Raw genomic sequence first — 57448 nt, 5'->3', positions numbered from 1 at the left:
CAAGGCCATGGCGTGCGGCGCGGATGCCGTGACGATCGGGCGGCCCCACATCTACGGGCTGGCCATCGCCGGGCAACAGGGGGTCGGCGAGGTGCTCGACAACCTGCTCGCCGAGATCGACCTCACCCTGTCGCTGTGCGGTGCGAGCTCGTGGGACCAGGTCGACGCCTCGCTGCTGGCCTGAGGCGGTTGCCGCTGCTCCCGGCCACCCGCCGCTGCTCCCGGCCACCCGCCGCTGCTCCGGACACCCGCCGCGTCGCGGTACGCCTGATGGAAGAGGCCCTCGGTCTCCGCGATACTGCTCGCAGGCGTCGGCACCCTGCCCGCCCCCAGACCGACCGCGAGGACCTCGATGCGTGACCCCGACCTGTCCGTCCTGCTCACCGTCTACCACGCGATCGCGCCCTCGCAGCTGCGCGATGCCCTGGACAGTGTGCACGCCCAGACGGTTCAGCCGGCTGAGGTGATCGTGGTGGAGGACGGTCCCCTGTCGCCCGCGCTGCGTGAGGTCCTGGACTCCACCCCGGACCTGCGGCGGTTCGCGCTGCCGCAGAACCTCGGCGCCGCCGCGGCGTCACAACGCGGGTTCGACGAGGTCCGCACCGGCTGGGTCGCCCGCCAGGACGCCGACGACATCTCCCTGCCCGAGCGGTTCGCGCGGCAGCTCGACGCCGCCCGCACGCTCGGGGTGGACGTCCTGGGCTCGGCGATGCTGGAGTTCGACGCCGACCCGGAGCACCCGAAGGCCATGCGTGCCCTGCCCACCGAGCACGAGGACATCGCCCGCTACGCGCGCATCAACAACCCGGTCAACAACCCGTCCCTGCTAGCCAGCACGGACGCCATCCGCGCCGTCGGCGGGTACCGCCACGTCCCCTACCAGGAGGACTACGATCTGATGATCCGCCTGATCGGCGCGGGCTACCGCCTGCACAACCTGCCCGAACCGCTGGTGAAGTTCCGCGTCACGGATGCGCAGTTCTCCCGTCGCAAGAGCCGCCAGCTCACGGCCTCCGAGCGCACCATCCAGCGCACCCTCCTCGACGCGGGCATGATCTCCCGCCCTCGAGCCGTGGCCAACTATCTCGCCCGCAACGCCTACCGGCGCCTGCCCGCCCCCGCCATGAACGCGGCCTACCGCCGGATCTTCCACCGCTGAGCGACCCTGCTTCTGACACAGGTCTGCCCCCTCACCGGAATCGGCGAGGGGGCAGACCCGTAGTGCTGTCGAACAGGCTCTAGATGATCGGCACGCCGTCCCGCTTGGCCTCGGCGGCCTCCCTGATGAAGGCTCGCACCAGGACGGCGAGGACGCCGGCCACGATCACGGGCCAGATCAGGACGTAAATCGTCAGAAGTATCGGTGTCATCTGCAGTTCCTTCCCTAGACGCGGACGACGTCGTCGTCGTCATCGTTCTTGTTCTCGGCCGTGTTCCGGGCGTCGGCGTCGGCGAGCTCCTCCGCCACCGCGTCGGTGTCGTAATCGGCGGTGGCCAGCGCGATCTCGTCGAAGTCGTAGTCCATCGAACTGCGGTACGACATCGCCACGCAGACGATCGTGCTGACCGCGTACGCGACAAGTGAGGCCGTGAGCGTGTCGTAGTCACGCAGGAAGCCGAGGATGAACGGCGCGCTGCCGAGTGCCGCGATCACGGCCACGACGAGCGCCGGCCTGAGGCCCAGGAAGCCGAACACCATCAGGCCCAGGACCACGCCCACACCCACCACGGCGAGCGCCTCGATCCCGTACGCCAGCACGCCGGAATCCGGGATCAACCCGAAGCGGGTGGGCAGAAAGACCGCCAGGGCGACCAACACAGAGACGGTGAAGGCCGAGTTGGTGACCTTCTTCCAGTAGAAGCTCGCGATCACCGGGAACACCAACGCGCCCCACAGAGCGCCCACGAACACCAACAGGTCAAGGATGTTGAACCTGATGTTGGCGAAGAACAGGGCGGCCACCGTGGACAGGACCATGGTGACCCGGCCGACGATGAGCATCACCCGGGGGTTGGGCACCTTGCCACGGCCGCGCATGCCCTGGCCGTACAGGTCACTCATCGCGATCGACGACATCGCGGACAGGTCCGAGTCCGCGGTGGAGGAAAGCGAACCGATGATCATGATGAAGAACACCGCCACCAGGACACCGGGCAGGTACTCGGCCGCCACCTGTGGGAGCACGTTGTTCGGATCGCCGTCGACGGGATCGATCCCCGCGTAGAGGGCGAGCACGCCGACCATGCCGATGCCGATGATCGTCGCGCCGTAACCGATGGTCGCGGTGATGAAGGTCGGCTTGATCAGGTCCTCGCGCACCGCGAACAGTCGCTGCGCGATGGTCTGGTTGCCGATCGCGTAGGCGAGGACCGCCGCGATGTACGGCGCACCCTGGTTGAGGAACGCATCCGAGGAGAAGAACGACTGCTGCTGCGGGGTCAGGTTCTGGGCTCCCGTGGTGAACAGGTCGACTCCACCGAGGAAGAAGAACATCGACGGCACGATGATGATCACCGCGCCGAGCATCGCCAGTACCTGCGCGAAGTCGGTGAGCACCGAGGCGCGGAAACCGGACCACAGCGTGTAGAGCAGGACGCCCGCAGCGATCACGATCACGCCCTGGATGAAGCTGAACGGGCTGAGCATGGAGATCAGCGCGCCGCCGGCGATGAAGTTCGACGTCAACGAGATGACGGAACCCAGGATGTTGGACCCGGCCAGCATGAACTGGGAGGACCTTCCGTGGCGGGCGAACATGACCTCGGCCAGGGTGTGCGCCTGCGGGGCGACCTTGCGGATGCGTTTACCGAAGGGGTAGATGAACAGGATCATCAGGGCTCCCCAGAACCCGTAGTGGATCGGCCCTGAAATGCCGTAGAGGTATCCGGAGTTGACCGAGGCGTACATGGATGACGCCCAGATCCAGGTGGCCGTCATCGACGCCGCCGAGATCCCGAACCCGATCTTGTGGCCGGCGGTCATGAAGCTGTCGGCGTTCTCTTTCCTCTTGGCGATCCGCGAGGACATGACCATGGTGCCGCCGTAGAACAACACCAGAAGTAGAACCACGGCCGTTGCGCTCAACGCTGTAGAGCTCAGCAAATCTGCCCCTCTCCCTCTTCATTTGTCATGTGAACACGCTGAGCCTAGTGAATGCACCGCCTTAACGAAGAATCGACGTGGGGCCGGCGTTGTGCGGATCGCCAATCGAACGGAGCACTATCCGCGTGTTTTCGTTGGCCGACCAGGCACTCACTGGAGGAAAGCCCCAAACGGCACCCACACGGCATCGCAGGCCCGGCGCGCGGGTCGCTCGCGTATCCACGCTCCACATCCGCTCGCCGCGATGCACGCACGCGCGAGCCGCAGGTCAGGCCGGGGTGTATCCCCGGAGGCGACGGAGGGGTCAGGCGGGCCGGGCAGGCCAGGCAGCGTGCCAGTCGGCAGCGGAGGCGTCCGCGGCCGGGCCTTCGAGTCGCGATTCGGCCTCGTGGAGGTCGCGCGCGAAGCTCCTGACCACCTGCCGGTACGCGACCTCGGCGGAGCCGGACTCGGAACCGTCGGCGGAGCTCGCCCCGGACGGCGTACCCGAACCATCGCCGCGGTCGCCAGCAGCGTGCTCGTGGAAGAGGCCCGACGGGTCCACGTGGACCACCCTCATCTGGGAGGGCACCAGCTCATCGGGCACACCCGCCGAGCGGGCGCGGGCCAGCACCTTCTGCCCGAGCGCCAGGGCCGGCATGTCCCACGGGATGCCGTCGACCACCCCGCGCGGCGGGCGACCGGTGCGTTCGGCGGCCTTGGCCTCCTGCCACAGGCGGTCCTGCTCGGCGGCATCGAGCCCGGCCGCGCCGTCGGCGGTGAACCAGTAGGGCGCGCGACGGCGGAGCTTGTCCAGCAGGGCGCCGGCCACGTCGTGGATGTCGAACGACCCCTCGGCCCGCTCCTCGCCGATCGCGGCGTGGAACAGCACCTGCAGGAGCAGATCGCCCAGCTCGGAGACCAACTCGTCGCGGTCGCCGTCGGCCACGGCGTCGACCAACTCCCACGACTCCTCCAGCAGGTACGGCAGCAGCGAGGCGTGGGTCTGGGCGGACTCCCACTCGCCGTCGCGCCGGATGCGGGCCATCACCTTGACCGCCTCGGCGAGCCGGTCCCCCGCGCCCGTCGAGAAGAGCGTTTCCGACACATCGGCCGAGTGGATTTGTGCGGAACGCTCTTTTCGATGGGGAGCGGGCCGATGGGAGGCGGGCTCGGGCCGATGGGAGGCGGGCTCGGGACTCACACCGACACCAGCTCCGGCTGGATCACCGGGTGCGAGCCCTCCGGATCCCCGGCCATGGCGGTGAGGAAGTCGGCGGCGTACTGGAGCATCTCGTCGTCGCGTGCCTTCTCGGCGCCCGCCCCCGCGCGCGCGCCCGCCGCCTTGGGAAGCGGAAGCAGCACGGTCTTCTGCGTGGCCCGGTACTGCGCAGCCGGGTACATGCGCTTGAGCCGGATCTGCTGGGAGTCGAGCAGGTCGAGCGGGCCCACCCGCAGCCGCTGGCCGGCCAGCACGATCTCGCGCACCTTGTACCTCTGGCACACGAGCCGCAGCCGCGACACCGACACCACGCGCCGGGCCTCGGCAGGCATGGGCCCGTAGCGGTCCACCAGCTCCTCGACCACCGCGTCGATGTCCTCGGGCGCACGCGCCTGGGACAGCTTGCGGTACGCCTCGAGCCGCAGCCGGTCGCCGTCGACGTACTCGACCGGGATGTAGGCGTCGACGGGCAGCTCGATGCGGATCTCGCCCACCTCCTCCTCGACCTCCACGGTCTCGCCGTCGGCGATCGCGCGGTAGGCCTCGACCGCCTCGCCCACCAGACGGATGTAGAGGTCGAATCCGACGCCCGCGATGTGACCGGACTGCTCGGCGCCCAGCACGTTGCCGGCGCCGCGCAGCTCGAGGTCCTTCATGGCCACGGCCATGCCCGCACCGAGGTCGTTGTTCTGGGCGATGGTGGCCAGCCGGTCGTACGCGGTCTCGGTGAGCGGCTTCTCCGGGTCGTAGAGGAAGTAGGCGTACCCGCGCTCGCGGGACCGGCCCACGCGCCCGCGCAGCTGGTGCATCTGCGACAGGCCCAGCTGGTCGGATCGGTCCACGATCAGGGTGTTGGCGTTGGAGATGTCCAGACCGGTCTCGACGATGGTCGTACACACCAGCACGTCGTAGTCGCGGTTCCAGAATCCGCCGACGGTCTGCTCGAGCTGCTCCTCCCCCATCTGCCCGTGCGCCACCACCACGCGGGCCTCGGGCACGAGGTCACGGATCCTCGCGGCGGTGGCGTCGATGGTCCGCACCCGGTTGTGCACGTAGAACACCTGCCCCTCGCGCAGCAGTTCGCGGCGGATGGCGGCGGCGACGTGCTTGTCCGAGTGCGCGCCCACGTAGGTGAGCACGGGCAACCGCTCCTCGGGCGGGGTGAGGATCTGGCTCATCTCGCGGATCCCGGCCAGCGACATCTCCAGCGTCCGCGGGATGGGTGTGGCGGACATGGTCAGCACGTCCACGTGGGTGCGCAGCGAGGTGATGTGCTCTTTGTGCTCCACACCGAAGCGCTGCTCCTCGTCCACCACCACCAGGCCGAGGTTCTTCCAGTGCACGGCGGTGGCCAGCAGCCGGTGGGTGCCGATCACCACGTCCACCGTGCCGTCGGCCAGGCCCTTGAGCACCTCCTTGGCCTCGGCGTCGGAGGTGAACCGGCTGAGGCCCTTGACGGTCACCGGGAAGCCGGTCATGCGCTCGACAAAGGTCGCCTGGTGCTGCTGCGCGAGCAGCGTGGTGGGCACCAGCACCGCCACCTGGGTGCCGTCCTGCACGGCCTTGAACGCCGCCCGCACGGCCACCTCGGTCTTGCCGTAGCCCACGTCGCCCACCACCACGCGGTCCATGGGGGCGGTCTTCTCCATGTCCCCCTTGACCTCCTCGATCGCCGTGAGCTGATCGACGGTCTCGGTGAACGGGAAGGCGTCCTCCATCTCCCGCTGCCAGGGGGTGTCGGGGCCGAAGGCGCGGCCGGGGGCGGACTGCCGCTTGGCGTAGAGCTGCACCAGTTCGGTGGCGATCTCGCGGACCGCCTTGCGGGCCTTGCGCTTGGTGTTCTGCCAGTCGGCACCGCCCATCTTGCTCAGCGTCGGCGCCTCGCCGCCCACGTAGCGGCTGAGCTGGCCCAGCGACTCCATGGGCACGAACAGGCGGTCTCCGGCGCCCCCGCGTTTGCCGGGGGCGTACTCGATCACCACGTACTCGCGGCGGCTCGAACCGTCCCCGCCGCGCACCTGCCGCTCGACCATCTCCACGAACCGGCCGATGCCGTGCTGGTCGTGCACCACCCAGTCGCCGGCCTTGAGGGCCAGCGGGTCCACCTGGTTGCGACGCTTGGCGTGGCGGGCCTTGGGGCGCGCGGTGGCGCCGAGTCGGTTGCCGGTGAGGTCGGTCTCGGAGACGACGACCAGGTGGTCCCCCTGCTCCCCGGAATCGGGTGCCAGCGCGAACCCACCGTGCAGGATCGCCTCGTACACCGACACCACGCCGGGGGCGGGCTCGGATCCCGCCGGGGCGGCGGTGGCCGGGACCTCCGCCTCGGACAGGCGCTCCAGGACTCGGTCGACGGTGCCGTGGCCCGGGACCACCACCGCGGCCCGGCCGCCGGAGGACATGAGCGCCCGCAGCCGGGCGAACATGGCCTGCATCTCCGAGTCCTTGCCGCGCGGGGCGGGCGGGTCGCCGGCGGGGGCGTCCACCACCAGGCCGTCCTCGGGGTCCGTGAGGAATCCCGGGGGGACCAGCTGCCACCAGGGAACGCCGGCGGCGGTCGCCTCCTCATGGACGGCGGAGAAGGTGCGGTAGCCCGAGCCCGACAGGTCCAGGGTCTCGCTGTCCACCGGGGCGTCGCCGCCCATGGTCGCGGCGGTCCACGAGGCCTCGAGGAACTCCCGACCGGCGGAGGCCAGGTCGGCGGCGCGGCGGCGGACCTTGTCCGGGTCGCACACCACCACGCGGGTGCCCTCGGGCATCAGCATGGGCAGGGTGGCCATCTCCTCCGGCACGAGCACCGAGGTCAGCGCCTCCATGCCGTCCCGGGGGATGCCCTCGGCCAACGAGTCCAGCAGCTCGGCGAGCGTCGGGTTCTCGCGGTGCGCGGCGGCCAGCCGCTGCGCGCGCTCGCGGACATCGTCGTCGAGCAGCAGCTCCCGGCAGGGGAACAACACGGCCGAGGAGACCTCGCCCTCGGGAAGGGAGCGCTGGTCGGCCACCGAGAACTCGCGGATCTCGGCGATCGTGTCGCCGTCGAACTCCACGCGCAGCGGATGGTCGGCGGTGGTGGGGAACACGTCCACGATGCCGCCGCGCACCGCCACGTCGCCGCGGCGGGCCACCATGTCCTCGCGGCTGTAGGCGAACTCGGTCAGGGTGGCCAGTAGCTCCGCGGGGTCGAGTTCGGCGCCGCGGGTCAACCGGATCGGCTCCCGGCGGGCCGCACCCGGGGAGATGGGCTGCACCACCGACCGCGCCGCCGCCACCACGATCCTCGGGGCCTGTCCCCGCATCACCGAGTTCAGGACCTGCAGCCGGCGACCGATCGTGTCGGAGGCGGGCGACAGACGCTCGTGCGGGAGCGTCTCCCAGCTCGGGAACTGCGCCACGGCCTCGTGTGACGGGCCCGGGTCGTCGAACAGCCCCGCCAGCTCGTCGGCGAGCTCCTCACACTCGCGCTCGGTGGCCGTCACCACCAGCAGCGGCGAACGCTCGGCCAGGGCCGCCACCAGGAACGGCCGCAGGGACTCCGCCGACCGGACCACGGCGGAGTCCCGGTCCAGCCCCGCCCGCAGATCGGCCAGCGCCGGGTTCGCTGCGACCGCCCCGGCCAGGCCGGACAGAGCTGCGGTGGTGGGGCTGCTGACAGTGGTGGTCACGCGTGTGAGTCCTCCAGGTGGGGTGGGCGCGGCGGACGTGGCCGCACGGAAAGCACCAGTGTAATCAGCATCCGGCGGCGGAGCGCGGGGCCGCCTCAGGACCTCCGCGGCGGCGCCACGGTCTCGGCGCGACGCCGGCACGGAGCCGCCACGGGGGTGGCGGTGTCGGCCGCAGTGTTACGTCGGCGCCGGATGCGTTGTTCCAATCGCAACCACCCGGTAACGGACCGACACGCAGCGGTAACGGTCCGGGCGTGTACTCGCTGCCATGTCATCGGAACCCCTCCGGTGACCCCGTCCCCGAGGAGCCCACAGTGCCCGAGTTCGACGCCACCATCACCGAGAACATCGCCGCCTCCCTCAAGGAGATCCCGCACCCGTCCCTGCCCAAGGGTTCGACCATCTACGGCGGCACCAAGATCTTCCCGGACTACAAGGCCGAGGAGGGGGAGTCGTATTTCACGCTCGTGCACGGCATCGCGCACGAGTCCTCCGTCTCCTTTGTCGCCGTCCTCCAGGCCACCCGCGCCCTGCGCAAGGGTTTCGAGTCGGCCATCTACTTCTACGGCCCCGGCGCGATCAACTGCCTGGCCACCCGCGGATTCCCGACCACCGGCGCCTCCGGCTTCCCCGGCGAGCAGAACATCAACGAGTCCCTCGAGTCGTTCATCTCCGAGGGCGGGACCGTGTTCTGCTGCCGCTTCGGTCTCGGACTCCACGGCGGCCGCGAGGAGGACCTGATCGAGGGCGTGATCCCCGCGCACCCGCTCGACGTGCAGGACGCCCTGATCCACTACGCCCGTAAGGGCGCGATCATCAACTCCACCTACATGGTCTGATGCCATGACGACCATCGGCTCGGTCGCCGCCAACTTCGGCCGCGACCTGGAGGAGAACTACCGGACCATCGCCCACTACACGGAGATCGCCCGCGAGCGCGGCGTCGACTTCCTGGTCTTTCCCGAGGCCGCCATCGGCGGATACCTCTCCAGCCTCGGCAACCACGGCGACACCGCGCCCACGTCCCGATCGCTGCCCCCCGCCATCCGGCTCGACGGGCCCGAGATCGCGCGGGTCCAGGAGATCATCGGGGACCTGGTGGTGGCCATCGGGTTCTGCGAGCTCGACGACGACGGGGTGAGCCGCTACAACGCGGCCGCCGTCCTCGACGGCAGCCGCGTCTACGGCACCTACCGCAAGGTGCACCAGCCCCTCGGGGAGAACATGTCCTACGCCTCCGGCGGCGACTACCGGGTGTTCGACACCCCGGTCGGGCGGGTGGGCCTGCAGATCTGTTACGACAAGGCGTTCCCCGAGGCCGCGCGCGTCATGGCACTGCAGGGCGCTGAGATCATCGCCTCCCTGTCCGCGTGGCCGGCCGCGCGCACGGCGACGGCAGCCAACCTCCAGGAGGACCGCTGGACCTACCGGTTCAACCTCTTCGACTCCGCCCGCGCCCTGGACAACCAGGTGTTCTGGGTGGCCTCCAACCAGGCGGGGACGTTCGGGTCCCTGCGGTACGTCGGCAACGCCAAGATCGTCGACCCCGGCGGGAACGTCCTGGCCACCACCACCCTCGACGAGGGCCTGGCGGTCGCCGAGGTCGACGTGGCGGGGACCTTTGCGGCCATGCGCGCCGGGATGTTCCACCTGCGCGATCGCCGCCCCGACGTGTACGGGTCGCTGGTCGAGGTCAGTGATCCGGCCGAGGAGAGGACGCTCGCCAGTGCCTGAGATGAGCTTCGCCGTCCGGTGGCCCGACGGGACGGTCCGGGACTACTACTCCCCCAGCCTGGTGATCCACGACCACCTCACGGTGGGCGACCGCCTGAGCGTGGCCGAGTTCCGCCGCCGGGCCACCGACGGGCTCACCGAGGCGGGCGAGCGGGTCCGCGCGCGCTACGGCTTTCTCTGCAGCTCCGCGGCGGACACCGCCGCCCAGGTGGCCTCCGCATCCCGCGCCCACCCCGGGGACGCCCTCGTCGAGGTCGTCTCCATGCACCCCCCACTGCCCCCCGCACCTCAGGAGCACTCATGAGCACCACGCAGTTCTCCCCCGGCACCCATGTCCCGGTGCTCGTCATCGGCGGCGGCCAGGCCGGACTGTCGGTGAGCCATCACCTCGGCACGGCGGGCGTCGACCACCTGGTGGTCGAGAAACAGACCGCCGTCCACGCCTGGGCCGACACCCGGTGGGACTCCTTCACGCTCGTCACGCCCAACTGGCACTGCCGACTGCCGGGCTACCACTACGAGGGCCCCGATCCCGACGGGTTCATGACCCGCGACCAGGTGGTCGAGTGGCTGCACGGGTGGCTCGACACCTTCGACCCGCCGCTCGCCGAGCACACCGCGGCCACCCGGTTGCGCCGGTCCGACACCGGTTTCGAGGTGACCCTCGCCGGCCCGGTCGGCGAACGGACGGTCACCGCGGACGAGGTGGTGGTGGCCACCGGCGGCTACCCGGTCCCGGTGATCCCGCCCTACGCCTCGTTCCTCGACCCCACCGTGACGCAACTGCACTCCGAGCAGTACCGCAACCCCGACCAGCTGGCCGAGGGCGCGGTCCTGGTGGTGGGGTCCGGCCAGTCCGGCGCGCAGATCGCCGAGGACCTGCACCTCGCCGGTCGCCGGGTCCACCTGGCCGTGGGCAACGCCCCACGCGTCGCCCGGTTCTACCGGGGCCGGGACTGCATGACCTGGCTCGCGGACATGGGGTTGTACGACACCCCGGCACAGCAGTACCCCGGCGGAAAGGCCGCGCAGGAGAAGACCAACCACTACGTCACCGGCCGCGACGGCGGACGGGACGTGGACCTGCGGCGATTCGCCACCGAGGGCATGCGGCTCTACGGCACGCTCACCTCGGGCCGGGACTCCGGGCTGCGCTTCGCCCCCACGCTGACCGACGCCCTCGACTCCGCCGACCGCGTGTACAACTCCATCTGCGCCGACATCGACCGGCACATCGACGCCCACGGGATCGACGCCCCGCCGCCGGCGAGGTACGAGCCGGTGTGGGCGCCCGAGTCCGACCCGACGTCACTCGACCTCGCCGCGGAGGGCATCACCACGATCATCTGGGCGATCGGCTACCGGCCCGACTACCGCTGGATCGGGGCGAGCGCGTTCGACGGGGCCGGCCACCCCATGCAGACCCGCGGCGCGACGGAGGTGCCCGGCCTGTCCTTCATCGGCCTGCCCTGGATGCACACCTGGGGTTCCGGCCGCTTCCTCGGGATCGACCGCGACGCGGCGCACCTGGCCGAGGGCATCATCGCGCGCCGCCTGGCCACACGAGAGGAACGGGCATCATGACCACCTCCACCACCGGAGTGTCCACCTCGACCAGGGTCGACCTGGCCCTCCTCGGCATCCGGGGCACCCCTCCGCTGCACCGCAGCGGGGGCGCCGGCCCCAGCGACGACGGGCACCTCGTCGTCTCCGGGCGCGACGCGGCGATCCCCCGCAACCCCGACAGCCCCTTCGTCTTCGACGGCGACCGGGTCCTGCGCGACGGCGTCGACACCGGACTGGAGGTCTCCGCGATCGGCCGTCCCCGCTTCTACGACCGCACGACCTCCGACGGGGTGCCGTACGAGAAGATCGCGCGCCTCCACGGACGCGACGTCCTGGCCACGACCGTGGTGCAGACCTGCATCCGCTACCGCCGGGAGGAGCGCTGCCGGTTCTGCTCGATCGAGGAGTCGCTGCGCGCGGGCACGACGGTGCCGGTCAAGCAGCCCGAGCAGCTGGCCGAGGTCGCCCGCGCGGCCGTCGACCTCGACGGGATCACCCAGATGGTCATGACCACCGGGACGTCGGCGGGCCGCGACCGCGGGGCCTCGCACCTGGCCCGCTGCGTCCGCGCCGTCAGAGCGGCCGTCCCGGAGCTGCCGATCCAGGTCCAGTGCGAGCCGCCCGCCGACCTGGCGGTCCTCTCCGACCTGCGTGACGCCGGTGCCGACGCGATCGGCATCCACGTCGAGTCGCTCGACGACGACGCCCGGCGGCGGTGGATGCCCGGCAAGTCGACGGTGCCCCTGGCGGAGTACCGGGCCGCGTGGGACGAGGCGGTCCGCGTGTTCGGGCGCAACCAGGTCTCGACCTACCTGCTCGTCGGGCTCGGCGAGGACCCCGACGAGATGATCGCCGGGGCCAAGGAGCTGGCCGAGTCGGGGGTCTACCCGTTCATCGTCCCGTACCGCCCCCAGTCGGGGACGCTGGCCGTCGACGTCGACGGGGCCCCCGCCCCCGATCAGCGGCGCGTGGAGTACATCAGCCGCGAGGTGGGCGCGCACCTGGAGCGGATCGGGATGGCCGGGGCCGACCAGAGCGCCGGCTGCGCGGCGTGCGGGGCGTGCAGCGTGCTGCAGTCGGTCGGGGGCTGAGACGATGCTCGACATCCGAGACCTCACCGGCCCCGCCCTTCCGGGCCGGACCCGCACGGCGGAGTCCGTCCTGGGGGCGGAGTCCGTGGTGGGGTCGGCCGCCGCGTCCATCCTCGCGGGAGGCCACCGCGCGGAGCCGGGCCCGGTGGTGCGGATCGCCGAGGATGCTCGCACCGTCGCCGCCTACCACCGTCTCCGGCACGAGGAGTTCGTCCTCCGCCAGGGGCTGTTCCCCGGAAGCGACCTCGACGAGGTCGACTCCGACCCCCGCACGGTGGTGCTCGTCTCCGTCGCCCCCGACGGAACCGTCCTCGGCGGGGTCCGGATCGCGCCGTGCGCGGAGCCGGACATCGGATGGTGGGCCGGCAGCCGACTCGTCGTGGCCGACACGGCCCACTCCGGTGGCATCGGCCCCGCCCTGATCCGCTCCGCCTGCGCGCACGTGGAGGCCCGCGGGGTTCTGCGCTTCGACGCATGCGTCCAGGACCGCTACTCGCCGCTGTTCACCTCCCTGGGGTGGGTCGACACCGGGGCGGGACCGGTCGTCTCCGGTCGCGCCCACCGGCGGATGAGGTGGCCCGTTGACCGGATCCAGCGACTCGCCGACTCCACCAAGTCCCTCCTGTCCGGGCTCCTGTCCCCGTTCGCCGAGCAGGCCGGGGGCCTCGGGCAGGCCGGCTACCGCGGCGACGACGGGGTGCCGGTGCCGGGCACCGATCTCATCGCGGCGTGCGACGCGATCCTCCCCTCGATGGTCGAGCGTGACCCCGAGTGGGCGGGATGGTGTTCGGTCCTGGTCAACCTCGGCGATCTCTCGGCCATGGGCGCCCAGCCCGTGGGACTGCTCGACGCCGTCGCCGCACCGACCAGCTCCCATCTCGAGCGGATCGTCAGGGGCGTGGCCGCGGCCGCGGCGGCCTGGCGGGTCCCGGTGCTCGGCGGCCACACTCAGGTCGGTGTCCCGTCGGCGCTGTCGGTGACCGCGCTCGGGCGCACCTCGCGGCCCATCCCCGCCGGAGGCGGTCGCGTCGGCCACACGCTGTCCCTCACCGCGGACCTCGGTGGGTCCTGGCGGCCGGGGTACCACGAGCGGCAGTGGGACTCCTCCAGCAGCCGGACCTCCGATGAGCTCCGACTGCTCTCGGGGCACGTGGCGCAGCTCGCCCCCGCCGCCGCCAAGGACGTGAGCATGGCGGGCATCGTCGGAACGGCGGGGATGTTGGCGGAGGCCTCCGGGACCGGTGCCCAACTCGACGTCGCGGCGATCCCGCGCCCGCGGGGCGCGAGTGTCGGCGCCTGGCTCACCTGCTTCCCGGGCTACGCCATGCTCACCGCGGACCGCGACGCCGCCCCGGCACCCGCGGGGCCGGCGGTCACCGCGGCCTGTGGTCGCCTCACCGACGAGCCCGGGGTGAGGCTGCGGTGGCCCGACGGCGAGGTGACCGTCGCCGTCGCCGGCACCGTCACGGGGCTGGGCACCGCCTGATGCGCACGGTGACCCTGGGGGCGCTGGCCGGGAACTTCGGCCGGGACCTCCCGCGGTGCGTCGGCAAGGCGGTCGGGATCATCGACGCGGCCGCCCGCGACGGCGTGGACCTGCTCGTCTTCCCGCACGCGACCCTCGGCGGCTATCTCGGCGACCTGCGCGCCCCCTCCGCCGAGTCCCTCCCACCGGCGCTCGACCCCGAGGGCCCGGAACTGGCCGCCATCGCCGCCGCCGCGGGGGACATGACCGTCTGCATCGGCTACACCGAGGCCGGAGACGGAACCCGGTTCAACACCGCCGTCTGCCTGACCGGCGACGGGGTGCTCGGAGTCCACCGGAAGGTCCACCAGCCCGTAGACGAGGGCACCCACTACGGCGCCGGGGAGTCGTTTCGTGCGTTCGACACGCCGGTCGGGCGCCTGGGGATGCTCATCGACTACGACAAGACCTTCCCCGAGTCGGCGCGGTCGCTCGCCCTCGACGGCGCCCAGGTGGTGGCCACCCTGTCGGCGTGGCCCGCCAGTGTGACCGACCGCGCCGCGCGGCTCCCCGCTGATCGTCAGTCCAGGCTGTTCGACCTCTACGACTGCGCGCGGGCAGCCGAGAACCAGGTGTTCGTGGTGGCCTCCAACCAGACCGGGGTCATGGGCTCCCTCCGCTTCCTCGGCCAGGCCAAGGTCGTGGGGCCCGGTGGCGAGGTCCTCGCGGCCACCCGGTCCAAGGGCGGGATCGCGAGGGTCGAGGTCGACATCGAGACGGAACTCGCCCGATCGAGGAGGGTGCTCGACCACCTCGCGGAGCGACGCCCCGAGACCTACGCGTCGGAACCGGAAGGGGACCCGCCGTGCGCATAGCCCTGCTCACCTACTCGACCCGCCCGCGCGGGGGCGTGGTCCACACCCTGCACCTGGCCGAGGCGCTGGCCCGGACAGGCGCCGCCGTGACGGTGTACTCGCTGGCCCGCGGCGCGGATGCCGGCTTCTTCCGCGAGGTCGACCCCGCCGTCACCGTTCGTCTCGCGCCGTTCCCGGATCGTCCGGGCGAGTCCGTCACCGACCGCATCGTGCGCTCGATCGCCACCCTGCGCGGGTGCGTCGATCCGGACGGGTTCGACATCGTCCACGCCCAGGACTGCATCAGCGCCAACGCCGTCGGCCGGTGCATCCGCACCATCCATCACCTCGACGAATTCACCACCCCCGTCCTGGTGGAGTGCCACGAGAAGGCCATCACCACCCCCTACGCGCACGTGTGCGTCTCCGACGCCGTCGCCGCCGAGGTCCGGCGGGGATGGGACCTGGCCCCCACGGTGATCCCCAACGGCGTGGACCACGCCCGCTTCGCTCAGGCTTCTGGCAAGGGGGCAGGAGCCGTCTCCGCGCGCGAGCGGTGGCGGCGCAGGCTCGGACCGTACGTCCTGGCCGTCGGCGGCATCGAACCCCGCAAGGGCAGCATCGATCTCCTCGAGGCGTTCGCGCTGCTGCGCCGGAGGCGTCCGGACCTCTCGCTCGTGTTCGCCGGCGGGGAGACCCTGTTCGACTACCGCGACTACCGCGCCCGGTTCGACCGGCGGTGCGTGGAGCTGGGCATCGACCCCGTCGTCGTCGGCGTGGTGCCGGAGGGGGACCTGCCGGGTCTCGTCGCGGCGTGCGACGTCTTCGCCTTCCCCTCCACCAAGGAGGGCTTCGGGTTGGCCGCCATGGAGGCGCTCGCCGCGGGCCGCCCGGTTGTCGCGCGCGACCTGCCGATCCTCCGGGAGGTGTTCGGCACCTGCGTCGAGTACGCCGCGTCGATACCGGACCTCGCCGACCGTCTCGAGTCGGCACTCTCCCCCGATCCCGCGAGGGCCCGGGACGGCAGCGCTCTGGCCGCGTCACTTACCTGGGACGCGGCGGCCGCAGCGCACCTGGCCTTCTACGCCGACCACGCTCGCGGCCACCTCGGCGCGCCACCGACGGCGCAGGAGAACGCCCGCTGACCGGCCATCGGTACGCTGGCCGCATGCGCGAGACCTCAGACGCCCCACACGTCGACCCCACGGGCGCCCCCGCCGAGCCGGTGACGATCGCCCCCGCCGCGGGTACCGACGCCGACGCCCACTCCGGCGTCGTCTCGCGGGTGTTCACCGACCGGTGGATGGGCGTGCTGCTCACCATCGGGTCGGTCATCGCCCTGGTGGCGTCGTTCCAGCTCAGCCTGGACAAGATCCGGCTCCTGGAGAACCCGGACTACATGCCGGCCTGCAACTTCTCCATCCTCATGAGCTGCAAGAGCGTCATCAACTCCGAACAGGGCGCGGTATTCGGGTTCCCCAACCCCTTCATCGGGCTGGTGGGCTACGCCGTCCTCATCGCGATCGGCGTCGCCGCCGCCTCGGGCGTGCGCTTCCCGCGCTGGTACTGGGTGGGCGCGCTCCTCGGGCTGACGTTCGCCGCGGGGATGGTCCACTGGTTGGCGTATCAGTCCATCTTCTCCATCCAGGTGCTGTGCCCCTGGTGCATGGTCGTGTGGGCCATGACCATCCCGATGTTCTGGTACACCCTGCTCCACGTGCTGGCCAAGCTCACCGGCGCCGGCTGGGTACGGGCGCTCCAGCGGTGGCACCTGGTCCCGGTGGTCGTATGGTTCCTGGCATTGGCAGCGATCATCCTCTGGGCGTTCTGGGATTTCTACTGGGCGGATTTCTTCGGCAACCTCTGACGGGATCACCCCTCTGACCGACAGATCGCGCCGGCCGGCCCACGCCGTCCCCGCCACCGGCACCGCCCGTGCGACCTGAAGGGAACCCGATGCGCTTCATGGGAATCGACGTGGTGATCCCGGTCCACGACGAGCAGGAGCTGCTCGCCGGCTGTCTGGACTCCCTCGAGGCGTGCGCTGAGGCCACCCCCGTGCCGGTGACGGTGACAGTCGTGCTCGATTCCTGCACCGACGACTCCGAGGCCATCGCCCGGGGCCGGGCCCGCATCGTGCGGAGCGACGCGCGCAACGTCGGCGCCGCGCGGGCCGTGGGGTTCGACGCACTCTCTGTTCCCTCCTCACCCGACCGGTCGGGGCAGCGCTGGTACGCCACGACCGACGCGGACTCCCGCGTGCCCCCCACCTGGCTGGCCGACCAGTTGCGCCTCGCGCTCGACGGCGCCGACCTGGTCGCAGGACTGGTCGAGGTGACCGACTGGTCCGGGTGGAACCCGGCCACCCGGGTGCGCTACCTCGAGGGCTACCGGTCCGGCTCCGAGCACCGACACATCCACGGCGCCAACATCGGCATCTCGGCCCGTGCCTACCGCGAACTGGGCGGCTTCGAGCGACTGCCGGTCCATGAGGACGTGCACCTGGTGCACCGCGCCGAGAGGGCCGGCCTGTCGGTCGCCTGGTCCACCGCGACGCCCGTGACCACCTCCGCCCGCCGACACTCCCGCACCCCCGGCGGCTTCTCGGGGCACCTGGCCCTCACAGAGCTGGACCACACCCCGCCAGGCCACACCGCGTCGGACACGACCGCGCGGGGCCATACGCGGAGCGGGGTCACCCCGTGAATTCCTCCGACCGCCTCCACGGCGCCGACCTCGCCCGGCAGTGGGTGCGCTCGGGGCGCGCGGACCTGCCCCTGCCCGGCCACGGGGAGACCCGCACCCGCTGGTCCGAGCTCACCGAGATGTGCGCCCGCGACGTCTCGGCCGGTCGTCTGGTCGAGGCCCACGCCGACGCCGACGCGATCCTCGCCGAGATCGAGGGCACCCGCGTCGCGCCCGGCGAGTTCTGGGGCGTGTGGGCCGCCGAGCCGCCGACGCCGCGCGTCACCGCCCGGAGAGAAGAAGGCGGCACCGGGCCGGCAGCAGCCCGTGCGGAGCACACCGGGGGCGGCGCCGGGGGGTGGGTGCTCGACGGGGTCAAGGCCTGGTGCTCCGGTGCGGCGGTGTGCACGCACGCCCTGATCACAGCCCACGACGACGACGAGCCGCGCCTGTTCGCCGTGGACCTGCGACACCCCGGCGTGTCCGTCCGGGCGGACGGCTGGGCGCACCCGGGGATGGCGGGGACCGGCACCACTGCCGTGGAGTTCCGGGATGTGCCGGCGCGCGCGGTCGGCGACCGGACCTCGTACCTTGACCGGCCCGGGTTCTGGCACGGCGGGATCGGCGTGGCGGCGTGCTGGCTGGGCGCCGGGATCGCGGTGGCCCGTCCGCTCGTGGCCCGCTCGAGCAGGCCCGACGCCGGTGAGCACGCACTGGCCCACCTCGGCGCCATCGACGCGTCGCTCGGCGGGGCGGTGTGGGCGCTCGACGCGGCCGCGCGGGAGATCGATGGCGCCGGCCCGGACCTCGACGCTGCCGGCCCGGCCGCTGTCACCGACTCCGACCTCGACGCCGACCGCCACCGGGCCGTCCGCGTCCGGGCGATCGTGGAGGCCGCGGTCGACGACACCATCCGGCGGGTCGGCCGCGCGTTGGGTGCCGGTCCGCTCGCGATGGACCCGCGCCACGCTCAAGCCGTGCTCGACGCGAGCGTGTACATCCGACAGTTCCACGCCGAACGCGATCTGGCCGGTCTCGGCCGGACCGCCCGCACCCACGGCGGTTGGGCCCGTGGGTGAGGTTCCTGTGAACGAGCTTCCGGGCTGGGCCGGCATCGGACCCGGTGACCGCGGCACCCCCGCCGTCGACTGGGCTCGGTGGCTGGCCGACCGCGTCCCCGATCCCGCGTTCGCGGTCCCCGACTGGTGTCGGCGGCTCGTCGTGGTGGCACCGCACCCCGATGACGAGATCCTCGGCGTCGGGGTCAGCGCCTCCAGGTGTGCGGCCGCAGGCGTCGACGTCACGGTGGTCGCGGTGACCGACGGTGACGCCTCGCACCCCGACTCCCCCACACTCTCCCCGCAGCAGCTGGCCGGCCTTCGGGTCGAGGAGAGCCGGCGCGCGTGCACACTGCTCGGGCTCCCCGAGCCCGTCCGCCTGGGGCTGCCGGACGGGCGGGTCCGCGACCATTCCGCCCTCCTCACCGAGGCCATCGCCGGGATCGTCGGCGATTCGGGCCCGACCACGCTCGTCTTGTCGACGTGGCGAGGTGACGGTCATCCCGATCATGAGGCCGCCGGCCACGCGGCCGCCAACGCCTGCGCCGCGACCGGGTCCCGGCTGGTCGAGTACCCGGTGTGGACCTGGCACTGGGCCACCCCCGGTGACCCGCGGGTGCCGTGGGAGCGCCGCCGCAGGGTGGTGCTCACCGATCTCGAGCTCGACGCCAAGCGGGATGCCGTCTCGCAGTTCGTCACCCAGGTCGAGCCGTTGTCCGACTCGCCGGGCGACGAGGCGATCCTTCCCGGCTGGATACTCGACCGTCTGGTCACCAGAGAGGAGACGGTGTTCTGGTGAGCACTCCCGGCCACTACTTCGAGTCGATGTACGCCGATTCGACCGATCCCTGGGACTTCGCCACCGCCTGGTACGAGCTGCGCCGCTACGGGCTGATCGTCGCGTCCCTGCCCGAGCAGCGCTACCGGGTGTGCTTCGAGCCCGCGTGTTCGGTGGGCGTGCTCACCGAGATGTTGGCCGCACGCTGCGACGAGGTCCACGCGGTGGACGTGGTCGACACCGCTGCCGAACAGGCCCGCCGTCGACTCGACCGCGCCGGGCTGTCCAATGCCCACGTCCGAACCGCCGACGCGCTCGACCCGTGGCCACACGCCACCTGCGACCTGCTGGTCCTCTCGGAGTTCCTTTACTACACCCCCGTCGACGGGCTCGATGACCTCCTCACCGACCTGCTGCGGCTGCTCGAGCCGGGCGGGACGGTGGCGGCCTGTCACTGGCTCGGCCGATCGTCCGACCACGCCTGCACCGGCGAGGATGTCCACGCCGCGCTGGCTGAGCGCGGCGATCTCACCCTGCTGTCACACCACCGGGAAGAGGGCTTCATCCTCCAGATCTTCCGCCGCTGACCCCACCACCCCACCCCAAGCGCGCAGTCGCGTCCCCCAAGGCAGAGTCCCCCACTCGCGTCGTCGCGTCCCCCAAGGTGGCGCATCCCCCAAGGCGGCGCATCCCCTGCGCGTGGTGCAATGCCGATCAAACCTTCCTCGTGGTCGTAGCTACCGTGACCGAGGTCGCACTCAGCGAGCAGATTCCGGCAAGTCTCCCCGGTAGCTGCGACCAGTACGTTCGGCAGCCCCCGACCAAGACGTTCGGCAGCTGCGACGAGTAAGTTCAGCAGCCCCCGACCCGACCAGAACGACCGATCGCCCTCGACCAGCATCTCGTCCCCGCGCCCCGTCACCACACCTCTGTCCCGCACCCCGCACCCCGCACCCGTCGCCCCCAGTAATCAACCGGCGCCCTCCGCCTGCTCGACCAGGTGCACGATCGCCTCCGCGTGCAGTCTGAACAGCGCTGCCACGTCGGCGTCCCCGGTCAGCGACGCGAGGAAGATCCCGTCGCCACCGCCGAGTGCGTACGTCGCCACGAGCCGCGCATCCGCGTCCGCGAGCCCTGGCCGCACCAGCGCGAGTTCCCCCGCGATCCGCTCGATCGCCTCCCCACGCAATCGCAGATAGATCTCTCGGGCCGCCGGTTCCACGGGACGCCGTTCCAACGCCAGCATCAGGACCAGTCGCAGAAAGTCCGGCGACTGGGAGAACGTCTTGGCCACCCCCAGGCACAACTCCGTCACCCGCTCGGCGAGGGAGTCCCCCTCCCCCCGGGTCACCTGGCCCAGCCACAGTTCGACGCTCTCCTCCACCACGGCGGCCAGGAGGGCGTCCTTGTCGGCGAAGTGCCAGTAGATCGAACTCGCGGGGAGCCCACTGACCTTGCTGACCTGCGCGATGCTGGTCCCCTCGTAGCCGCGCTCCCCGGCCACCGCAGCGGCGGCCTCGAGGATTCTGCGTCTGGACTCGCGACCCTTGGCGCGCGTGCGCCTGCTCCCGCCCGCCTGGTCCCCCACGGTCCCCTCCTCTGCCATGCTGCCTCCCCGATCCTGTGTCCAGCGACTCATTGTCCGGGTGCGCCCCGAGTTCTACTGTAGTGATCACTACAGTATCGCGATGGCGAGAGGCCACCGCCCGAAAGGTGGACGACATGATCGACTCCCTCACCCGCAACTGGTGGGTTCAACTGATCCGCGGAGGGCTGGCCCTCACGCTCGGCGCCACGGCGCTCCTCGCTCCCGGGTCCGACACCGGCGCCGGCATGACGCTCGCCGTGTTCCTGGTGGCCGCGTTCGCGATCGGCGACGGCGCCATGACCGTCACCACCGGACTCGCCCTGCCGAGCGACGACCGCGGCCGGGGCGGACTGGTCGCCATCGGCGCCGGTCTCATCGCGCTCGGGATGGTCGTGTTGTTCTGGCCCGGATTGTCCGCCACGGCGCTCACGCTGCTGTTCGCCGCCTGGCTCGTGGTCTCAGGGTCACTCGTGGCCTACGGCGCGCGGACCCTGCGTCGGGGAATCTCGGACTCGTGGATCATGGGGACACTGGGGGCGGCGCTCATCGCGCTCGGCGTCGGTCTCGGCCTGTTCGGTCCCTCGACCATCGACACGTTCGTGATCTTCGCCGGCTGGTTCGGGCTGGCCGTGGGCGCCGCCATGGTGGCCGTCGCGTTCAGGCTGCGGGCGGATGTCGAGCGGCTGCCCGCGCCGAGCCGTGGCTCTGAGGCGACCCCGGTCACGGCCTGAGCCCAGGGCAGCACCCGGCCCCGGGGACGCTACGGCGGGCCCGGCCCCGGGAACGCTACGGCCGACCCGGCCCCGGGCGCAGATCGCGGCCCACCAACGCGCCCTCCGGGTTGCTCGGTCCGCAGTACTTCTCGAGCACGTCAGCCTCGAGGGTCGGACGCGGGTCGAGGTGGGAGAGACCGTTGAAGCACAGGTTGACGATGTGCGCGGCCACCTCCTCCTTGGGCGGGGTGCGCACGTCCAGCCACCACTGCGCGGTGCCGGAGACCATCCCCACCAACGCCTGCGCGTACACGCTGGCGGTGACGGGGTCGAAACCGCGGTTCACGAACTCCTCCTCGAGGATGTACGTCACGCTCGCCGTGGCGTCGTTGAGCAGGGTCGAGTACGACCCACCGGCGGCCGTCGACGACTCGCGGACCAGGATCCGGAAACCGTCGGTGCGTTCCTCCACATAGCGCAGCAACGCCATGGCGGCGCGCTCGATCCGCCGCCGCGACCCCTCCCCCTGCAAGGACTCGGTGATCTCGGCACCCAGGTAGGCCAGCTCGCGATCGCACACCACGGCGTAGAGCCCCTCCTTGCCGCCGAAGTGCTCGTAGACCACCGGCTTGGAGACCCCCGCCACGGCCGCGATCTCCTCGACCGTCGCGGAATCGTAGCCGTACTCGGCGAAGATCCGGCGACCCACCTCGACCAACTGCTGCCGTCGCTTGGCGGCCGTCATCCTGGTCCTCGGCGTCGGAATGCCCTCGCCCGTCATCATCAACCCTTTCGCAGGTGCCCCAGACTAGTCGGCCGGACGCCGCACCCCCGACCTCCGCCCCTGTCCCGGCGCGACCGAACTGGACCTCATCGGTCCGACCAGGTCCGCACCAGCGGAACCCGTGGCGTATGCCAGACTGTTACCGACCCGGACAGGGTCGTTCCCCCGTGGTGTAATCGGCAACACTTCTGATTTTGGTTCAGATATTCCAGGTTCGAGTCCTGGCGGGGGAGCCACCGGCCCCCTCGCGGATCTCAGCCCATCCCGCCGGAGATCGCGAGCGCCAGGACGAGCAGCAGGATCGCCAGGATCGCCAGCACGGCGAGCGCCGGCTGGCGTCGGTTGCGCGGAGTGCGCACCTCCTCCTCACCCTGCTGGGAGACGGACTGCGGGTCGGGCTCGTTCGCTCCGGTCATGTGAACCTCTCCTCTTCGATTCGGGCGTACTCCTCCAGCAGTACCAACCCGTGGCGTCCGGCGTCGCCTTCTGCCCGCAAGCCCTCGCGCATCGACGCGAGCATCTCCCGGCCGTGGGGGAAGGGCGGCAGCAGCGGGACGTCGGGGTCGGTGACCGCCTCGATCACCGTGGGCCGGTCCGCGCTGAACGCCTCGTCCAGCGCGGCGTCGAGCTGGTCGGCGTCCTCGACCCGCACCCCGCGCAGCCCGAGCAGCCGGGCGTAGCCGGCCATGTCGAACGCCGGGACGTCCTGCGAGGGCGCGAACCGCGGGGCCGCCTCGGTCTCCCGCTGCTCCCAGCTCACCTCGGCCAGGTCGCCGTTGCATAGCACCACCACGACCATCGTGGGGTCGTCCCATCCGGGCCACGCCTCGGAGACGGTGATCAGCTCGTTGATCCCCAACATCTGCACGGCCCCGTCGCCGGCCAGCACCACGACGGGCCTGGCCGGGGCGGTGGCCTTGGCGGCGATCGCGTACGGGATGCCGCAGCCCATCGAGGCCAGCGTGGACGACAGGTGAGCCGGGACCGAGGTGGGCAGGCCCATCTGCCGGACGTAGTGGTACACCGAGCTGCCCACGTCCACGGCGAGCCGGGAGTCGTGCGGCATGTGACGGCACAGTCTGCGGGCCACGAGCTCCGGGTTGAGGCCGCGGGCCGGGACCTCGGCGCGTTCGCGGGAGATCTCGCGCCACTGCCCGACCCACTTCTCCACCTCGCCGCGCCACGCGGACCGGTCGCGCTCTCCCACTCGCTCGGTCAGCGCGCGTAGCGCCACCGCGGAGTCGCCGACCAGCCCCACCTCGACCGGATAGCGGTTGGCCAGGTGGGACGGGTCGAGGTCGATCTGCACGGCCCGCGCCTGCCCGGGCACCGGGTAGAACTCCGTCCAGGGGTCGTTCGATCCGACGATCAGGAGGGTGTCGCAGTTCTGCAGGATGCGCGCGCTCGCCGTCGTCCCCAGGTGCCCCATCGTCCCACCCACCAGAGGGTGGGACTCGTCGACGTACGGCTTGCCCAGAAGGCTCATCGTCACCCCGGCGTCCAGGCGTTCGGCCAGGTCCATCAGTTCCTGCCGGGCCCCGGCCATACCGCGCCCGGCCAGGATGGCGATGCGCTCCCCCGCGTCCAGCAGGTCGACCGCGCGCGCCACGTCGTCCTCGCGCGGCGAGACCACCCCGTGCGTCCACTCCGGCGCGGTCACCACCACGCCGTGTTCCTGGCCGAGGTCCTCACCCAGGTCGGGGGCGGGCGCGTTCTGGACGTCGTGGGGAAGGACGACGACGACGGGGGTCCGGTGCGTCAGGGCCGCGCGGAACGCCCGGTCGATCACCATGGGCAGTTGCTCGGGCGTGAGGACGGTCTGCAGATAAGGCCCGGCCACGTCGGCGAACACACTGCTCAGGTTGATCTCCTGCTGATAATCGGAGCCGAGCACGCTCGTGTGCTGCTGCGCCACCAACGCGACCACCGGCACGCTGTCCAGCTTGGCGTCGTACAGGCCGTTGATCAGGTGTGCGGCGCCCGGTCCCTGCGTGGAGTTGACCACCCCCACCCCGCCCGCGTACTTGGCGTCGGCCACCGCCATGAACGCCGCCGACTCCTCGTGCCGCGCCCGCATGAACCGCGGCGCCACGGCGGCCCGTTGCAGCGCACCGAGCAGCGGGTTGTTGCCGTCCCCGGCGTATCCGTAGATTCGTTCCACGTCCCAGGCGACCAGTCGTTCGACGACGAGGTCCGCCACCGTCTTCTCGTGGGTCATCTGTGTCCCCTCTCCGATGGGCGGCCCTGATGGTGCGCCCCACCGTAGGGGCCGCACCGGCGGGCCTCCACCGGTCCCGCGCAACGACGTGGTCCCCGTCGGACCCACCCCTTATCCTTTCGGGGATGGTCCGCTCGCCGGACGAGAACCCGACCCCGGCATCCCACGCCGACCGAGGAGACTTGATGACGACACCCGACACCGACCGCTCGCAGACCGCGGTCATCGTCCTGGCCGCCGGTTCCGGCACCCGGATGAAGAGCGCGACCCCCAAGATGCTGCACCGGGTGTGCGGGCGGACGATGCTCGGGCACGCGCTGCACGCCGCGGCCGGGATCCGCCCGGAGCAGATCGTCGTGGTGGTGGGGCACCAGCGTGAGCAGGTCGGGGCCGCGGTCGCCGAGCTCGCCGTCGACCTGGGTGTCCCGGTGACCACCGCGGTGCAGGAGGAGCAGAACGGCACGGGCGACGCGGTGGCCGCGGGCATGGCCGCCCTGCCCGCGGACTTCTCGGGGACCGTACTGGTCACCACCTCGGACATCCCCCTGCTGGACGCCGATACCCTCCGCGAGGTGGTCACGCGCCACGACCTCCGGCCACGCGCCTCGGTCACCATTCTGACCTCCACGGCCCCCGACCCCACGGGGTACGGGCGGATCGTGCGGAACGACGACGGCGAGGTGCTCAGAATTGTCGAGCACAAGGACGCCTCGGACGACGAACGGGCGATCGACGAGGTCAACTCCGGCATCTACGCCTTCGACGCCCGCGTCCTGCGGGAGAAGTTGGGCGAGCTGGGCACCGACAACTCGCAGGGCGAGCTGTATCTGACCGACGTCATCCAGCTGGCTCGTCAGTCCAACGGGCTCATCCGCGGCCACCGCGTCGAGGACGCCGACCTGGTGGCCGGGGTCAACGACCGAGTTCAGCTGGCCCGGCTGGCCGCCGAGATGAACCGGCGCCTGTGCGAGGAGGCCATGCGCGCCGGCGCGACGATCGTCGATCCGGGCAGCACCTGGGTGGACGTGGACGTCCGCATCGGCCGGGACGTCACCATCCTGCCGGGTACCCACCTCACCGGTTCCACCGAGATCGGGGACGGCGCGACCGTCGGACCGGACACCACCCTGCAGGACACCACTGTGGGCGAGGGCTCGACCGTCGTGCGCACCCACGCCGTCGGCGCGAGCATCGGGCCCGGGGCCGAGGTCGGCCCGTTCGCCTACCTGCGTCCCCAGGCGGAGCTGGGCGAGCGCAGCAAGATCGGCACCTTCGTGGAGGTCAAGAAGTCGACGATCGGCGCGCACACCAAGGTCCCGCACCTGACCTACGTGGGGGACGCGACCATCGGGGAGCACACCAATATCGGGGCATCGAGCGTCTTCGTCAATTACGACGGGGTGAACAAGAACCGTACAGTGATCGGCGATCACTGCCGCACCGGTTCGGACACCATGTTCATCGCACCGGTGACCGTCGGAGACGGGGCCTATTCGGGCGCGGGTACCGTGATCAAGAACGACGTCCCGCCCGGGGCCCTGGCGGTGTCCGGCGGACGACAGAGGAACATCGACGACTGGGTGATCGAGAACCGACCGGATTCCGGCTCGGCCGAGGCCGCCCTACGTACCCGGAACGACTCCTAGAAGGACGGACTCACCGAGTGAGCGAGTGGATCGACAACCAGAAGAACCTGATGTTTTTCGCGGGGCGCGCGCACCCCGAACTCTCGGATCAGGTCGCCGCCGAGCTGGGGATCGAGGTCACCCCCCAGACCGCCCGCGACTTCGCCAACGGGGAGATCTTCGTCCGCTTCGAGCAGTCGGTCCGCGGCTGCGACGCGTTCGTGCTGCAGAGCTGCCCGGCGCCGCTGAACAAGTGGATCATGGAGCAGCTCATCATGATCGACGCCCTCAAGCGGGGCAGCGCCAAGCGGATCACGGCCGTCCTGCCGTTCTACCCGTACGCGCGGCAGGACAAGAAGCACCGTGGTCGTGAGCCCATCTCCGCCCGCCTGATCGCCGATCTGCTCAAGACCGCCGGCGCCGACCGCATCATCACGGTCGACCTGCACACCGACCAGATCCAGGGCTTCTTCGACGGCCCGGTCGACCACATGCACGCCCAGGGTCAGCTGTCGGACTACGTGCGTGAGCACTACGGCACGGACAACATCTGCGTGGTCTCCCCCGACGCCGGCCGCGTCAAGGTGGGCGAGAAGTGGGCCGACGCCCTCGACGGTGCGCCCCTGGCGTTCGTCCACAAGACCCGCGACCCCAATGTGCCCAACCAGGTCAAGTCCAACCGCGTCGTGGGTGACGTCGAGGGTCGCACCTGTGTGCTGATGGACGACATGATCGACACCGGCGGCACCATCGCCGGCGCCGTCAAGGTGCTCAAGGACGCCGGTGCCGGCGACGTGATCATCGCCTGCACGCACGGTGTCTTCTCCGACCCGGCGGCCGAGCGGCTGGCCACGTGCGGGGCCAAGGAGGTCATCACCACCGACACGCTGCCGATCCCGCCGGAGAAGCGGTTCGACAACCTCACCGTGCTGTCCATCGCCCCCCTGCTCGCCCGGACGATCCACGAGGTCTTTGAGAACGGCTCGGTGACCAGCCTGTTCAACGGGAACGCCTGACATGTCCCCGGAGGCGGGGAGCGCCACGATCTACCACAACCCGCGCTGTTCGAAGTCCCGGCAGGCGCTCGACCTGCTGCGCGAGCGGGGGGTCGAGCCGACGGTGGTCAGGTACCTCGACACCCCGCCCACGGTGGAGCAGCTCCGCACCCTCATCGCCGACGCCGGGCTGACGGTGCGGCAGGCCGTGCGGGTCAAGGAGGCCGAGTTCACCGAGCTCGGACTGCTCGAGGCCTCGGACGAGGAACTTCTCGAGGCGATGGTCGCGCACCCCCGGCTCATCGAGCGGCCCTTCGTCGTCACCGACAAGGGCACCCGCCTGGCGCGGCCCACCTCCGTCGTCGAGGAGATCCTCTGACGGCGCCGGTGCTCAGCGCCCCGGCGTGATTTGGGGGCCGGGCTCCGCGCCGCTAGGCTGATCGGGTCATCTCGGCGAGGGAGGGCCCTGCAGGGGCCACTCCGTTATCGACGCGATCATTGTCGGTGTGGTCCCCGGTGGGCCGCCCCGGGCGATCGTCTCGGTCGCCGGGGAGGTCTCCCGCACGTAGAGCGCACGCGCGCTCCCCACCGACAGAAGGTTCACCATGGCCAAGGAAATCAACAACCTCAAGACCTCCATCCGCACCGAGTTCGGCAAGGGCTCCGCCCGCCGCGCCCGTCGTGAGGGCCAGGTCCCCGCGGTGCTCTACGGCCACCACACCGAGCCGCGCCACCTCCTCCTCAACACGCTGGAGTTCGCCGCGGTGCTGCGTGCGCACGGCACCAACTCGCTGCTCACGCTGGACATCGAGGGTGAGGAGCAGCTCGCGCTGCCCAAGCAGATCGACGTGCACCCGCTGACCCGCGTCATCGAGCACACCGACCTGCTCGTCGTGCGCAAGGGCGAGAAGGTCACGGTCGAGGTCTCCGTCACGGTCGTCGGCGACGCCGCCCCGGGCACCCTCGTCACCCAGGACGCCAGCTACGTCGAGATCGAGGCCGACGCCACCCTCCTGCCCGAGGGCTTCGAGGTCTCGGTCGAGGACGCCGAGGCCGGCCTCCAGATCACCGCCGCCGACATCGAGCTCCCCGCCGGCAGCACCCTGGTCTCCGATCCCGAGACGCTGATCGTCAACGTGATCGAGGCGCCGACCGAGGCGGACCTCGAGTCCGAGGAGGAGGCAGCTCCCCAGGGTGAGGCCGCCGAGGACGCCGCCCAGGCCGCCGAAGAGGCGTGATCCCCCACGCCGCGGTCTGACCTGCGGCGACACCGGCCTCGGGCCCGGACCGACCACCGCGTCGGTCCGGGCCCGCGGTCGTTCAACCGCGGATGAGGCCGACGGCCAGGACGACCATCATCACGGCGATGCCCGCGTCCAGCACCCGCCACGCCCCGGGCCTGGCGAACACTCCGCGCAGGGCCCTGCCCCCGAAGCCGATCAACGCGAACCATGCCGTGCCGGCGAGGAACGCCCCGGCCGCGAACACCCAGCGGAGGTCCCCCGCCTGCTGGTTGGCGAGGGTGCCCAGGAAGACCACGCTGTCGAGATAGGCGTGGGGGTTGAGCCAGGTGAACGCCGCGCACGCCGCCACCGCGCCCAGGGTCGAGGGGATCCGTGCGTCGCCGTCCACCTGCAGCCCGCCGCCGGGGCGCAGGGCGCGGGAGGCGGCAAAGGCTCCGTAGGCCAGAAGGAACACCACGCCGAACCACTTCATCACCGTGATTGCGGCGGGCGCGGACTCGACCAGCGCCCCGACCCCGGCCACGCCGAGCAGGATCAGGACCGCCTCGGACAGGACGCAGAAGACCACGATCGGAACCATCGCGACGTCGCCCCGGATCGAGCGTTGGAGAACGTAGGCGTTCTGTGCGCCGACGGCGGCGATGAGCCCGAGGCCCATGCCGGCGCCCATGAGAAGCGTGGAGGTGGTGGTCACGTCCCCACGCTAGGGTCGCGATATCTGCAGTGCTACTACAGTTTTTTAGTTACCATTAGCCTCACTTATGGACGCACTTCACCTGGACCAGCTGCGCACGCTCGTGGCCGTCGTCGACCTCGGCTCGTTCGACGCCGCCGCCGCCCACCTCCACGTCACGCAGTCCGCGGTGTCCCAACGGATTCGAGCCCTGGAGGACTCGGCCGGCCGCATCCTGGTCCGCCGGGACCGCCCGGTCACGGCGACCGACTCCGGTGAGACAGTGCTCCGGACCGCACGACAGATGCTCCACCTGGAGGAGTCCCTGTCCCGCGAGTTCGACGGAGCGGGCGCCCCGACAGAGCATGTGGTCCTGGCGGTGGCGTGCAACTCCGATTCGCTGGCCACCTGGTTCCTCGACGCCATGACCGAGGTCCACTCGTCGGGCCGGGTGGTCTTTGACCTCCGCCGCGAGGACGAGTCGCTGTCCTCCCAGCTCCTCCGGCGCGGCGAGGTGATGGCGGCGGTGACCAGTGAGTCCCGACCCGTCCAGGGGTGCCGGTCACTGCCACTGGGGTCGATGCGGTACCTCGCGTGCGCCAGTCCCGGTTTCGTGGCACGGCACCTGCGGGACGGTTCTCCCACGAACGCGCTGGGCAGAGCCCCCATCGTCGACTTCGATCGCAGCGACGCCCACCAGAACCACCACTACCGACGGCTGGCCCGCCGCGAACCGACCGGACCCCGACACTTCGTGCCCAGTTCGCACGACCATGTCCGGGCCATCGCCGCCGGGTTGGGTTGGGGCCTGGTCCCCGAGCGACTGGCCACACCGTGGCTGGTCTCCGGTGAGCTCGCCGAGGTCTCCCCCGACCGTCCCCTCGACGTGCCGCTGTTCTGGCAACACTGGAGACTCCAGTCCCCCGACCTTGACGCCCTGACCGCCGCAGTGCTCGAGACGGCCCGGGCCGAGCTGCAGGCCTGACGGCGCGGGCGGCGACCGATGGGAGCGCCGACCGATGGGAGCGCCGACCGACCCGGTCTGGGACCATGAGTCCGTGAGTACCGCTGACGCCCCCGGCCCCAGGCTCGTCGTGGGCCTGGCCAACCCCGGTCCCGACTACGAGGGCACCCGACACAACATCGGCTGGGACGTGCTGGTCGAGCTCGCCTCCCGCGCCCTGCCCATGCCGGCGACCTTCTCCACGCACAAGCGGACCAACTGCGAGGTCGCCCAGACGCGGTTGGCCGACCAGGCGGTGATCCTGGCCCGTCCGCGCAGCTACATGAACCTGTCCGGGGGCCCCGTCGCGGCGGTGGCGAAATACTTCTCCGTCGCCCCCACCGAGGTGATCGTGGTGCACGACGAGATCGACATCGACTTCGGTCAGGTCCGGCTCAAGCGTGGCGGAGGCGAGGGCGGACACAACGGCCTGCGATCGGTGACCAGCGCCCTGGGCACCCGCGACTACATCCGCGTCCGCGCGGGGGTCGGCCGGCCTCCGGGCCGCATGGCGGTGGCGGACTACGTGCTCAAGCGCTTTTCGAAGCTCGAGCAACCCGACGTACCCTTCCTGGTCCAGGACGCTGCCGACGCCGTCGAACTGCTCCTCACGCACGGGTTGGAGACCGCCCAGAACCAGGTCCACTCCGCGTGAGCCGTCCCCGGCGGCTGCGACGTGACGCCGTCCTGGGCGCCGGGGCCGACCTCTTCGACCGCGCGAGCCGCGCACTGATCAACTGGGACATGCATCGCCGCGCGGGCCTCGTCGTCGTCACCGACGGTCCTGCCACGGTCGGCCGCACTGTCACGCTCCGTCCGCGCACCGGGCCGGGGGCGTGGCTCAGGATCGCGGCACCGTGCGCGGTCACATCGGTGATCGACAGCCCCACCGCCCGCGGCTTCACCTACCGCGCGCTGCCCGGCCACCCCGAGGCCGGCTGGGAGTCGTTCCTGGTCGAGCACGACCCCGCCACCGACGTCGTGCGCCTGCGGATCGAGGCCGAATCCTCACACGCCACCCTGCTCGCGAAGGTGGGCGCGCCCGTCGCCCGCTTCGAGCAGAACCGGCTGACCCGCCGCTACCTCGCCGCCCTGAGAGAGCAGCACTGACGGGCCGGAGCAGGGGCGCACGGGGTCCTTGTCCGGGGCGATCACATGTCGTACAACTCTCGCAGCCGGTCGAGGAGCGACACGAGCGCGCCGTTCTCCAGCGACGCCGCGACCTCACCCTCGCTGAACCTCTCGGACCGCATCATCCAGGTGAGCAGCGCGACGGTCAGCTCCTCGTCGGAGTCCCGGGCCAGCGCTACGAGATCAGGGGCCTGGCTGCCTAAACCGTGCCCACCACGACGTTCCAGCGTCCGCCGGTAGTCGACATCGGTCAACGCTCCCCCGTTGCAGACCTCCATGACCTTCTCTGTATCGCGGTCGTAGATCGGGTAGCGAACGTTGATGGAGCCGTTCTCGTTCCGATCGCCCCCCGCCCACACGACCTCGCGGACACCACGCAACCGCTCGATCGCCGGGAGCAGGTCGCGCAGCGCCGACCTCCGCTCCTCGCGCCCCTGTGCCTCCTCGACTACCGAACCTTCGACTACCGAACCGTCCCTGCTCGCGCTCATGCCCGTCTCCGCTCCGGCGCGTCCGGCGACGCTGCCACTGCGCACCGTAGGCGCCGGGTCCGACAACGCGCCGTGCGTGACCTCGCCTTTCGTGCGCGCCCGCGGTCCCTGCGCGGTGCACCGGCGGATTGGGTGGTCGAACGCGGACGGACGTACCCTGGGAAGACGACGGCGAGGGCCGCCGGAGCACCGAGGAGGACGCGTGACGGAGACCGCCGAGGACACCGGGACGACCGGGCAACCCGCTGGTCCCGACAGGTCCGGGGCCCACACGGACGTACGCTCCGAGGTCGCCCGACGCCGCACCTTCGCCGTGATCGCCCACCCGGACGCCGGCAAGTCCACGCTCACCGAGGCGCTCGCCCTGCACGCGCGGGTCATCACCGAGGCCGGAGCGGTCCACGGCAAGTCCGGTCGCCGCGCCACCGTGTCGGACTGGATGGAGATGGAGAAGGCCCGCGGCATCTCGGTCAGCTCCACGGCCCTGCAGTTCACGTACAAGCCGGCCGGGTTGCCGGAGGACGACGAGCCGTACGTCATCAACCTGGTGGACACCCCCGGACACGCCGACTTCTCCGAGGACACCTACCGCGTCCTCACCGCGGTCGACGCCGCGGTCATGCTCATCGACGCCGCCAAGGGCCTCGAGCCACAGACGCTGAAGCTGTTCCGGGTCTGCAAGCACAACGGCCTGCCCATCATCACGGTGATCAACAAGTGGGACCGGCCGGGGCAGGCGCCGCTGGAACTGCTGGACGAGATCACCGAGCAGATCGGCCTGGTCCCCACCCCGCTGTTCATGCCGGTCGGCATCGCGGGCGACTACCGGGGCCTGCTCCGTCGCGGCCCAGACGGGGCACCCGAGGAGTACATCCACTTCACCCGCACCGCCGGTGGCTCGACCATCGCCCCGGAGGAGCACTACGAGCCCGCCGCGGCCGCCGACCGCGAGGGCGAGGTCTGGGAGACCGCGGTCGAGGAGTCAGAACTGCTCTCCGCCATGGGCCAGGACCACGATCAGGAGCTCTACCTGGCCGGCGAGACCAGCCCGGTGATCTTCGCCTCCGCGATGCTCAACTTCGGCGTCCACCAGATCCTCGACGCGCTGGTCGAGCTGGCCCCGCCGCCGCACGCATGGGACACCGTCACCGGTGCGCCGCGTGAGACCTCGGATCCGTTCTCCGCGGTCGTGTTCAAGGTGCAGGCCGGTATGGACGCCGCGCACCGCGACCGGCTCGCGTTCATGCGCGTGGTCTCCGGCGAGTTCGAGCGCGGCATGGTGGTCACCCACGCCCAGTCCGCCAAGCCGTTCACCACCAAATACGCGCTCACCGTCTTCGGTCGCGACCGCACCACCGTCGAGACCGCCTACCCGGGCGACGTGGTGGGCCTGGTCAACGCCACCGCGCTGGCCCCCGGCGACACCCTCTACACCGGTAAGAAAGTGCAGTTCCCGCCGATCCCCCAGTTCGCACCCGAGCACTTCGCCGTGGTCCGCGCGCAGTCGCTGGGCAAGTACAAGCAGTTCCGCAAGGCCATCGACCAGCTGGCCGCCGAGGGCGTGGTGCAGATCCTGCGCAACGACACCCGCGGCGACGCGAACCCCGTGATGGCGGCGGTCGGACCCATGCAGTTCGAGGTGGTGACCGCCCGCATGAAGACAGAGTTCAACGTCGAGGTCGTCGTCGACAACCTGCCGTACTCCATCGCCCGCCGTACCGACGCCGCCTCGGCCGACGAGCTCGGGCGCCAGCGCGGGGTGGAGGTGTTCCAGCGCACCGACGGCGAGCTGCTGGCCCTGTTCGGCGACAAGTGGCGTCTGCAGTACATCAGCAAGGAGATGGATCACCTCACCATCGAACCGCTGGTCGCCGACACCGCCTGACCCTCACGCCACACACGCCTCACCGCGCCGGGAAATCTCTGAACAACCGTCCAGAATTCGCCGGGATAGGGCTCGGAACGGCCGACCCTTGGTTAAGCTCCCTCTCACGCCGAGGCCCCCGCCGACCCCCGACGGGTGCCGTCTGAGAGGGGCACGGGCATGGGACGCAACAGTTCGAGCACGGGGAGAACGATCACCGGCGAGTGGCCGCGGGCCGCGTTGGCCCTCCTCATAGCGGTGATACTGGCCGTGCCGCTGGCCACCGCCCCGGCTCGCGCGGCCGGCCCGGTCAGGGGGATGGTCGACGCCCACGCGCACATCGCCGCGTCCCAGGCGTTCGGCGGCGCGCTGCGGTGCGGTGAGCCGTTCGCCCCCGGCGGGATGGCCCAGGCCCTGGCCGACTGCCCCACGCACTCGGACTTCGGTCACTTCTCACTGCTCGAATCGGTCCTCGGCGGTACCGCGGTCCCCGGCGGCACACAGGGGTACCCCTCCTTCGCGCAGTGGCCGGCCTACAACTCCCAGCTGCACGAGCAGGCCTACTACACCGGCATCGAGCGGGCGTGGCGGGGCGGGCTGCGGGTGCTCAACAACTACCTGGTCGCCAACCGTGTGCTGTGCGAGATGCTGATCGGCTCGCCCTACTCGTGTGACGAGATGGAGCAACTACGCCGACAGGTCGACTACATGAACCGGATGGAGGCCCACATCGACGCAGAGCACGGCGGCCCGGGTCGCGGATGGTTCCGGATCGCACGGTCGCCCGGCGAGGTCCGCGCCATCGCCGCGCAGGGCAAGCTCGCGGTGACGCTCGGTGTGGAGGCGTCCGAGCCGTTCGGCTGCCGGGTGGTGAACGACGTGCCGCTGTGTTCGGCCGAGGACATCGACCGCGGACTCGACGAGTTCGCGTCGTGGGGCGTGTCCACCGTGTTCCCGGTCCACAAGTTCGACAACGCCCTCGGGGGTGCCCGCATGGACGAGGAGCTGGCCGGGCTCGCGGTGAACGTCGGCAACAAGATCGGGACCCAGCGCTTCTGGGAGACCGAGCCCTGCACCGGCCCCGACGCGGACCACGAGCAGCCGATCGCCAGCACCCCGGTCGCGGACGGGCTCGCGGCGGTCACGGGGGGCGCCCCCGCGGGAGCGGCACTGCCGGTGTACCCCGAGGCGCCGCTGTGCAACGTCCGCGGGCTGACCCCGCTCGGCGAACACGCCGTCCGCGGGATGATGGCGCGCGGCATGGTGATCAACATCGACCACATGAGTGTCAAGACGGCCACCCGGACACTCGACATGGCCGCGGAGGCGGGTTACACGGGGCTGATCTCCGATCACACCTGGGCCACCCAGGGCATCACGCGTCGTATGCACGAGCAGGGCGGGTTCGTCGCCGCGTTCGCCTGGCCCGCCGACGCGACCGAGAGCTTCGACACCGGTTTCCTGGAGGCGTGGCGGGCCAACACCGCCGGCACGACCCGTCCGTGGGCCGGGTACGGCTTCGGGTCGGACGTCAACGGCCTTGCGCTGCTCGCCGACCCGCGCCCCAGCGCCGCCACCGACCCGCTGGTCTACCCGTTCACCGCCCTCAGCGGTGAGGTGATGGACCGGTGGCAGTTCGGCGACCGCGTCTACGACCTCAACGTCGACGGGGTGGCACAGTACGGGCTCTACGCGGACTGGGCGGCCGACCTCCTGCACCGGGCCGGACCGGACCGGGCCGAGCTCGAGCGCCAGCTCATGGGCGGCGCCGAGGCCTGGACGGCCAACTGGGAACGCGTGCGGTGACCCGACCCGCCGACCGCGTCGGCCCGCTGTGGATCCTGGCGCTCACGCTCGGCGTCGTGGCGGTGTTCGCCTCGTGGTTCGGCCCGCTGCAGATCCTCCTGCCCGTGCAGGCCGACAGGATCGGTGGGCCGGGTGGCCGGGAGGCCCTGCTCGGACTCGTCGTCGGGGTCGGGGCGGCCGTCGCCCTGGTGGCCAACCCGGTCTGGGGTCTGATCTCCGACCGGTGCCGCGCGGGGCTCGGCACGCGGATGCCGGTGGTGTACGTGGGCACGGCGATCGGCGTGACGGGCCAGGTGGTCCTCCTGACCGCCGACTCCGGCCCGGCCACGGTCGCGGGGTGGGTCCTCGTGCAGCTGGGGTTCAACGGACCGTTCGCGGTGTTGGCCGCGCTGATGGCCGATCGCGTCCCCGAACAGCAGCGCGGGGTGGTGGGGTCGCTGTTCGGGGTGGGCCAGATCGTCGGCGTGATCAGCGGCGTCGTGGTGGCGGAGTCCGTCGGTGGTGGCGCGACCGGATACCTGGTGCTCGCGGTGCTCACGCCGGCGCTGCTCTCGGCGATCGTGGTGGCGGGACGTGCGGCCCCGGTCGTCGCACCTGCCCACGCGGTCGCCGGCGGCGGCACGGGTGTCGAGGTCGGCGGCGGGACGGGGACCGATGCCATCGCACGTCCCGGTGTCGTCCTCGCGGACTTCCGTCCGACCCGCCAGTACGTGTGGGCGTGGCTGCTGCGGTTCCTCATGAACCTCACCAACGCCATCCTGCTGGTCTACCTGTTCTTCTTCCTCGACTCCGTGGTGGGGGCGCCGGACCCGGGCAACTCGGTCCTCATGGTCACCGTCATCACGCTCGTCCTGTCCGCGGTCTGCGCGGCGACGGCCGGGGCGTTCTCCGACCGGCTCCACCGCCGTCGCGAGTTCGCCGCGGCCGGGGCCCTGATCACCGCCGGCGGACTGCTCGGCCTCGCGTCGTCCACCACCCTGCCCTCGGTACTGGCCGCTGCGGCCGTGCTCGGCGTGGGCTGGGGCCTGTTCATCGCGGTCGACATGGCGATCATCACCGGGTCCCTGGCGACCTCCGGCACCGCGGGCACCCTCCTGGGAGTGGCCAACATCGCCACCTCACTGCCGCAGGTGGTCGCACCCGCGATCGCAGTTCCCCTCGTCACCTCCGCGGCCGGATACCCCGCGCTCTACTGGGTCGGGGCCGGCATCGCCGTCGCCGCCGCCCTGTGCACCCTGCCGCTCCGCGGCGTCCGATAGCACCCACCCGGAAGGACCTTTAGTTGTCGACCCGAGACCCGATCCTGCCCCCCGGATTCCGCCTGGGCACGGCCACCGCCGCCGCCCAGATCGAGGGCGGCGCCGACGCCGACGGGCGTGGCCCGAGCATCTGGGACACCTTCGCCGCCGAGCCCGGCCGCATCCGCGGCGGCGACACCCCGGCCGTGGCGTGCGATCACTATCACCGACACGCCGAGGACGTCCGCGACCTGGCCGCCCTGGGCGTCGACGACTACCGGTTCTCGATCTCCTGGTCGCGGGTCCTGCCCACCGGGCGCGGGCAGGTCAACCGACCCGGCCTGGACTTCTACTCGCGGCTCGTCGACGACCTCCTGGCGGCCGGCATCCGCCCGGTGCCCACCCTTTACCACTGGGACCTGCCGCAGGCACTGCAGGACGAGGGCGGCTGGCTGAACCGGGACACCTCGCAGGCCCTGGCCGACTACACCGCCGTGGTGGTCGACGCCCTCGGCGACCGCGTCACCCGGTGGCTCACGCTCAACGAGATGAACGTCCACACCCTCTACGGCCACGGGCTCACCGACCACGCGCCGGCGCTCGGGATGGGACTGGACTGCCTGCCCGTGGCCCACAACCTGCTCCGCGCGCACGGCCTGTCAGTCGGGGCGATTCGTGCCGCCGGCCCCCGGCACGAGGTCGGGGTGGTCCAACAGCACTTCCCCGTCATCGCCGCGACCGACTCCCCGGAGGACGTCGAGGCCGCCGAGATGTTCCGCATCCTGACCAACTGGCTGTTCTCCGATCCCGTCCTCCGCGGCGCCTACCCGGAGGACTGGGTGGCCGAGCTCGTCATGACCACCGCGGGCCTGACCGCCGACCAGCTCGAGCAGGACCTCGTCGTCATCGCCAGCCCCCTCGACCACTACGGCGTCAACTACTACGAACCCACGGTGATCGAGTCCCCGCGCCCCGACGCCGACTACTCGGGAGTGCTCGAGGTGGACTTCCCGGAGGACATGCCGTTCCGCCCGGTGCGGATCGAGGGGGTCGAGCGGACCGACTTCGACTGGCCCGTCGTGCCGTCGGGGCTCACCGACATCCTCGTCGCCCTCCACGAGCGCTACCCGGGACTGCCGCCGGTGACGGTGACCGAGAACGGGTGCTCGTACCACGACGGCCCCGGAGCGGACGGCGCGGTCCACGACGAGCGCCGGATCGACTACCTGCGCGTGCACCTGGCGGCCGTGGTGGATGCGATCGAGGCCGGCGTGGACGTGGAGGGCTACTACGTGTGGTCGGCGATGGACAACTTCGAGTGGGCCGCCGGGTACGCCGAGCGCTTCGGCCTGGTCCACGTCGACCACACCACCCTGACGCGCACCCGCAAGGACTCCTGGTACTGGTATCGCGACCTGATCGCCCGGCACCGGGAGCGAGTCGCGGGGAATGGTCCGACACGGGCCTCCGGGGCAACTCCGGCGGTCTAAGCTGGGCGGATGACCACCGATTCGGCCACCGGGCGCCGTCGAACTCTGGGCCTTGCCAGCGTGTGCACCGCCGTCGCGCTCCTCGGATCGGCGTGCGGGACACCGGTGGCCACACCCGGCCCCGACGAGAGTCCGGCCGCATACTCGGGGCTCGAGGTGAACGAGGACCGGATCGACTACGCGATCGGCAAGGTCACCGACATCGTCGAGGAGGAACTCGACGCCTCCGGCATCCCGGGCGCGGCCGTGGCCGTGGTGCACGGCGGCGAGGTGGTCCTCGCGGAGGGTTTCGGCGTCCGGGACACCAGCACGGGCGCCGAGGTCGACGCCCGGACGGTCTTCCCGCTGGCCTCGATCTCCAAGTCGGTCAGCGCCACGGTGGTGGCGGCCGAGAGCGCCGACGGAGTGGTCGACTGGTCCACTCCCGTCAGCGAGTACCTGCCGTGGTTCGAGCTCTCCGACCCCCAGGTGTCCCCCCTCGTGACGGTCGGCGACGTCTTCGCACACCGCTCCGGGCTCCCCGAGCACGCCGGCGACGACCTCGAGGACCTCGGTTACGACCGACCCGCGGTCCTGCACGGCCTGCGCCACCTGCCGCTCACGCCGTTCCGGGCCTCGTACGCGTACACCAACTTCGGACTCACCGCGGGGGCCGAAGCGGTGGCGGTCGCGGCGGGGACGCCCTGGGACGAGCTGGGACGCGAGCGGATCTTCGACCCGCTCGACATGACCGACACCTCCTTCTCCCACGAGGAACTGCTCGAGCGGGACAACCGCGCGGTCGGCCACGTGCGCGCCGACTCCGCCGACTCCGCTGCCCGGGGCGACTCAGACGGGGACTGGGTTCCGGCCGATCCCCAGCGCGACCCGGACGCCCAGGCGCCGGCGGGTGGCCTGAGTTCGTCGGTGACCGACATGGCCGCGTGGATGGCGATGGTGCTCGACGACGGCAAGGGGCCCGATGGCACGCAGGTCGTCCCCGTCGAGGCGCTGCGCGAGGCCCTCACCCCGCAGATCGTCTCCTCGCCCCCGCGGGCCGCCGCGGACCGCCCCGGCTCCTACGGCTACGGGTTCAACATCGGTACCAGTTCCTCGGGTCGGGTCCAGTGGAGTCATTCCGGGGCGTTCGCGCTCGGGGCGGGCACCGCGATGCTCATGCTGCCCTCGCTCGACCTGGGGATCATCACGGTGACCAACGCCTCGCCGAGCGGGGTGGCGGAGACGATCAACGCCAGGTTCGCCGACTACGCCCAGTACGGCGACCCCACGCTGGACTGGCGGGACCTGTTCGGGGAGGCGTTCGCGCCACTGCTCGACCCCGTCGGAGACCTGGTGGACGCGCGTCCGCCCGCCGATCCGGCACCCCCGAGGGACCCGGCGGAGCTGATCGGGACCTACCGCAACGACTACTTCGGGACCCTCGAGGTCCGGGAGTCGCAGGACGGGCTCGAGATGGCCGTGGGCGGCGCCGCCGCCTGGCCACTCGAGCCCTGGGACGGCGACACGTTCGCGGTCGAGCCGCGGAGTGAGAACTGGCCGCCGGGGTCGCGGGGTTCGCTGACGTTCGACGACGACGAGGTCACCGTCGACCTCCTGGACGGCAACGGTCTCGGGACCTTCACCCGCGCGCCCGCCGGGGACGAACCCGACGACTGACCGGTCGCGCGGCGGTGGACGCTACGGCCCCGCCGCCAGCTTGCCGGCGCGTCGCCTGTCGCGTTTGGCATCGGCCTCGGGAGTGGTCATGAACGTCGAGAACCACGTCATCCGAGGGTCGGCGTCCACCAGGAAGGCCTTGACCGCGAGAGTCAGCGGCACGGCCAGGATCGCGCCCAGCGCGCCGGCCACGGACGCCCAGAACACCAGCGAGAGGAACGTGACGGTGGGGGTGAGTCCCACGGCGTCGCCGGTGAACTTGGGCTGGATGAAGCTCTGGATCACCAGGTTGACCACGCTGTAGATCACCACCACCCAGATGGCGTCGACCGGTCCCCCGGTCAGGAGCGCGAACAGCGCGGGCGGCACGAGGCCCAGGACGAAGCCGATGTTGGGGATGTAGTTGGTGACGAAGGCCAGGACGCCCCAGACCAGGGCCAGCGGGACCCCGATGATCATCAGTGCGATCACGTCGATCACCGCCACGATGAGACCGAAGATCGTCGAGACGATCCAGTACGACTTCACACCGTCGGTGAACGAGCTGAGGGCGTCCGCCAGCCTGGGCCGCTGGCGCGCGATCACCGCCCGACGGCGGGTGATGCCCGGGATGTCGAACACCAGGAAGGTCAGCGCGATCACCAGGACGGTGAGCTGCCCGCCCGCCGAGGACAGCTGCCCCGCCACGTTCTGGACGGTGCCGATGATCGTGCCGGGGTCCACGCCCGCCAGACTCGAGGAGACCTGGTCCTGACTCACCCCGAACCGGCCGAGGAACTCGATGGTCTGGCCGTAGAGCTCGACGAACTTGTCCTGGTACTGCGGGATCTCCTCGGCGGCGATCCACAGCGCCCACACGAGCATGCCGACCAGCGCGGCCAGCAGCAGGTAGAGCACCAGCAGGACGATGATCATCCCGCCCCACCTCGGCAGACCGGCGCGCTCGAGCAGGCGCTGCAGCGGCTGGGCGGCGATCACCAGGTTGAGGGCGAGGAAGGCGGGCATGACCATGTTCGCGTGCTGGGAGATCCCCCAGAGCACGACGAACGCGGCGGCCAGCGACACCACGGTGACGCCGGCGATCCCCCAGCCCTTGGGCTCCTCGTGCGGGGCGAGCACATCGGGTTCGCGCGCGCCGTCACCGGTGGTGGTCATGGCCCCTCCTCGACCCGCGCCCCGTGCGCTGGACGCCGATCAGAGTAGACCCTGTCAGCCCCCGGTCAGCGCCGAACGGATGGCGCCCACGTGAACGTCGTCGAGGTCGGCGGGGTCCCAGGTGGGATTGCGGTCCTTGTCGATCACCACGGCCCGCACGCCCTCGACGAAGTCCGGGCGGGCGGTGATCCATCCACCCAGCGCCAGCTCGTTGTCCAGGCACTCGCGCAGGTCGGTCGCGGCCGCCCCGGCGCGGAGCAGCTCGATGGTGGCGATGACCGAGGTCGGGCAGTGCGACCGCAGCATCTCGAGGGTCGAGGTGGCCCACTCGTCCTGCTCACCGGACTCCAGGGCCGCGACCATCTCCTGAACGGTCGCGCGGGAGAAGACGTCCTCGATCCGGTCGATGTGCTTCTCGACGGCGGACTTCCCCGCCCCCGAGTGCTCGAGACCGTGGCGCTCCAGGGCGGCGTCCAGGCCGTCGGACCCGATGGCGGAGACGAAGGCATCCCGGTCGGCGTCGTCGATCAGGTGGGTGGCCAGACCCGTGTAGAGGGCGTCCGCGGAGTTCATGCGCACCCCGGTGGTGCCGAGGTAGATCCCCACCGCGAGGCCCCGGGTCCCGCCGCCGCAGAGGCGGGGCAGGAAGTGGCTGGCGCCGACGTCGGGGATGAACCCGATCGCCGTCTCCGGCATGGCCATCATGACCTTCTTGGTGACCACGCGATGTGAGCCGTTGATGGAGATCCCGAGGCCGCCGCCCATCGCGACGCCGTGGATCACGGCGACAGTCGGTACCCGGTGCGTGTGGTACGCGAGGTCCATCGCGTACTCCTCGGAGAAGAAATCCCGGTTGGTCTGGTGCTCGCCGGCGGCCGCGGCGTCGCGCAGTGCGCGGATGTCGCCGCCCGCACAGAACGCCTTCTCCGAGGTACTGGTGGTGACGACGGCCTCCACTCCCGAGTCCTGCGACGCGGCATCCAGGGCGGAGTGCAGGGCCCGGCACATGGGCAGGTCGAGGGAGTTCAGTGCCTTGGGGCGGTCCAGGACGATGTGCTGCATCCGGCCTTCTCGCCGGGTGGTGACGAATTCGCTCATGCCCCCAGTGTGTCAGGCCGGCCTGTGCCCGTCGCAGAGATACTAGGAATTCCTACCTAGGTCGCCCCCGCCGCCCCGCCTGCATGCCGGCGATCGCGCCCCGGCTCCGGTCAGAGCAACTCCGACGCCACGTCCGGGACGTACTTGAACTCCTCGCGCGGCGGGCGCTCGTAGCTGGCGCCCTCGGGTCGTTCCGGGATCTCGAACGTCGGCGGCTCGAGCTTCTCCCACGGGACGGTGGAGAGCAGGTGCGAGATCACGTTGATGCGCGACCGCTTCTTGTCCTCCGACTCGACCGTGTACCAGGGCGCCTCGGGGATGTCGGTGTGGATGAACATCTCGTCCTTGGCGCGGCTGTACGCCTCCCACCGGTTGATGGACTCCAGGTCCATCGGCGAGAGCTTCCACCGGCGCATGGGGTCGTCGTGCCGCGAGCGGAACCGGCGCTCCTGCTCCTCGTCGGATACGGAGAACCAGTACTTGCGCAGCATGATCCCGTCCTCCACGAGCAGGCGCTCGAAGATCGGCGCCTGGTGCAGGAAGCGGCGGTACTCGTCCGTGGTGCAGAAGCCCATCACCCGCTCCACGCCGGCCCGGTTGTACCAGGAGCGGTCGAAGATCACGATCTCACCGGCCGCGGGCAGGTGCTCGATGTAGCGCTGGAAGTACCACTGGGTCTTGTGCACCTCGGTCGGGGCGGGCAGCGCGACGACGCGGGCGAACCGCGGGTTGAGGTACTGGGTGATGCGCTTGATCGCCGACCCCTTGCCGGCTGCGTCGCGCCCCTCGAACACCACGACGAGCCGGTTCCCGGTCTCCTTGAGCCAGGCCTGCATCTCCACGAGTTCGGCCTGCAACCGCTCGAGCTCGGCCTCGTACGCCTTCTTGGGCAGTTTTTCCAGGCCGCTCGGGAGCTCCTTCTTCTTCGACCCGTTCGTACTCTTGGACCCGCTCTTGCTCTTGGACCCGCTCCTGGCGCCGCTCGTCGACGACGCGTTCTTCCCGCTCGAGGTGGCCTTCTTGTCGTCCTTCTTGCTGCCCATGCCCGCGATCCTACGGCCCCGGGCGCACCCGCCCCGGCTCTTCGGATGCGGCCCGCGGCCGGCTGGCGCGATAATGGGCGGCGTGAGGTCACGTGACAGCATCCTCGACGCGACCCGAGCGGTGATCGGGGAGGTCGGGTTCGACGGGGTCAACATCGCCGTCGTGGCCAAGCGGGCCGGGGTGAGCCGGCAGACGGTGTATTCGATCTTCGGGACCCGTGAGGAGTTGATCGGCGAGGCGGTCACCGAGCGGTTGACCGCGCTGCTCGGTGCCTACGAGTCCGTGCTGGACTCGGCCGACTCGCTGCTCGAGGTGCTGGTGGAGATCGTGATCGAGTCCCGACGTCGCATCCTCGGGGACCCGCTCATGCGAGCCCTGACCCTGTCCGGCGAGGGCAACCCGATCCACCATCCGGGTGCCGTCGACAGGTCCCTCGAGTACACAGCCCACCTGCTCCGTCCGGCGGTCGAGCGTTTCCCCGAGTTCGCCGACCGCATCGACTTCCTCGCCGACGTCGGCGTGCACATCGGCTGGTCGGTGATGGTGCTCGACGATCCCGACTCCCGTTCCGACGCCGACCTGCGGGAGTTCCTCACGGCCTGGCTCGCGCCGCTTCTGCAACCGACGTCGTGAGCGACCTGCTCGTCCTCTGGGACCTCGACCTCACGTTGCTCGATCCCGCCGGGTTCGGCTCGCGGATGATCACCCCCGCGCTCGCCGAGATGGTGGGCCGCGAGCCCGTCATGGATATCTCCTTCGCGGGGCGCACCGACCGCGCGATCTGCACCGACCTGCTCGAGAGGAACGGGCTCGACCCCCGAGAGGACCTCGTCACCGCGCTGCTCCACGCTGTCGCCGAGCGGTGCGACGCGCACGGGCAGGATCTGCTCGACGCGGGAGGTGGGGCGCTTCCGGGAGCTCATGAGGCGATAGCCGCTCTCGCCTCAACAGACGGGCTGCACCAGGGGATCGTCACCGGCAACATGCGACGGACGGCGCTGCTCAAGCTCCGGTTGTGCGGGTTCGACGGGCTTCCCGATCCGCGGCTCGGGGCGTTCGGGGATCACCACGCCGACCGCGCCGACCTCGTCCGCGGTGCACTCGCCACCGCCCGCTCGCGCGGACTCGACGTGACCGCTGAGCGCGCGGTGGTGATCGGTGACCACGTCCACGATGTCCGCGGGGCACTCGACGCCGGGGCCCGCTGCGTCGCCGTCGCCACCGGTCGGGTCTCCGCTGACGAGTTGCGATCAGCTGGCGCCCACGTCGTCCTGCCGAACCTCACCGATGCCGACGCTCTGCTCTCCGCCCTTCTCGCCCACACTCGCGCTCGTCCCACGCCGACCGATTGACGCTCTCAGCCCCTGCCTCACGCACACCCCCGCACGCCCCCGCGCTCCCCAGCGCGCTCCGCGCAACGCGTTTGGTCGTGTCCCTTGTGGCCACAACGCAATTTTATCGCAGTAGGCACGACCAAGATCCGGCTCACGTGGTCGCGCGTCGCGGTCATACCTGCGCGCGGCCGCGCTCGAGGGCCGCACCGATCTGGCGGAGTACCGCCCGTGGATTCCGGAGCATCGAACCGGTCACGCGGACCACCTGCCAGCCGAGCTCCGATAGTTCGGCGTTGACCCGCGCGTCGTACTCCCAGGTAGACCTGCCTCGATGGACGTCGCCGTCGTAAAACACCGCCACCTTCTCATCTTCGTACGCCAGATCCGCGGTAGCGACCTTCACCCCGTACTCGTTGTGGATCTCGACCTGCGGAGTCGGGGCAGGGAGGTCCGACCGGACGATCAGCAACCGAAGCCTGGTCTCCGGCGGCGAATCCGCTCGCTGGTCACACCACTGGAGAAGGCTCCGCACCCTCTGCAGACCGTGCAGCCCCCGCAGGTCCCTCGCCAGGGCACTCACCTCGCTGACGGCGATCCGGGATCGATTGCACACGGCGTCGATCTTCGCGATGGCGGTGTCGTCGTCGAGCTCCCACCTCGCTACGTCGATGGCCGTCCGTGCAGCGGAGGTCACACGGAGCCCACCGATCGCTTCCACCTGTCCCGCCGGCAGAGCACGCCGGAGGCGGCGCAGGCGCACACGGCCCGGAGCAGGTGCTGTTCCGACGGCGTAGATGTCGACTTCTCTCTCTACCGCAGCTGGCGCGTACCAACGCTCCCGGTGGACCAGTGCCGCCGCGAGACCGCCGATCACGGCTCCAGCGGGTGCCCATAGCGCTGCCCCGCGGACCACTACATCCGAGGTGGCGGGCGCTTCGGTGGCGAGGTACACGTCGGGATATAGACGACGATGCCCTGACCTGAGCTGATGGCCGGACAGGTGGCCTGCCACGACCGCCGCACTACCGATAAACGGCTCAGCCGGATGAGGAAGAGACACCTCAGGATCATCGCCCGCAGCGACCGTTCACGCCCGCCCCCAGCGTCCCCTGTGGATGAGGACGACGAGCTTCCACAATGAACTGCGCCGCTCGGTCCTGGCATCATCTGTTCCGCCGACATCCTGGTCGTGCCCAGCGCGGCGAAACGCTCGATTCACCGCAGCAGAGACGACCAAGTTCGACGTACACACCGCTATCGCGCTGGCGGGCGGGTCAGCCCTCGACCTGTTCGCCGAGCTCCATCCAGCGCTCCTCGAGCCGTTCCTTCTCCGCGCTCACGTCCTTGAGATCACGGTCGAGGGACGCGAGCTTCTCCGTGTCGAGCGCCTCCCCCGCCGCGGCGGTGAGGGCCTCGTGGAGGGTGGCCTGTCGCTGATCGAGCTTGAGCATCTGGCGCTCGATCTTGGACATCTCCTTGCGCAGCGCCCGCTCGTCACTCGAGCTGAGCCCGGACCCGCCCGAGCCGGCAGTCGCGGCGGATGCCGAACCACCGCCCGAACCGGCGCCCGAACCAGAGCCTGAGCCTGAGCTCGATACAGCGGGCTCGCGCAGCACCTTGCCCGAGTCGCCCGCAGCCCCGGCGCGCTTGCGACGTTCGAGATACTCGTCGATCCCCCGCGGAAGGTTGGTGAGCCCGCCGTCGCCGAACAGCGCCCACACCGAGTCGCAGATGCGCTCGACGAGATAGCGGTCGTGGGAGATCACGACCATCGTGCCAGGCCACCCGTCGAGCAGGTCCTCGAGCTGGCGGAGTGTGTCGATGTCGAGGTCGTTGGTGGGCTCGTCGAGCAGCAGCACGTTGGGCTCGGCCATGAGCACACGCGTGAGCTGCAGGCGCCGCCGCTCGCCGCCGGAGAGGTCGCCGACCGGCGTGCGCTGGCGGGCAGGGGTGAAGCCGAGGCGTTCGGCCAGCTGGGAGGCGGACAGCTCGATGTCGCCGAACGCCACGCGCGCGGCCACGTCCTCGATCGCCTCGAGAACCCGCTGGTCGAGCGGCAGGTCGTCGAGCTCCTGCTTGAGCCACCCGATACGGACCGTCTTGCCCTCCTTGCGGCGGCCGGCGGCGAGGTGGGCCTCACCCGCGAGCGCGCGCAGGAGCGTTGTCTTGCCGGAACCGTTGACGCCCACCAGGCCGAGGCGTTCGCCGGGCGCGAGTCGCCAGGTCAGGTCCTCGACGAGGGTGCGGCCGTCGGGGGCGTCGAGGCGCGCCTCCTCGAGTTCGATGACCACCTTGCCGAGCCGCCGCGCGGCGAAGCTCGACAGGCGTAGCGAGTCGCGGGGCGGCGGCACGTCCTTGATCAACGCCTCCGCGGCCTCGATGCGGTACCGCGGCTTGGAGGTGCGGGCCGGTGCGCCGCGACGCAGCCAGGCGAGCTCCTTGCGCATGAGGTTCTGCCGCCGGGACTCGGAGGCGGCGGCCTGTCGGTCCCGCTCGGCGCGGGCGAAGACCCAGTCGTTGTACCCGCCCTCGAACTGCTCGACGCGGCCGTCGACCACCTCCCAGGTGTGGGTCGCGACGGTGTCGAGGAACCACCGATCATGGGTGACGACGACGAGGGCGGAGGACCGCGCTCGCAGGTGGTCGGCGAGCCACTGCACGCCCTCGACATCGAGGTGGTTGGTCGGCTCGTCGAGGACCAGCAGGTCGAGGTCCTGGACCAGCGCCGCGGCCAGGGAGACCCGCCGCCGCTCGCCGCCGGACAGATCGTCCACCGCGGTGTCCAACCCCAGGTCGTGGATGCCGATCCCGTCGAGCACGGCGCGGATCCGCGAATCGCCCGCCCACTCGTGGGTGGCCACACCCAATCCCCCGAGCACGGACTCGCCCACGGTGTCGGCGGCCAGCTCGGTCCGCTGGGTGACCACGGCCAGCCGCAGACCGCTCACGCGCGAGACGCGTCCGGTGTCCGGCTCGGCCACCCCGGTGAGGATCTCGAGCAGCGTGGTCTTACCACCGCCGTTGAGGCCGACCACGCCGATGCGGTCGCCTGCGTTGACGCCCAGGGAGACGTCGTCGAGCACCTGTCGGATCCCGAAGGACACCGACCCCTGCTCGAGGTTGATGAGGTTCGTGGGGGCCATTACTGCTCCGGTGTCTGTTGCGGGTTGTCTATGACGTGGGCGCCGGCGACGGGGCCGCGGGTGAGTCGGACCTCGCGCGCGACGCCGGTCTCGCTCACCTCGGCCGCCACCGCGATCGCCTGCTCGCGGTCGGCGCAGAAGAACAGGCAGGTGGGGCCCGAGCCGGAGACCATACCGTGCAGCGCACCGGCCTCGGCTCCGGCCCGGAGGGTCCTGCGCAGGGCCGGCATCAGTGAGAGCGCGGCGGGCTCGAGATCGTTGGCGAGCAACCCGGCCACCCGCGCCGGGTCGTCTCCGGCCAGCGCCTCGACCAGTGGCTCGACGCCACCCGCTCGACGATCAGCGCCGTGCTCGGCGCGCAGGCGGTCGAGTTCGGAGAACACCACCGGGGTGGACAGCCCACCGTCGGCCAGCGCCACCACCAGGTGCTGTTCGGCGCGGGCGTGCAGCAGCGGCGCGAGGGTCTCGCCCCGACCGGTCCCGAGCGCCGTGCCACCGCGGATGCAGAACGGCACATCGCTGCCCAGGCGTGCGGCCCGCTCCTCGAGGGCCGCCCGCCCGAGTCCCAGACCCAGCAGTCGGTCGGTGGCCACCAGTGCGGCCGCCGCGTCCGCGCTCCCGCCCGCCATCCCGCCGGCCACGGGGACGCCCTTGACGATCCGGATCGACAGCCGAGCCTGGACCCCGGCCTCGGTGCGGAGCAGGTCGACCGCCCGTGCCGCGAGATTGCTCCGGCCCGTGGGCACCTGGTCCGCCCCCGGCCCGGAGACGATCACCTCGTCGTCGTCGGGACCGACACCGTCGGCGCTGTCACCGCCGACCAGCGCGACCGTGACCCGTTCCCACAGGTCGACCGCGCGGTACACGGTGAGCAGGTCGTGGTAACCATCCGCGCGCAGGTCGCCGACCCCGAGGTGGAGGTTGATCTTGGCGGGGGCCACGGCCGTCACGGCGCGCGCGCCGGCGGGGGTGGAGACGTCACGAGGCACGGCGACCAGCCTACGGCTCGCGGTGGGCCGACCCTATCCCGAGTCGCCGCGCCGCCTCCGCGATGCGCACGTAGTCGGCGGTCGTGAGCTGCTCCCCCCGCGCCTTGGGGTCGACCCCCGCCTCGACGAGCGCGAACTCGGCCTCCGCGGCGGACCCGGCCCAGCCGGACAGGGCCGCACGCAGGGTCTTGCGCCGCTGTGCGAAGGCGGCATCGGCCACCGCGAACACCCGCTTGCGGTGCGCCTCACCCAGGTCCCACGGCGGGGTCTCGTACGCGTCGATCCGCACCAGCCCCGACTCGACGTTCGGCACCGGCCAGAAGACGTTGCGCCCCACGGTCCCGGTGCGCCTGACTGTGCCGAAGAACCCGGCCTTGACGCTCGGCACGCCGTAAACGCGGGACCCGGGTGCGGCGGCCAACCGGTCGGCCACCTCGAGCTGCACCATCACCAGTGCGGTACGCAGCGTCGGCACCTCGGCGAGCAGGTGCAGCAGCACCGGGACGGACACGTTGTAGGGCAGGTTGGCCACGAGGGCCGTCGGCTCCGGCTCGCCGAGTTCGGATGCGCTCACGGCGAGCGCGTCGGCGGTCACGACGGTCAGGTTCCCCGCGAGCTCCGGTGCACGCTCGGCCACCGTCACGGGCAACCGCTCGGCCAGTACCGGATCGATCTCGATCGCCACCACCCGCCCCGCGGCGTCGAGCAGCGGCAGGGTCAGCGAACCGAGCCCCGGGCCCACCTCGACGACGGTGTCACCGCGCCCCACCCCGGAGACCGTGACGATCCTGCGGACCGTGTTGGCGTCGTGGACGAAGTTCTGCCCCTTAGACTTGGTGGGCTTCAGGTCGAGCTCTCCGGCGAGCGCGCGCACCTCCTGGGGGCCGAGGAGATCGGCCTGTCCGCGGAAGGTCGCGTCCGGACCGGTCAGCGCAGGCCCAGCTTCGAGGTGCAGGCGGGCCAGGCGCCCCAGCCCTGCGAGGCGCGGACCTTCTCGGCGATCGCGATCTGCTGCTCCCGCGTGGCCAGGTGTGCGCTGGGGGCGTACTGGCCGCCGCCGTGGCCGGTCCACGTGCTGGGGGCGAACTGCAGGCCGCCGGAGTACCCGTTGCCGGTGTTGATGCTCCAGTTGCCGTTCGACTCGCACTGGGCGATCGAGTCCCACACGCCGCCGTTCGAGACCACGGGAGCCGAGGGGCGGGGCTTGGTGCCCACCCGGACGACCGCCGGTCGGGGCTCGCTGAGGACCTTCTCCTCGCCGCGGGCGCGCTCGGTCTCGACGCCGTTGACCAGGGTCACGGTGTACCGGACCTCGCGTTCGCCGGGGGCGCCGGGCTCGACCACGGTGCGCTCACCCTCGGTCGCCTCGGGATCGTCGGTGGCCTGCTCGGGGACGTCGAACGGCTCGACCACGGTCTCCTCCGAGGTGCTCACGCGGGTGACGGTGACCTCGGTGCCGGGGGCGGCGGGCGCGTCGGCGGGGGGCTCCACGGTGTCGAGCGGGCCGAGGGTGATGCCGGCCCGCTCGAGGTACTCGCCGACGGTGTCGCCGGGCGAGGAGAGCGGGGCGGCCGGGGCGCCGTTGTCCGACAGCAGCAACTCGCGGGGGGTCACCACCGAGACCTGCGCGCCGTCGAGGGGGACCTCGGCGTCGATGCGGGGGGTGACGTAGCTGCGGGGCGGGACGTCGTCGCGCTCGGCGATCAGCTCGGCGACCGTGGCGGCGGTGGTCCACACCTGCTCGCTGCTCCCGTCCACCTCGACGGTCACGGGCCGGGCGCGCAGCAGGGTCACGGTGTCGCCGTCGTCGATGCGGTCACCGGGCGCCACCACCACGTCGCGCTCGTCGACGCTGTACCCGGCGTCCTCGATCGCCGCGCGCACGTCGGACTTGAAGGTCACGAGCTCGACCGGGGCGCCGTCCACCTCGAGGGTGAAGGCCGTGCGCTGGTCCAGCGCCGCGACGCCGCCCACGACGAGGGTGGTGAGCATGCCGGCCACGGACAGCCGCAGCATGGTCGAGCGGGACCTGTGGATGCGGTGGATCGGGGCCAGGACACCTCTCGCGCCCGTGGGGGTGTCGGTCCGGGAAGCTTCAACCACTGGTCAGTTCTCTCCTCGCATAGCCCGCGGACGCCCATACGAGCGTCCGCGTTTCATCACGATAGCGTAACGAGCCGGAGCCGCAGGGGCAACGTGACGCGCCTGACATGCGACGACGACGAGGTGGGCAGATCACGTTTCGTTACATTGTTCCCGGCAGGCGCATGAGCCACACGCGCCACAGGGCCGGTCCGCGGGAGCCGCACCCGTGTCCCGGGCCTCGGCTCCCGTGTCCGGGGACTCAGACGGTCAGCCCGAAGACCTCGCGGGCCGTGTTCGCGGCCTCGGCGACGAACTCCTCGGGCGTCTGCCCCCGCACCCCGGCCACGACCCGGGCCGTGTACCCGACCAGGCCCGGCTCGTTGCGGGCGCCCCGGAACGGCTCGGGCGCCATGTAGGGGGCGTCGGTCTCGATGAGCAGTTGCCCGGCGGGGGCCAGGCGGGCGGCCTCGCGCAGGTGCTCGTTGGCCTTGAAGGTCACGTTGCCGGTGAAGGACAACACGTACCCGCGGTCCAGCGCCTCCCGTGCCACCTCGATCGGCGAGGAGAAGCAGTGCAGCATCACGTGCGGGATGCCCGACCCCGGGCCGGCCACCTCGCCGAGGACGCGCATCAGGTCGTCGTCGGCGTCACGGTTGTGGATCATCAGGCACTTGCCCAACTCGGCGGCGAGCCCGGCGTGCCACCGCAGCGACTCCTCCTGCTCGGCCGGGTCGGCGCACCCGTCCATCGTCCCCACCCAGTAGTGGTCCAGGCCGGTCTCCCCCACCGCCACCACGCGGGGGTGGGCGGCCAACTCGCGCAGTCGCGCGCGCACGGCGGGACCGCTGTCCGGGTCGGTGAGCTCCCGTGCCCGGGTGGGGTGCACGGCGACGGCGGCGTACACCCGCTCGTCGGCCTCGGCGGCGGCCACCACGGCCTCCGACTCGGCCAGGTCGTCGCCCACGGTCACCATCGCCGCCACCCCGGCCAGGGCCGCCCGGTCGGCGGCGGCGCGCACCTCGTCCGCCGTGCGGTGGCCGCAGGAGTACAGGTGGGTGTGGGCGTCGACCAGGCCGGGCAGCAGCTCGGGGAGGACGGGGGTCGGGCGGGGTTTGCGCTTACCCATCGGTGCCGGTCACTCCGCCGTCTGGATGGGCGCCCAGGCGGGCCCGGTCTCGGCGAGCTCGGGATCGACCTTGGCGAACAGCGGGCTGGGCTTGGCCAGCGGGGTCCCGGGGGTGAGCGCGGTGCGCGTCCACCGGGCCTGCTCGGAGGCGTAGTCGCCCATGATCACCGGGTAGCTGCGCCCGGCCTCGGGCAGGCCCGTCCCGACCAGGTCCACCGGCATGTCGTCGGTCACCTCGTGGACCTGCGGCGACGCGGCCCAGACGCCCTGTCCGCCGATCGCGCCGTGGATCTGCTGCGCGGCCGACGGCAGGTACGGGGTGAGCAGGGTGTTGGCGTCGGAGACCACCTGCAGGGCGGTGTGCAGCACGGTGCCCAGGCGCTCGCGCTGGTCCGGCTCCTTGGCCAGTTTCCACGGCTCGGTCGCGGCGATGTAGCGGTTCGCGGCGCCGACGATCCGCATCGCCTCGGTGGCACCGGCCTTGAAGCGGGAGCGCTCGAGGTGGCCACCGACCGTGGCGAACGCGGACTCCGCGTCGCGCAGGAGCTCGGCGTCGAGGTCGGTCAGGGTGCCGGGGCGCGGGATCTCGCCGAAGTTCTTGTGTGCCATCGACACCGTGCGGTTGACCAGGTTCCCCCAGCCGCCCACCAGTTCGGCGTTGGTGCGTCGCACGAACTCGTCCCAGGTGAAGTCGGTGTCCTGGTTCTCCGGGCCGGCCACCGAGATGAAGTACCGCAGCGAGTCGGGACCGAACTCCGCCAGGAAGTCGCGGACGTAGATCACCACGCCCCGCGACGAGGAGAACTTGGACCCGGACATGGTGAGGAACTCGGACGAGACCACCTCGGTGGGCAGGCCGAGCGCACCGAGCGCCCCCGGCTCGCCGCCGTGCACTCCCCGGCCGTCGTAGCCGATGAGCTCGGCCGGCCAGATCTGGGAGTGGAAGGTGATGTTGTCCTTGCCCATGAAGTAGTGCGACACGGCCTCCGGGTCGGTCCACCAGCGTCGCCAGGCCTCGGGCTCTCCGGAGCGCCACGCCCACTCGATCGAGGCGGACAGGTAGCCCACCACGGCGTCGAACCACACGTAGAGCTTCTTGTCGCCCCGGTCCTGCCAGCCCTCCACCGGGATCGGGATCCCCCAGTCGATGTCCCGGCTCATCGCCCGCGGACGCAGGTCCTCGAGCAGGTTCAGGGAGAACTTCAGGACGTTGGGCCGCCAGTCCTTCCGGCCCTTGAGCCAGTCCCCCAGCGAGTCCGCGAGCGCGGGCAGGTCCAGGAACCAGTGCTCGGTCTCGATGAACTTCGGGGTCTCCCCGTTGATCTTGGAGACCGGGTTCTTCAGGTCCGCCGGGTCGAGCTGGTTGCCGCAGTTGTCGCACTGGTCACCCCGGGCGCCGTCGTAGCCGCAGATCGGGCAGGTGCCCTCGATGTACCGGTCCGGCAGGGTGCGGCCCGTCGACGGGCTCACCGCCCCGGTGGTGGTCTTGGCCACCATGTACCCGTTGCGGTGCAGGCCCCGGAAGAGCTCCTGCACGACCGAGTAGTGGTTCCGGGTGGTGGTCCGGGTGAACAGGTCGTAGCTCAGCCCCAGTCCGGCCAGGTCGTCGACGATCACCCGGTTGTACCGGTCGGCGAGCGACTGGACCGACACCCCCTCCTTCTCGGCCTGCACGAGCAGCGGGGTGCCGTGCTCGTCGGTGCCCGAGACCATCAGCACGTCGTTGCCGGCCATCCGCTGGTACCGGGAGAAGACGTCCGACGGCACCCCGAACCCGGAGACGTGACCGATGTGCCGGGGGCCGTTCGCGTACGGCCATGCGACCGCGGTCAGGACTGTCTTCGCCATGCGTCCAGAGTAGTGGTCGCGTCCGCGGCCGCCGTGCCGGGAGTGCACCCGGCCCGCGTCAGGCGTTCTCTGCCGCCGGATCGTGCGAGAGCGACTTGTGGATCGACACGCACAGGGCGATCAGCACCAGGACGAACGGCGACGCGGCGATGATGGTCATGTTCTGCAGACTCGACAGCGCGTCCCCGCCGCCGTCACCCGCGAGGAGCATGATGATCGCGACCGCCGCGGTGAAGGTACCCATGAGCATGACGATCCACCGTGACGGCTCCTCGACCCCGTGCTGGGCCATGCCGCCCATGACGATCGACGCCGAGTCGGCCGAGGTGATGAAGAAGACGGCGATGAGCACCATGGCGACCACCATGAGCACCGGCGCGAGGGGCAGTTCGCGGAGCAGGTTGAACAGCTGGGGCTCGAGCGAACCGTCGCCGAAGATGCTCCGGCCGGCGTCCTCGAGATACAGGGCGAACCCGCCGAAGATCGAGAACCACACCACCGACAGGGTGCTGGGGATCAGGACCACGCCGATGATGAACTCGCGGACCGTGCGGCCCCGGCTGATCCGGGCGAGGAACATCCCGACGAAGGGCGACCAGGAGATCCACCAGGCCCAGTAGAAGACCGTCCAGCCGGACAGCCACTCGGCCGCCTCACCGTTCTCGCTCACCGCGGTGCGGGAGGCCATCTCGAAGAAGTCGGAGAAGTACGCACCGATGGTGGTGGGGATCAGGTCGAGCATGAAGAACAGCGCGCCGGAGAAGATGGCCACGAACAGCGCGAGCGAAATCGCCAGCACCAGGTTGATGTTGGACAGGATCCGGATGCCGTTACCGATCCCGGAGGCCGCGGAGGCGAGGAACACCAGTCCCAGCACCACGATGACGCCCGCGACGAGCGCGATGCCGCCCCCGCTGACCGCACCGGTCTCATTCAGCCCGGCCCGGATCTGCAGCGCGCCGAGGCCGAGCGAGGCGGCGGTGCCGAAGATCGTGGCCACGACCGTCGCGATGTCCAGCACCTTGCCGATCCATCCGCTGGCCCGCTTCTCGCCGATGAGCGGGACGAACGCCTGCGAGATCAGGTGGCCGCGCTTGAAGCGGTAGGCCGCCAGCGCGAGCGCCAGGCCGACGATCGCGTACATGGACCAGGGGTGCAGGGTCCAGTGGAAGGCGGTGGTGGCCATGGCCACGTCGTACTGCTGCTCCTGGCCCGGCGGCGGGGTCTGGAAGTGGGTGAGCGGTTCGGACACGCCGTAGAACATCAGCCCGATGCCCATGCCCGCGGCGAACATCATGGCGATCCAGGATCGGGTGGAGTACTCAGGCTTCTCGTTGTCGCCTCCCAGCCGGATCCCGCCGAAGCGGGAGAACGCCAGATAGACGGTGTAGGCCACGACCGTGGTGGCCACCACGATGAACAACCAGCCCACCGTGTGGACCACCACGTCGAACGCCCGGCCCGCGGCGCTCTCGAACGACACCGTGTAGAACAAGCCCCACACCACCACGATCAGGGCGATCACGGCGGCGGGGACGATCACCGCGAAGTCTGCGCCCGGCTTGGTGGTCGGCGCGGAAGGTGGCGTGTTCCCGGGGTCACTCTTCTGTTCTCTTGAGGTGGACATTCCTGAAACCTTGTCAACAACTTCGGCGCTGTGCAAGATAATAAGTTCTTCACCAGCACAGGTGCGTGTAAGCATGAACGGGTGCGCGAGCCTCTGATACCCGTCCCGGAGCTGCTCCGCGCGCTGCGAGAACGGGCGCGGTCACACGGCCTGCCGCCCCCGGCCGCCTTCCTCGGTGACTGGCGGGATCGCCGCGCCGTGGTGGTCCCGTCGGTCGATCTCCGGCCCGTCTCGCAGGAGTCGGCGTTCGTGGAGAGCGACCACCTCGTCGTCGTCTACCGGTCCTTCCCCGACACCGTGCCCGGCGCCGCCCCACCGCTCCCGGCCGCGGTGCGCGGCGAGGCCTCCGGATGGCTCACCCTCGACGGCGATGGCCGGTGGACACGCCACGGCGACGCCCCCGACCCGGCGCAGGTGGTCCGCGACCACGGCCCCGCCCGACGTGACGACCAGCAGAACGACGACGACCACGACGACCGGACCGGCAGTCGCCCGGACCATGAAGGCAATCGCCCGGACCATGCCGGCCGCCTCCCGGACTGGGCCGCGCCGGACCGCGGGGCGCACCGCTCGGCCGTGACGGATTGTCTCGAGGCGATCCGCGCGGGCGAGGTCTACCAGGCCTGTCTGAGCACGCGACTGCACGGCAGGCTCCGGACGGACCCGCTCGAGACCTTCCTCGCGATCGCAGGTCACTCCCCCGCCGCACGCTCGGCGTACCTCGAGGGACCCTGGGGCGCCGTGCTCGGGTTCTCGCCCGAGGAATACCTGGTACGCCGCGGCGACGACGTGCGGTCCAGCCCCATCAAGGGCACGCTGGCGGCGGACCTGGACCCGGCACTGTTGCTGGGGTCGGCGAAGGACATCGCGGAGAACATCATGATCGTGGACCTGGTCCGCAACGACCTCGGGCGCGTGGCCGACGTCGGGTCGGTGACCGTGACCGATCTGCTCGCCATCCGTCCCGCGCCCGGCGTGCACCACCTGGTCTCCACCGTCACCGCCCGCACGACCGCGGACAACGCCGCGCTGGTGGAGGCCACCTTCCCCCCGGCCTCGGTGACGGGGACGCCGAAGGCACGGGCCCGCGAGCTGATCGCCGGGTGGGAACCGCGGTCGCGGGGCCTGCACTGCGGGGCGTACGGCCTCGCCCTGGGCCGGGACCTCGAGCTCGCGGTGGCCATCCGCACCCTGGAGGCCACTCCCGACGGGCGCGTGGAACTGGGCGTGGGCGGCGGCATCACCATCGACTCCGACCCCGACGCCGAGTGGGACGAGTGCGTGCACAAGGCCGCGTTCACCTGGGGCGGCGGACCGGCACCCTGGTAGTCGGCAGGGCGCGGCGCGGGCGGTAGGGCGCGGCGTGGGCGGTAGGGCGCGGCGTGGGCGCGGGCGCGGCGTGGTGGTCAGCCCCGCGAGTCGACGACCGCCTGATAGAGCTCCCGCTTGGTCAGTGACGAGCTCTCGGCGACGGCCGCGCACGCGTCCTTGAGCCGCTCTCCCGCCTCGACCCGCTCTTCCACGATCTCGACCAGGTCCTCGGTCGTGGCGGTGGAGTCCGCGGCGTCCGCCCCTTCGATCACCACCACGATCTCCCCGCGCACCCCGCCGGCGGTCCGCTCGGCCAGCTCGCCGAGCGTGCCCCGCAGGACCTCCTCGTACGTCTTGGTGAGCTCGCGGCACACCGCCGCGCGCCGACCTGGGCCCAGCACCTCCGCCGCCTCGGCGAGCGTGTCCCCGAGGCGGTGGGGCGACTCGAAGAACACGCACGTGCGCTCCTCCGCTGCCAGCCGCGCCAGCCAGGTCCGGCGACGACCCGCGCGGCGCGGGGGGAATCCGTCGAAGCAGAACCGGTCCACGGGCAGGCCGCTGAGCACCAGTGCCGTGGTGACAGCCGACGGGCCGGGGAGGCAGGTCACCGGGAGACCGGCCTCGATGCAGGCGGTGACCAGCGAATATCCCGGGTCCGAGACCGCGGGCATCCCGGCGTCGGTCACCACGGCCACCACGTCACCGGCGCGGACCCGGTCCATCAGCTGGGGGACGCGGCCCGTCTCGTTGTGCTCGTAGAAGCTCATGACCCGGCCCGGGATCGTCACCCCGAGCGCCGTGGCGAGCCCACGCAGACGCCGCGTGTCCTCGGCGGCCACCACGTCGGCGGTGGCGAGCAGGTCCTTCAGCCGGGAGGAGGCGTCGCCCGGATTCCCTATGGGGGTGGCCGCCAACACGACACGTCCGGACGTCATGCGCTCCACCCTATCCCCGGTCGCACCCATACCCGGTCGTCGA

At 71.2% G+C, this 57448-nt stretch carries 53 protein-coding genes and 1 tRNA gene (1 of these 54 only partly in view); 32 read left to right on the top strand and 22 right to left on the bottom strand.

Features of this window, described 5'->3' with window-relative positions; translation table 11 throughout:
• On the top strand, positions 1-184 hold the 3' end of the coding sequence (locus ABIE38_RS11525) for an alpha-hydroxy-acid oxidizing protein (protein ID WP_354056378.1). It extends 1196 nt beyond the left edge of the window; the window shows 184 of its 1380 coding nt (coding positions 1197-1380); its start codon lies beyond the left edge, outside the window; it ends in the stop codon at positions 182-184.
• A 168-nt stretch (positions 185-352) separates the two neighbouring features.
• On the top strand, positions 353-1159 hold the full coding sequence (locus ABIE38_RS11520) for a glycosyltransferase (protein ID WP_354056376.1): 807 nt from the start codon (positions 353-355) through the stop codon (positions 1157-1159).
• A gap of 79 nt (positions 1160-1238) precedes the next feature.
• Here the strand turns inward: ABIE38_RS11520 and ABIE38_RS11515 are convergent, their stop codons facing one another.
• From ABIE38_RS11515 to mfd, 4 genes are all read right to left on the bottom strand, one after another.
• Entirely contained in the window at positions 1239-1370 is a 132-nt protein-coding gene (locus ABIE38_RS11515) for a putative transporter small subunit (protein ID WP_354056374.1), read from the bottom strand.
• Positions 1371-1384: 14 nt separating this feature from the next.
• Positions 1385-3034 carry a sodium:solute symporter family protein gene (locus ABIE38_RS11510; RefSeq protein WP_354056547.1) on the bottom strand — a complete coding sequence of 550 codons (1650 nt, stop codon included), beginning with the start codon at positions 3032-3034 and terminating at the stop codon, positions 1385-1387.
• Positions 3035-3407: 373 nt separating this feature from the next.
• Entirely contained in the window at positions 3408-4190 is a 783-nt protein-coding gene (locus ABIE38_RS11505; RefSeq protein WP_354056372.1) for a MazG nucleotide pyrophosphohydrolase domain-containing protein, read from the bottom strand.
• Positions 4191-4282: 92 nt separating this feature from the next.
• On the bottom strand, positions 4283-7960 hold the full coding sequence (gene mfd, locus ABIE38_RS11500) for a transcription-repair coupling factor (protein ID WP_354056370.1): 3678 nt from the start codon (positions 7958-7960) through the stop codon (positions 4283-4285).
• Positions 7961-8274: 314 nt separating this feature from the next.
• On the opposite strand from mfd, the gene ABIE38_RS11495 reads away from it, so the two are divergent.
• The 13 genes from ABIE38_RS11495 to ABIE38_RS11435 all read left to right on the top strand — a co-directional run bounded on the left by ABIE38_RS11495 (position 8275) and on the right by ABIE38_RS11435 (position 19778).
• Positions 8275-8799 (top strand): MSMEG_0572/Sll0783 family nitrogen starvation response protein, encoded by a 525-nt coding sequence (locus ABIE38_RS11495; RefSeq protein ID WP_354056368.1) that lies wholly within the window; start codon positions 8275-8277, stop codon positions 8797-8799.
• A gap of 4 nt (positions 8800-8803) precedes the next feature.
• Positions 8804-9694 carry a carbon-nitrogen hydrolase family protein gene (locus ABIE38_RS11490; RefSeq protein WP_354056366.1) on the top strand — a complete coding sequence of 297 codons (891 nt, stop codon included), beginning with the start codon at positions 8804-8806 and terminating at the stop codon, positions 9692-9694.
• Positions 9687-9998, top strand: coding sequence for an MSMEG_0570 family nitrogen starvation response protein (locus ABIE38_RS11485; RefSeq protein WP_354056365.1), 312 nt, complete (start codon positions 9687-9689; stop codon positions 9996-9998). The genes ABIE38_RS11490 and ABIE38_RS11485 overlap by 8 nt, the downstream gene beginning before the upstream one ends.
• Positions 9995-11278 (top strand): MSMEG_0569 family flavin-dependent oxidoreductase, encoded by a 1284-nt coding sequence (locus ABIE38_RS11480; protein WP_354056363.1) that lies wholly within the window; start codon positions 9995-9997, stop codon positions 11276-11278. The genes ABIE38_RS11485 and ABIE38_RS11480 overlap by 4 nt, the downstream gene beginning before the upstream one ends.
• Positions 11279-11295: 17 nt before the next feature.
• Positions 11296-12351, top strand: a complete 1056-nt coding sequence (locus tag ABIE38_RS11475) for an MSMEG_0568 family radical SAM protein (RefSeq protein ID WP_354056545.1) — start codon at positions 11296-11298, stop codon at positions 12349-12351.
• Positions 12352-12355: 4 nt separating this feature from the next.
• A complete protein-coding gene (locus ABIE38_RS11470; RefSeq protein WP_354056361.1) occupies positions 12356-13837 on the top strand; it encodes an MSMEG_0567/sll0787 family protein in 1482 nt (493 codons plus the stop codon).
• Positions 13837-14691: a carbon-nitrogen hydrolase family protein gene (locus ABIE38_RS11465; protein WP_354056359.1), complete on the top strand. Its 855-nt coding sequence runs from the start codon at positions 13837-13839 to the stop codon at positions 14689-14691. Before ABIE38_RS11470 ends, ABIE38_RS11465 begins: the two co-directional genes overlap by 1 nt.
• Positions 14682-15815, top strand: coding sequence for an MSMEG_0565 family glycosyltransferase (locus ABIE38_RS11460; protein ID WP_354056357.1), 1134 nt, complete (start codon positions 14682-14684; stop codon positions 15813-15815). Before ABIE38_RS11465 ends, ABIE38_RS11460 begins: the two co-directional genes overlap by 10 nt.
• 23 nt (positions 15816-15838) lie before the next feature.
• On the top strand, positions 15839-16537 hold the full coding sequence (locus tag ABIE38_RS11455; protein WP_354056355.1) for a vitamin K epoxide reductase family protein: 699 nt from the start codon (positions 15839-15841) through the stop codon (positions 16535-16537).
• 89 nt (positions 16538-16626) lie between these two features.
• The gene (locus tag ABIE38_RS11450) at positions 16627-17376 is read left to right on the top strand and encodes a glycosyltransferase family 2 protein (RefSeq protein WP_354056354.1); all 750 of its coding nucleotides are present in this window, start codon (positions 16627-16629) and stop codon (positions 17374-17376) included.
• Entirely contained in the window at positions 17373-18434 is a 1062-nt protein-coding gene (locus ABIE38_RS11445) for an acyl-CoA dehydrogenase family protein (RefSeq protein WP_354056352.1), read from the top strand. The genes ABIE38_RS11450 and ABIE38_RS11445 overlap by 4 nt, the downstream gene beginning before the upstream one ends.
• Before the next feature lie 7 nt (positions 18435-18441).
• Positions 18442-19212: a PIG-L deacetylase family protein gene (locus tag ABIE38_RS11440; protein ID WP_354056350.1), complete on the top strand. Its 771-nt coding sequence runs from the start codon at positions 18442-18444 to the stop codon at positions 19210-19212.
• Positions 19209-19778: a class I SAM-dependent methyltransferase gene (locus ABIE38_RS11435; protein WP_354056348.1), complete on the top strand. Its 570-nt coding sequence runs from the start codon at positions 19209-19211 to the stop codon at positions 19776-19778. The genes ABIE38_RS11440 and ABIE38_RS11435 overlap by 4 nt, the downstream gene beginning before the upstream one ends.
• Before the next feature lie 383 nt (positions 19779-20161).
• On the opposite strand, the gene ABIE38_RS11430 is transcribed toward ABIE38_RS11435, so the two are convergent.
• On the bottom strand, positions 20162-20797 hold the full coding sequence (locus ABIE38_RS11430) for a TetR/AcrR family transcriptional regulator (RefSeq protein ID WP_354056346.1): 636 nt from the start codon (positions 20795-20797) through the stop codon (positions 20162-20164).
• Between the two features lie 116 nt (positions 20798-20913).
• On the opposite strand from ABIE38_RS11430, the gene ABIE38_RS11425 reads away from it, so the two are divergent.
• Positions 20914-21510 carry an HdeD family acid-resistance protein gene (locus ABIE38_RS11425; RefSeq protein ID WP_354056344.1) on the top strand — a complete coding sequence of 199 codons (597 nt, stop codon included), beginning with the start codon at positions 20914-20916 and terminating at the stop codon, positions 21508-21510.
• 55 nt (positions 21511-21565) lie between these two features.
• Here ABIE38_RS11425 and ABIE38_RS11420 read toward each other — a convergent pair whose 3' ends face one another.
• On the bottom strand, positions 21566-22237 hold the full coding sequence (locus ABIE38_RS11420) for a TetR/AcrR family transcriptional regulator (protein WP_354056342.1): 672 nt from the start codon (positions 22235-22237) through the stop codon (positions 21566-21568).
• 200 nt (positions 22238-22437) lie between these two features.
• Between ABIE38_RS11420 and ABIE38_RS11415 the strand changes: the two genes are divergently transcribed.
• Positions 22438-22512, top strand: a tRNA-Gln gene (locus tag ABIE38_RS11415).
• Between the two features lie 18 nt (positions 22513-22530).
• Here the strand turns inward: ABIE38_RS11415 and ABIE38_RS11410 are convergent.
• Together ABIE38_RS11410 and ABIE38_RS11405 are read right to left on the bottom strand one after the other, a co-directional pair.
• Positions 22531-22692 carry a hypothetical protein gene (locus ABIE38_RS11410; RefSeq protein ID WP_354056340.1) on the bottom strand — a complete coding sequence of 54 codons (162 nt, stop codon included), beginning with the start codon at positions 22690-22692 and terminating at the stop codon, positions 22531-22533.
• Positions 22689-24494 (bottom strand): thiamine pyrophosphate-requiring protein, encoded by a 1806-nt coding sequence (locus tag ABIE38_RS11405; protein ID WP_354056338.1) that lies wholly within the window; start codon positions 24492-24494, stop codon positions 22689-22691. The genes ABIE38_RS11410 and ABIE38_RS11405 overlap by 4 nt, the downstream gene beginning before the upstream one ends.
• A gap of 185 nt (positions 24495-24679) precedes the next feature.
• Between ABIE38_RS11405 and glmU the strand changes: the two genes are divergently transcribed.
• From glmU to ABIE38_RS11385, 4 genes are all read left to right on the top strand, one after another.
• Positions 24680-26140 carry a bifunctional UDP-N-acetylglucosamine diphosphorylase/glucosamine-1-phosphate N-acetyltransferase GlmU gene (gene glmU / locus ABIE38_RS11400; RefSeq protein ID WP_354056336.1) on the top strand — a complete coding sequence of 487 codons (1461 nt, stop codon included), beginning with the start codon at positions 24680-24682 and terminating at the stop codon, positions 26138-26140.
• Between the two features lie 17 nt (positions 26141-26157).
• Positions 26158-27135, top strand: a complete 978-nt coding sequence (locus tag ABIE38_RS11395; RefSeq protein WP_179525800.1) for a ribose-phosphate diphosphokinase — start codon at positions 26158-26160, stop codon at positions 27133-27135.
• Position 27136: 1 nt separating this feature from the next.
• Complete coding sequence (arsC, locus tag ABIE38_RS11390) at positions 27137-27493, top strand: arsenate reductase (glutaredoxin) (RefSeq protein WP_354056334.1); 357 nt, start codon at positions 27137-27139, stop codon at positions 27491-27493.
• Positions 27494-27719: 226 nt separating this feature from the next.
• The gene (locus ABIE38_RS11385; protein ID WP_182610988.1) at positions 27720-28352 is read left to right on the top strand and encodes a 50S ribosomal protein L25/general stress protein Ctc; all 633 of its coding nucleotides are present in this window, start codon (positions 27720-27722) and stop codon (positions 28350-28352) included.
• An 82-nt stretch (positions 28353-28434) separates the two neighbouring features.
• Here ABIE38_RS11385 and ABIE38_RS11380 read toward each other — a convergent pair whose 3' ends face one another.
• Positions 28435-29052, bottom strand: coding sequence for a LysE/ArgO family amino acid transporter (locus ABIE38_RS11380; protein WP_354056332.1), 618 nt, complete (start codon positions 29050-29052; stop codon positions 28435-28437).
• A gap of 67 nt (positions 29053-29119) precedes the next feature.
• On the opposite strand from ABIE38_RS11380, the gene ABIE38_RS11375 reads away from it, so the two are divergent.
• From ABIE38_RS11375 to ABIE38_RS11365, 3 genes are read left to right on the top strand one after another with little or no spacing between them, the layout of a single operon-like run.
• On the top strand, positions 29120-30016 hold the full coding sequence (locus ABIE38_RS11375) for a LysR family transcriptional regulator ArgP (RefSeq protein ID WP_354056331.1): 897 nt from the start codon (positions 29120-29122) through the stop codon (positions 30014-30016).
• Between the two features lie 34 nt (positions 30017-30050).
• Positions 30051-30689 (top strand): aminoacyl-tRNA hydrolase, encoded by a 639-nt coding sequence (gene pth / locus ABIE38_RS11370; protein ID WP_354056329.1) that lies wholly within the window; start codon positions 30051-30053, stop codon positions 30687-30689.
• Entirely contained in the window at positions 30686-31144 is a 459-nt protein-coding gene (locus tag ABIE38_RS11365) for a DUF1990 domain-containing protein (protein WP_354056327.1), read from the top strand. Before pth ends, ABIE38_RS11365 begins: the two co-directional genes overlap by 4 nt.
• Positions 31145-31185: 41 nt before the next feature.
• On the opposite strand, the gene ABIE38_RS11360 is transcribed toward ABIE38_RS11365, so the two are convergent.
• Entirely contained in the window at positions 31186-31656 is a 471-nt protein-coding gene (locus tag ABIE38_RS11360; RefSeq protein WP_354056325.1) for a DUF6508 domain-containing protein, read from the bottom strand.
• A 202-nt stretch (positions 31657-31858) separates the two neighbouring features.
• Here ABIE38_RS11360 and ABIE38_RS11355 point away from each other — a divergent pair, with 202 nt between their 5' ends.
• The 5 genes from ABIE38_RS11355 (at position 31859) to ABIE38_RS11335 (ending at position 39710) form a co-directional block, all read left to right on the top strand.
• Complete coding sequence (locus tag ABIE38_RS11355; protein ID WP_354056323.1) at positions 31859-33541, top strand: peptide chain release factor 3; 1683 nt, start codon at positions 31859-31861, stop codon at positions 33539-33541.
• Between the two features lie 159 nt (positions 33542-33700).
• Positions 33701-35326 carry a hypothetical protein gene (locus ABIE38_RS11350; protein ID WP_354056322.1) on the top strand — a complete coding sequence of 542 codons (1626 nt, stop codon included), beginning with the start codon at positions 33701-33703 and terminating at the stop codon, positions 35324-35326.
• A complete protein-coding gene (locus ABIE38_RS11345) occupies positions 35323-36585 on the top strand; it encodes an MFS transporter (RefSeq protein WP_354056320.1) in 1263 nt (420 codons plus the stop codon). Before ABIE38_RS11350 ends, ABIE38_RS11345 begins: the two co-directional genes overlap by 4 nt.
• Positions 36586-36608: 23 nt before the next feature.
• The gene (locus ABIE38_RS11340) at positions 36609-38054 is read left to right on the top strand and encodes a GH1 family beta-glucosidase (RefSeq protein ID WP_354056318.1); all 1446 of its coding nucleotides are present in this window, start codon (positions 36609-36611) and stop codon (positions 38052-38054) included.
• 9 nt (positions 38055-38063) lie between these two features.
• A complete protein-coding gene (locus tag ABIE38_RS11335) occupies positions 38064-39710 on the top strand; it encodes a serine hydrolase (protein WP_354056316.1) in 1647 nt (548 codons plus the stop codon).
• Positions 39711-39731: 21 nt separating this feature from the next.
• Here ABIE38_RS11335 and ABIE38_RS11330 read toward each other — a convergent pair whose 3' ends face one another.
• The 3 genes from ABIE38_RS11330 to ppk2 all read right to left on the bottom strand — a co-directional run bounded on the left by ABIE38_RS11330 (position 39732) and on the right by ppk2 (position 43006).
• Positions 39732-40865, bottom strand: a complete 1134-nt coding sequence (locus tag ABIE38_RS11330) for an AI-2E family transporter (protein WP_354056314.1) — start codon at positions 40863-40865, stop codon at positions 39732-39734.
• Between the two features lie 54 nt (positions 40866-40919).
• Positions 40920-41963 carry an enoyl-CoA hydratase/isomerase family protein gene (locus ABIE38_RS11325; RefSeq protein WP_354056312.1) on the bottom strand — a complete coding sequence of 348 codons (1044 nt, stop codon included), beginning with the start codon at positions 41961-41963 and terminating at the stop codon, positions 40920-40922.
• Positions 41964-42073: 110 nt separating this feature from the next.
• Positions 42074-43006: a polyphosphate kinase 2 gene (gene ppk2, locus ABIE38_RS11320; protein WP_354056310.1), complete on the bottom strand. Its 933-nt coding sequence runs from the start codon at positions 43004-43006 to the stop codon at positions 42074-42076.
• An 82-nt stretch (positions 43007-43088) separates the two neighbouring features.
• Here ppk2 and ABIE38_RS11315 point away from each other — a divergent pair, with 82 nt between their 5' ends.
• Positions 43089-43640 carry a TetR/AcrR family transcriptional regulator gene (locus ABIE38_RS11315; RefSeq protein WP_354056308.1) on the top strand — a complete coding sequence of 184 codons (552 nt, stop codon included), beginning with the start codon at positions 43089-43091 and terminating at the stop codon, positions 43638-43640.
• The gene (locus ABIE38_RS11310) at positions 43637-44359 is read left to right on the top strand and encodes an HAD family hydrolase (protein WP_354056306.1); all 723 of its coding nucleotides are present in this window, start codon (positions 43637-43639) and stop codon (positions 44357-44359) included. The genes ABIE38_RS11315 and ABIE38_RS11310 overlap by 4 nt, the downstream gene beginning before the upstream one ends.
• A gap of 154 nt (positions 44360-44513) precedes the next feature.
• On the opposite strand, the gene ABIE38_RS11305 is transcribed toward ABIE38_RS11310, so the two are convergent.
• From ABIE38_RS11305 to ABIE38_RS11270, 8 genes are all read right to left on the bottom strand, one after another.
• On the bottom strand, positions 44514-45215 hold the full coding sequence (locus ABIE38_RS11305; RefSeq protein WP_354056304.1) for an endonuclease domain-containing protein: 702 nt from the start codon (positions 45213-45215) through the stop codon (positions 44514-44516).
• Between the two features lie 400 nt (positions 45216-45615).
• Positions 45616-47484: an ABC-F family ATP-binding cassette domain-containing protein gene (locus ABIE38_RS11300; RefSeq protein ID WP_354056302.1), complete on the bottom strand. Its 1869-nt coding sequence runs from the start codon at positions 47482-47484 to the stop codon at positions 45616-45618.
• Positions 47484-48473 (bottom strand): 4-(cytidine 5'-diphospho)-2-C-methyl-D-erythritol kinase, encoded by a 990-nt coding sequence (locus ABIE38_RS11295; RefSeq protein ID WP_354056300.1) that lies wholly within the window; start codon positions 48471-48473, stop codon positions 47484-47486. Before ABIE38_RS11295 ends, ABIE38_RS11300 begins: the two co-directional genes overlap by 1 nt.
• A 10-nt stretch (positions 48474-48483) precedes the next feature.
• Positions 48484-49404: a 16S rRNA (adenine(1518)-N(6)/adenine(1519)-N(6))-dimethyltransferase RsmA gene (gene rsmA / locus ABIE38_RS11290; RefSeq protein WP_354056543.1), complete on the bottom strand. Its 921-nt coding sequence runs from the start codon at positions 49402-49404 to the stop codon at positions 48484-48486.
• Entirely contained in the window at positions 49401-50576 is a 1176-nt protein-coding gene (locus ABIE38_RS11285; protein WP_354056298.1) for a resuscitation-promoting factor, read from the bottom strand. The genes rsmA and ABIE38_RS11285 overlap by 4 nt, the downstream gene beginning before the upstream one ends.
• A gap of 241 nt (positions 50577-50817) precedes the next feature.
• A complete protein-coding gene (locus tag ABIE38_RS11280) occupies positions 50818-51684 on the bottom strand; it encodes a TatD family hydrolase (protein ID WP_354056296.1) in 867 nt (288 codons plus the stop codon).
• Positions 51685-51693: 9 nt separating this feature from the next.
• Positions 51694-53532 (bottom strand): methionine--tRNA ligase, encoded by a 1839-nt coding sequence (gene metG / locus ABIE38_RS11275; RefSeq protein ID WP_354056294.1) that lies wholly within the window; start codon positions 53530-53532, stop codon positions 51694-51696.
• A 58-nt stretch (positions 53533-53590) separates the two neighbouring features.
• Positions 53591-55159: a BCCT family transporter gene (locus tag ABIE38_RS11270; RefSeq protein ID WP_354056292.1), complete on the bottom strand. Its 1569-nt coding sequence runs from the start codon at positions 55157-55159 to the stop codon at positions 53591-53593.
• Positions 55160-55240: 81 nt separating this feature from the next.
• On the opposite strand from ABIE38_RS11270, the gene ABIE38_RS11265 reads away from it, so the two are divergent.
• Positions 55241-56488 (top strand): aminodeoxychorismate synthase component I, encoded by a 1248-nt coding sequence (locus tag ABIE38_RS11265; RefSeq protein ID WP_354056290.1) that lies wholly within the window; start codon positions 55241-55243, stop codon positions 56486-56488.
• Positions 56489-56565: 77 nt separating this feature from the next.
• Here the strand turns inward: ABIE38_RS11265 and rsmI are convergent, their stop codons facing one another.
• A complete protein-coding gene (gene rsmI / locus ABIE38_RS11260; protein WP_354056288.1) occupies positions 56566-57405 on the bottom strand; it encodes a 16S rRNA (cytidine(1402)-2'-O)-methyltransferase in 840 nt (279 codons plus the stop codon).
• Between the last annotated feature and the right edge of the window lie 43 nt (positions 57406-57448).

The sequence above is a fragment of the Dietzia sp. 2505 genome, assembly GCF_040546785.1.
Taxonomy (GTDB): domain Bacteria; phylum Actinomycetota; class Actinomycetes; order Mycobacteriales; family Mycobacteriaceae; genus Dietzia.
Note: the sequence above shows the minus strand (reverse complement) of the source record. Positions and strands in the feature narration are given on the sequence as shown.

Excerpts from the sequence above, each read along its gene's own strand:
- ABIE38_RS11420 (WP_354056342.1), bottom strand. The coding sequence starts at position 22,237 with ATGACGGCCGCCAAGCGACGGCAGCAGTTGGTCGAGGTGGGTCGCCGG.
- ABIE38_RS11515 (WP_354056374.1), bottom strand. The coding sequence starts at position 1,370 with ATGACACCGATACTTCTGACGATTTACGTCCTGATCTGGCCCGTGATC.
- ABIE38_RS11455 (WP_354056355.1), top strand. The coding sequence starts at position 15,839 with ATGCGCGAGACCTCAGACGCCCCACACGTCGACCCCACGGGCGCCCCC.
- ABIE38_RS11410 (WP_354056340.1), bottom strand. The coding sequence starts at position 22,692 with ATGACCGGAGCGAACGAGCCCGACCCGCAGTCCGTCTCCCAGCAGGGT.
- ABIE38_RS11425 (WP_354056344.1), top strand. The coding sequence starts at position 20,914 with ATGATCGACTCCCTCACCCGCAACTGGTGGGTTCAACTGATCCGCGGA.
- ABIE38_RS11385 (WP_182610988.1), top strand. The coding sequence starts at position 27,720 with ATGGCCAAGGAAATCAACAACCTCAAGACCTCCATCCGCACCGAGTTC.
- metG (WP_354056294.1), bottom strand. The coding sequence starts at position 53,532 with ATGGCGAAGACAGTCCTGACCGCGGTCGCATGGCCGTACGCGAACGGC.
- ABIE38_RS11450 (WP_354056354.1), top strand. The coding sequence starts at position 16,627 with ATGCGCTTCATGGGAATCGACGTGGTGATCCCGGTCCACGACGAGCAG.
- ABIE38_RS11280 (WP_354056296.1), bottom strand. The coding sequence starts at position 51,684 with ATGGGTAAGCGCAAACCCCGCCCGACCCCCGTCCTCCCCGAGCTGCTG.
- ABIE38_RS11510 (WP_354056547.1), bottom strand. The coding sequence starts at position 3,034 with ATGGTCATGTCCTCGCGGATCGCCAAGAGGAAAGAGAACGCCGACAGC.
- ABIE38_RS11350 (WP_354056322.1), top strand. The coding sequence starts at position 33,701 with ATGGGACGCAACAGTTCGAGCACGGGGAGAACGATCACCGGCGAGTGG.
- ABIE38_RS11300 (WP_354056302.1), bottom strand. The coding sequence starts at position 47,484 with ATGGCCCCCACGAACCTCATCAACCTCGAGCAGGGGTCGGTGTCCTTC.
- glmU (WP_354056336.1), top strand. The coding sequence starts at position 24,680 with ATGACGACACCCGACACCGACCGCTCGCAGACCGCGGTCATCGTCCTG.
- ABIE38_RS11330 (WP_354056314.1), bottom strand. The coding sequence starts at position 40,865 with ATGACCACCACCGGTGACGGCGCGCGCGAACCCGATGTGCTCGCCCCG.
- ppk2 (WP_354056310.1), bottom strand. The coding sequence starts at position 43,006 with ATGGGCAGCAAGAAGGACGACAAGAAGGCCACCTCGAGCGGGAAGAAC.
- rsmI (WP_354056288.1), bottom strand. The coding sequence starts at position 57,405 with ATGACGTCCGGACGTGTCGTGTTGGCGGCCACCCCCATAGGGAATCCG.
- pth (WP_354056329.1), top strand. The coding sequence starts at position 30,051 with ATGGGAGCGCCGACCGACCCGGTCTGGGACCATGAGTCCGTGAGTACC.
- ABIE38_RS11470 (WP_354056361.1), top strand. The coding sequence starts at position 12,356 with ATGCTCGACATCCGAGACCTCACCGGCCCCGCCCTTCCGGGCCGGACC.
- ABIE38_RS11360 (WP_354056325.1), bottom strand. The coding sequence starts at position 31,656 with ATGAGCGCGAGCAGGGACGGTTCGGTAGTCGAAGGTTCGGTAGTCGAG.
- ABIE38_RS11520 (WP_354056376.1), top strand. The coding sequence starts at position 353 with ATGCGTGACCCCGACCTGTCCGTCCTGCTCACCGTCTACCACGCGATC.
- arsC (WP_354056334.1), top strand. The coding sequence starts at position 27,137 with ATGTCCCCGGAGGCGGGGAGCGCCACGATCTACCACAACCCGCGCTGT.
- ABIE38_RS11465 (WP_354056359.1), top strand. The coding sequence starts at position 13,837 with ATGCGCACGGTGACCCTGGGGGCGCTGGCCGGGAACTTCGGCCGGGAC.
- ABIE38_RS11335 (WP_354056316.1), top strand. The coding sequence starts at position 38,064 with ATGACCACCGATTCGGCCACCGGGCGCCGTCGAACTCTGGGCCTTGCC.
- ABIE38_RS11405 (WP_354056338.1), bottom strand. The coding sequence starts at position 24,494 with ATGACCCACGAGAAGACGGTGGCGGACCTCGTCGTCGAACGACTGGTC.
- ABIE38_RS11270 (WP_354056292.1), bottom strand. The coding sequence starts at position 55,159 with ATGTCCACCTCAAGAGAACAGAAGAGTGACCCCGGGAACACGCCACCT.
- ABIE38_RS11375 (WP_354056331.1), top strand. The coding sequence starts at position 29,120 with ATGGACGCACTTCACCTGGACCAGCTGCGCACGCTCGTGGCCGTCGTC.
- ABIE38_RS11325 (WP_354056312.1), bottom strand. The coding sequence starts at position 41,963 with ATGAGCGAATTCGTCACCACCCGGCGAGAAGGCCGGATGCAGCACATC.
- ABIE38_RS11430 (WP_354056346.1), bottom strand. The coding sequence starts at position 20,797 with ATGGCAGAGGAGGGGACCGTGGGGGACCAGGCGGGCGGGAGCAGGCGC.
- ABIE38_RS11490 (WP_354056366.1), top strand. The coding sequence starts at position 8,804 with ATGACGACCATCGGCTCGGTCGCCGCCAACTTCGGCCGCGACCTGGAG.
- ABIE38_RS11480 (WP_354056363.1), top strand. The coding sequence starts at position 9,995 with ATGAGCACCACGCAGTTCTCCCCCGGCACCCATGTCCCGGTGCTCGTC.